At 70.7% G+C, this 55,998-nt stretch carries 59 protein-coding genes, 1 other RNA gene and 2 pseudogenes (1 of these 62 only partly in view); 41 read left to right on the forward strand and 21 right to left on the reverse strand.

Annotated elements, in window-relative coordinates; translation table 11 throughout:
• Positions 1-135: 135 nt before the first annotated feature.
• The gene (locus IRX98_RS16105) at positions 136-660 is read right to left on the reverse strand and encodes a sigma factor (protein ID WP_224278493.1); all 525 of its coding nucleotides are present in this window, start codon (positions 658-660) and stop codon (positions 136-138) included.
• A gap of 453 nt (positions 661-1,113) precedes the next feature.
• On the opposite strand from IRX98_RS16105, the gene IRX98_RS16110 reads away from it, so the two are divergent.
• From IRX98_RS16110 to IRX98_RS16150, 9 genes are all read left to right on the forward strand, one after another.
• Positions 1,114-2,157, forward strand: a complete 1,044-nt coding sequence (locus tag IRX98_RS16110) for a nucleoid-associated protein (RefSeq protein WP_224278495.1) — start codon at positions 1,114-1,116, stop codon at positions 2,155-2,157.
• Entirely contained in the window at positions 2,154-3,161 is a 1,008-nt protein-coding gene (locus IRX98_RS16115; protein WP_224278497.1) for a GTP pyrophosphokinase, read from the forward strand. The genes IRX98_RS16110 and IRX98_RS16115 overlap by 4 nt, the downstream gene beginning before the upstream one ends.
• 124 nt (positions 3,162-3,285) lie before the next feature.
• Complete coding sequence (locus IRX98_RS16120; protein ID WP_224278499.1) at positions 3,286-3,612, forward strand: nucleotide pyrophosphohydrolase; 327 nt, start codon at positions 3,286-3,288, stop codon at positions 3,610-3,612.
• Positions 3,593-5,350, forward strand: a complete 1,758-nt coding sequence (locus IRX98_RS16125) for a DNA/RNA helicase domain-containing protein (protein ID WP_224278501.1) — start codon at positions 3,593-3,595, stop codon at positions 5,348-5,350. The genes IRX98_RS16120 and IRX98_RS16125 overlap by 20 nt, the downstream gene beginning before the upstream one ends.
• Before the next feature lie 174 nt (positions 5,351-5,524).
• Positions 5,525-8,065: a MobF family relaxase gene (gene mobF, locus IRX98_RS16130; protein WP_224278503.1), complete on the forward strand. Its 2,541-nt coding sequence runs from the start codon at positions 5,525-5,527 to the stop codon at positions 8,063-8,065.
• 98 nt (positions 8,066-8,163) lie between these two features.
• On the forward strand, positions 8,164-8,394 hold the full coding sequence (locus IRX98_RS16135; RefSeq protein WP_224278505.1) for a helix-turn-helix domain-containing protein: 231 nt from the start codon (positions 8,164-8,166) through the stop codon (positions 8,392-8,394).
• Positions 8,395-8,422: 28 nt separating this feature from the next.
• Positions 8,423-9,556, forward strand: coding sequence for a tyrosine-type recombinase/integrase (locus IRX98_RS16140; RefSeq protein ID WP_224278507.1), 1,134 nt, complete (start codon positions 8,423-8,425; stop codon positions 9,554-9,556).
• Between the two features lie 52 nt (positions 9,557-9,608).
• Positions 9,609-9,881, forward strand: coding sequence for a type II toxin-antitoxin system Phd/YefM family antitoxin (locus IRX98_RS16145; RefSeq protein WP_224278508.1), 273 nt, complete (start codon positions 9,609-9,611; stop codon positions 9,879-9,881).
• 105 nt (positions 9,882-9,986) lie between these two features.
• Entirely contained in the window at positions 9,987-10,634 is a 648-nt protein-coding gene (locus tag IRX98_RS16150) for a hypothetical protein (RefSeq protein WP_224278509.1), read from the forward strand.
• A 239-nt stretch (positions 10,635-10,873) separates the two neighbouring features.
• Here the strand turns inward: IRX98_RS16150 and IRX98_RS16155 are convergent, their stop codons facing one another.
• From IRX98_RS16155 to map, 5 genes are all read right to left on the reverse strand, one after another.
• Positions 10,874-11,458, reverse strand: coding sequence for an HNH endonuclease signature motif containing protein (locus IRX98_RS16155; RefSeq protein WP_224278510.1), 585 nt, complete (start codon positions 11,456-11,458; stop codon positions 10,874-10,876).
• A gap of 50 nt (positions 11,459-11,508) precedes the next feature.
• On the reverse strand, positions 11,509-13,053 hold the full coding sequence (locus IRX98_RS16160; protein ID WP_224278511.1) for an AAA family ATPase: 1,545 nt from the start codon (positions 13,051-13,053) through the stop codon (positions 11,509-11,511).
• Positions 13,054-13,062: 9 nt separating this feature from the next.
• Entirely contained in the window at positions 13,063-14,079 is a 1,017-nt protein-coding gene (locus IRX98_RS16165; protein WP_224278512.1) for a nuclease-related domain-containing protein, read from the reverse strand.
• Between the two features lie 148 nt (positions 14,080-14,227).
• Positions 14,228-14,608: RNase P RNA component class A (gene rnpB, locus IRX98_RS16170), an RNA gene on the reverse strand.
• A 13-nt stretch (positions 14,609-14,621) separates the two neighbouring features.
• On the reverse strand, positions 14,622-15,470 hold the full coding sequence (gene map, locus IRX98_RS16175; RefSeq protein ID WP_224278513.1) for a type I methionyl aminopeptidase: 849 nt from the start codon (positions 15,468-15,470) through the stop codon (positions 14,622-14,624).
• A 23-nt stretch (positions 15,471-15,493) separates the two neighbouring features.
• Here map and IRX98_RS16180 point away from each other — a divergent pair, with 23 nt between their 5' ends.
• Entirely contained in the window at positions 15,494-15,718 is a 225-nt protein-coding gene (locus IRX98_RS16180; protein ID WP_224278515.1) for a hypothetical protein, read from the forward strand.
• Here IRX98_RS16180 and IRX98_RS16185 read toward each other — a convergent pair whose 3' ends face one another.
• The gene (locus IRX98_RS16185; protein WP_224278517.1) at positions 15,719-16,303 is read right to left on the reverse strand and encodes a hypothetical protein; all 585 of its coding nucleotides are present in this window, start codon (positions 16,301-16,303) and stop codon (positions 15,719-15,721) included. It lies immediately after the preceding gene.
• A 77-nt stretch (positions 16,304-16,380) separates the two neighbouring features.
• On the opposite strand from IRX98_RS16185, the gene IRX98_RS16190 reads away from it, so the two are divergent.
• Positions 16,381-16,665 (forward strand): hypothetical protein, encoded by a 285-nt coding sequence (locus IRX98_RS16190; RefSeq protein WP_224278519.1) that lies wholly within the window; start codon positions 16,381-16,383, stop codon positions 16,663-16,665.
• Positions 16,666-16,674: 9 nt separating this feature from the next.
• Here IRX98_RS16190 and panB read toward each other — a convergent pair whose 3' ends face one another.
• The 8 genes from panB to IRX98_RS16230 all read right to left on the reverse strand — a co-directional run bounded on the left by panB (position 16,675) and on the right by IRX98_RS16230 (position 23,593).
• Entirely contained in the window at positions 16,675-17,532 is an 858-nt protein-coding gene (gene panB, locus IRX98_RS16195) for a 3-methyl-2-oxobutanoate hydroxymethyltransferase (RefSeq protein ID WP_224278522.1), read from the reverse strand.
• 93 nt (positions 17,533-17,625) lie between these two features.
• The gene (locus tag IRX98_RS16200) at positions 17,626-18,168 is read right to left on the reverse strand and encodes a hypothetical protein (RefSeq protein ID WP_224278524.1); all 543 of its coding nucleotides are present in this window, start codon (positions 18,166-18,168) and stop codon (positions 17,626-17,628) included.
• Positions 18,165-19,328, reverse strand: coding sequence for a PQQ-dependent sugar dehydrogenase (locus tag IRX98_RS16205; RefSeq protein WP_224278526.1), 1,164 nt, complete (start codon positions 19,326-19,328; stop codon positions 18,165-18,167). Before IRX98_RS16205 ends, IRX98_RS16200 begins: the two co-directional genes overlap by 4 nt.
• A 28-nt stretch (positions 19,329-19,356) precedes the next feature.
• On the reverse strand, positions 19,357-21,318 hold the full coding sequence (locus IRX98_RS16210; RefSeq protein WP_224278529.1) for an alpha/beta hydrolase: 1,962 nt from the start codon (positions 21,316-21,318) through the stop codon (positions 19,357-19,359).
• Positions 21,315-21,611 carry a hypothetical protein gene (locus tag IRX98_RS16215; RefSeq protein ID WP_224278531.1) on the reverse strand — a complete coding sequence of 99 codons (297 nt, stop codon included), beginning with the start codon at positions 21,609-21,611 and terminating at the stop codon, positions 21,315-21,317. Before IRX98_RS16215 ends, IRX98_RS16210 begins: the two co-directional genes overlap by 4 nt.
• Entirely contained in the window at positions 21,608-22,102 is a 495-nt protein-coding gene (locus IRX98_RS16220) for a hypothetical protein (protein WP_224278533.1), read from the reverse strand. Before IRX98_RS16220 ends, IRX98_RS16215 begins: the two co-directional genes overlap by 4 nt.
• Before the next feature lie 84 nt (positions 22,103-22,186).
• Positions 22,187-22,702, reverse strand: coding sequence for a hypothetical protein (locus tag IRX98_RS16225; protein ID WP_224278534.1), 516 nt, complete (start codon positions 22,700-22,702; stop codon positions 22,187-22,189).
• 9 nt (positions 22,703-22,711) lie between these two features.
• Complete coding sequence (locus IRX98_RS16230) at positions 22,712-23,593, reverse strand: GNAT family N-acetyltransferase (protein WP_224278535.1); 882 nt, start codon at positions 23,591-23,593, stop codon at positions 22,712-22,714.
• A gap of 85 nt (positions 23,594-23,678) precedes the next feature.
• Here IRX98_RS16230 and IRX98_RS16235 point away from each other — a divergent pair, with 85 nt between their 5' ends.
• From IRX98_RS16235 to IRX98_RS16255, 5 genes are all read left to right on the forward strand, one after another.
• The gene (locus IRX98_RS16235) at positions 23,679-24,164 is read left to right on the forward strand and encodes a SigE family RNA polymerase sigma factor (protein ID WP_224278536.1); all 486 of its coding nucleotides are present in this window, start codon (positions 23,679-23,681) and stop codon (positions 24,162-24,164) included.
• Positions 24,161-25,393, forward strand: coding sequence for a hypothetical protein (locus IRX98_RS16240; RefSeq protein WP_224278537.1), 1,233 nt, complete (start codon positions 24,161-24,163; stop codon positions 25,391-25,393). The genes IRX98_RS16235 and IRX98_RS16240 overlap by 4 nt, the downstream gene beginning before the upstream one ends.
• 140 nt (positions 25,394-25,533) lie before the next feature.
• Positions 25,534-27,576 carry an NAD(+) synthase gene (locus IRX98_RS16245; protein ID WP_224278538.1) on the forward strand — a complete coding sequence of 681 codons (2,043 nt, stop codon included), beginning with the start codon at positions 25,534-25,536 and terminating at the stop codon, positions 27,574-27,576.
• 178 nt (positions 27,577-27,754) lie between these two features.
• Complete coding sequence (locus tag IRX98_RS16250) at positions 27,755-28,141, forward strand: hypothetical protein (protein ID WP_224278539.1); 387 nt, start codon at positions 27,755-27,757, stop codon at positions 28,139-28,141.
• 49 nt (positions 28,142-28,190) lie between these two features.
• A complete protein-coding gene (locus tag IRX98_RS16255; RefSeq protein WP_224278540.1) occupies positions 28,191-28,565 on the forward strand; it encodes a hypothetical protein in 375 nt (124 codons plus the stop codon).
• A gap of 29 nt (positions 28,566-28,594) precedes the next feature.
• Here IRX98_RS16255 and IRX98_RS16260 read toward each other — a convergent pair whose 3' ends face one another.
• Together IRX98_RS16260 and IRX98_RS16265 are read right to left on the reverse strand one after the other, a co-directional pair.
• Positions 28,595-29,893: a sensor histidine kinase gene (locus IRX98_RS16260; protein WP_224278542.1), complete on the reverse strand. Its 1,299-nt coding sequence runs from the start codon at positions 29,891-29,893 to the stop codon at positions 28,595-28,597.
• Position 29,894: 1 nt separating this feature from the next.
• A pseudogene (locus IRX98_RS16265) lies at positions 29,895-30,586 on the reverse strand (response regulator transcription factor).
• Between the two features lie 101 nt (positions 30,587-30,687).
• Between IRX98_RS16265 and IRX98_RS16270 the strand changes: the two are divergent.
• The 12 genes from IRX98_RS16270 to IRX98_RS16325 all read left to right on the forward strand — a co-directional run bounded on the left by IRX98_RS16270 (position 30,688) and on the right by IRX98_RS16325 (position 41,549).
• The gene (locus tag IRX98_RS16270; protein WP_224278544.1) at positions 30,688-31,119 is read left to right on the forward strand and encodes a hypothetical protein; all 432 of its coding nucleotides are present in this window, start codon (positions 30,688-30,690) and stop codon (positions 31,117-31,119) included.
• A gap of 79 nt (positions 31,120-31,198) precedes the next feature.
• Entirely contained in the window at positions 31,199-31,810 is a 612-nt protein-coding gene (locus IRX98_RS16275) for a hypothetical protein (protein WP_224278546.1), read from the forward strand.
• A gap of 47 nt (positions 31,811-31,857) precedes the next feature.
• On the forward strand, positions 31,858-32,190 hold the full coding sequence (locus IRX98_RS16280) for an SAV_915 family protein (protein WP_224278548.1): 333 nt from the start codon (positions 31,858-31,860) through the stop codon (positions 32,188-32,190).
• Positions 32,187-32,516, forward strand: coding sequence for a hypothetical protein (locus tag IRX98_RS16285; RefSeq protein ID WP_224278550.1), 330 nt, complete (start codon positions 32,187-32,189; stop codon positions 32,514-32,516). The genes IRX98_RS16280 and IRX98_RS16285 overlap by 4 nt, the downstream gene beginning before the upstream one ends.
• Positions 32,509-33,735 (forward strand): hypothetical protein, encoded by a 1,227-nt coding sequence (locus tag IRX98_RS16290; protein WP_224278552.1) that lies wholly within the window; start codon positions 32,509-32,511, stop codon positions 33,733-33,735. The genes IRX98_RS16285 and IRX98_RS16290 overlap by 8 nt, the downstream gene beginning before the upstream one ends.
• A 4-nt stretch (positions 33,736-33,739) precedes the next feature.
• Positions 33,740-34,498 (forward strand): hypothetical protein, encoded by a 759-nt coding sequence (locus IRX98_RS16295; RefSeq protein WP_224278554.1) that lies wholly within the window; start codon positions 33,740-33,742, stop codon positions 34,496-34,498.
• Positions 34,499-34,552: 54 nt separating this feature from the next.
• A complete protein-coding gene (glnA, locus tag IRX98_RS16300; protein ID WP_224278556.1) occupies positions 34,553-35,896 on the forward strand; it encodes a type I glutamate--ammonia ligase in 1,344 nt (447 codons plus the stop codon).
• Positions 35,893-36,615 carry a type 1 glutamine amidotransferase gene (locus IRX98_RS16305; protein ID WP_224278558.1) on the forward strand — a complete coding sequence of 241 codons (723 nt, stop codon included), beginning with the start codon at positions 35,893-35,895 and terminating at the stop codon, positions 36,613-36,615. The genes glnA and IRX98_RS16305 overlap by 4 nt, the downstream gene beginning before the upstream one ends.
• A complete protein-coding gene (locus IRX98_RS16310) occupies positions 36,612-39,605 on the forward strand; it encodes a bifunctional [glutamine synthetase] adenylyltransferase/[glutamine synthetase]-adenylyl-L-tyrosine phosphorylase (RefSeq protein WP_224278560.1) in 2,994 nt (997 codons plus the stop codon). Before IRX98_RS16305 ends, IRX98_RS16310 begins: the two co-directional genes overlap by 4 nt.
• A gap of 81 nt (positions 39,606-39,686) precedes the next feature.
• The gene (locus IRX98_RS16315; RefSeq protein ID WP_224278562.1) at positions 39,687-40,328 is read left to right on the forward strand and encodes a SatD family protein; all 642 of its coding nucleotides are present in this window, start codon (positions 39,687-39,689) and stop codon (positions 40,326-40,328) included.
• Positions 40,325-41,059 carry a hypothetical protein gene (locus IRX98_RS16320; protein ID WP_224278564.1) on the forward strand — a complete coding sequence of 245 codons (735 nt, stop codon included), beginning with the start codon at positions 40,325-40,327 and terminating at the stop codon, positions 41,057-41,059. Before IRX98_RS16315 ends, IRX98_RS16320 begins: the two co-directional genes overlap by 4 nt.
• A gap of 91 nt (positions 41,060-41,150) precedes the next feature.
• Positions 41,151-41,549, forward strand: a complete 399-nt coding sequence (locus tag IRX98_RS16325; RefSeq protein WP_224278566.1) for a hypothetical protein — start codon at positions 41,151-41,153, stop codon at positions 41,547-41,549.
• Between the two features lie 66 nt (positions 41,550-41,615).
• Here IRX98_RS16325 and IRX98_RS16330 read toward each other — a convergent pair whose 3' ends face one another.
• Positions 41,616-42,143, reverse strand: a complete 528-nt coding sequence (locus tag IRX98_RS16330; RefSeq protein WP_224278568.1) for a bifunctional adenosylcobinamide kinase/adenosylcobinamide-phosphate guanylyltransferase — start codon at positions 42,141-42,143, stop codon at positions 41,616-41,618.
• A gap of 90 nt (positions 42,144-42,233) precedes the next feature.
• On the opposite strand from IRX98_RS16330, the gene IRX98_RS16335 reads away from it, so the two are divergent.
• The 3 genes from IRX98_RS16335 (at position 42,234) to IRX98_RS16345 (ending at position 45,116) form a co-directional block, all read left to right on the forward strand.
• Positions 42,234-43,229, forward strand: coding sequence for an RNA polymerase subunit sigma-70 (locus tag IRX98_RS16335; protein WP_224278570.1), 996 nt, complete (start codon positions 42,234-42,236; stop codon positions 43,227-43,229).
• A complete protein-coding gene (locus IRX98_RS16340; RefSeq protein WP_224278572.1) occupies positions 43,226-43,630 on the forward strand; it encodes a DUF6069 family protein in 405 nt (134 codons plus the stop codon). The genes IRX98_RS16335 and IRX98_RS16340 overlap by 4 nt, the downstream gene beginning before the upstream one ends.
• A 199-nt stretch (positions 43,631-43,829) precedes the next feature.
• The gene (locus IRX98_RS16345) at positions 43,830-45,116 is read left to right on the forward strand and encodes an HNH endonuclease signature motif containing protein (RefSeq protein WP_224278574.1); all 1,287 of its coding nucleotides are present in this window, start codon (positions 43,830-43,832) and stop codon (positions 45,114-45,116) included.
• Between the two features lie 559 nt (positions 45,117-45,675).
• Here IRX98_RS16345 and IRX98_RS16350 read toward each other — a convergent pair.
• Positions 45,676-45,993 (reverse strand): DNA gyrase subunit A, encoded by a 318-nt coding sequence (locus tag IRX98_RS16350; RefSeq protein WP_224278576.1) that lies wholly within the window; start codon positions 45,991-45,993, stop codon positions 45,676-45,678.
• A gap of 215 nt (positions 45,994-46,208) precedes the next feature.
• Between IRX98_RS16350 and istA the strand changes: the two are divergent.
• The 4 genes and pseudogenes from istA to IRX98_RS16370 all read left to right on the forward strand — a co-directional run bounded on the left by istA (position 46,209) and on the right by IRX98_RS16370 (position 48,910).
• Positions 46,209-47,496: pseudogene (istA, locus tag IRX98_RS16355) on the forward strand (IS21 family transposase).
• A complete protein-coding gene (istB, locus tag IRX98_RS16360; protein WP_224278578.1) occupies positions 47,496-48,308 on the forward strand; it encodes an IS21-like element helper ATPase IstB in 813 nt (270 codons plus the stop codon). The pseudogene istA and the gene istB overlap by 1 nt, the downstream one beginning before the upstream one ends.
• 107 nt (positions 48,309-48,415) lie before the next feature.
• On the forward strand, positions 48,416-48,703 hold the full coding sequence (locus IRX98_RS16365; RefSeq protein ID WP_224278580.1) for a hypothetical protein: 288 nt from the start codon (positions 48,416-48,418) through the stop codon (positions 48,701-48,703).
• A gap of 18 nt (positions 48,704-48,721) precedes the next feature.
• Entirely contained in the window at positions 48,722-48,910 is a 189-nt protein-coding gene (locus IRX98_RS16370; protein ID WP_224278582.1) for a hypothetical protein, read from the forward strand.
• Positions 48,911-48,939: 29 nt separating this feature from the next.
• Here the strand turns inward: IRX98_RS16370 and IRX98_RS16375 are convergent, their stop codons facing one another.
• Together IRX98_RS16375 and cobT are read right to left on the reverse strand one after the other, a co-directional pair.
• Positions 48,940-49,707: an adenosylcobinamide-GDP ribazoletransferase gene (locus tag IRX98_RS16375; protein ID WP_224278584.1), complete on the reverse strand. Its 768-nt coding sequence runs from the start codon at positions 49,705-49,707 to the stop codon at positions 48,940-48,942.
• Positions 49,704-50,741 (reverse strand): nicotinate-nucleotide--dimethylbenzimidazole phosphoribosyltransferase, encoded by a 1,038-nt coding sequence (gene cobT / locus IRX98_RS16380; RefSeq protein ID WP_224278586.1) that lies wholly within the window; start codon positions 50,739-50,741, stop codon positions 49,704-49,706. Before cobT ends, IRX98_RS16375 begins: the two co-directional genes overlap by 4 nt.
• 32 nt (positions 50,742-50,773) lie before the next feature.
• On the opposite strand from cobT, the gene IRX98_RS16385 reads away from it, so the two are divergent.
• The 6 genes in view from IRX98_RS16385 to ctlX are tightly spaced (at most 43 nt apart) and all read left to right on the forward strand, a layout consistent with a single transcriptional unit that may run on beyond the window.
• Positions 50,774-51,298, forward strand: a complete 525-nt coding sequence (locus tag IRX98_RS16385) for a 2'-5' RNA ligase family protein (RefSeq protein WP_224278588.1) — start codon at positions 50,774-50,776, stop codon at positions 51,296-51,298.
• 12 nt (positions 51,299-51,310) lie between these two features.
• Positions 51,311-51,841, forward strand: coding sequence for a thermonuclease family protein (locus IRX98_RS16390; protein ID WP_224278590.1), 531 nt, complete (start codon positions 51,311-51,313; stop codon positions 51,839-51,841).
• Positions 51,842-51,884: 43 nt separating this feature from the next.
• Positions 51,885-52,088 carry a hypothetical protein gene (locus IRX98_RS16395; protein ID WP_207084917.1) on the forward strand — a complete coding sequence of 68 codons (204 nt, stop codon included), beginning with the start codon at positions 51,885-51,887 and terminating at the stop codon, positions 52,086-52,088.
• Between the two features lie 10 nt (positions 52,089-52,098).
• The gene (locus IRX98_RS16400) at positions 52,099-53,196 is read left to right on the forward strand and encodes a threonine aldolase family protein (RefSeq protein ID WP_224278592.1); all 1,098 of its coding nucleotides are present in this window, start codon (positions 52,099-52,101) and stop codon (positions 53,194-53,196) included.
• 20 nt (positions 53,197-53,216) lie between these two features.
• Complete coding sequence (locus IRX98_RS16405; RefSeq protein WP_224278594.1) at positions 53,217-55,550, forward strand: coiled-coil domain-containing protein; 2,334 nt, start codon at positions 53,217-53,219, stop codon at positions 55,548-55,550.
• Positions 55,551-55,581: 31 nt separating this feature from the next.
• Positions 55,582-55,998, forward strand: partial view of a citrulline utilization hydrolase CtlX gene (gene ctlX / locus IRX98_RS16410; RefSeq protein WP_224278596.1) — the start only. 615 nt of this gene lie beyond the right edge of the window; 417 of the gene's 1,032 nt are visible here — the first part of the coding sequence; the start codon lies at positions 55,582-55,584; its stop codon lies beyond the right edge, outside the window.

Below are 55,998 nucleotides of genomic sequence, written 5' to 3' on the forward strand. Positions count from 1 at the left end.
GCGCAACCGAGGACCGAAGTGGAAGAGCCGGCACCGGCCGGAGACCGAGCCATGCCCCGACCACCGCACCCGCCGGCATTCACTAGGAATCACCGACCCCTGATCACCCTCGGTGGATCAGGGCTGAGTCCGCAGTCAGGCCACGTCGTCGCGGCGCGCGGCGTCGCGGATCGCGCGCAACGCGGATCCGAGGCGTCCGGCCACGACGCCATCGCTGGTCCCGGTCGAGTGAGCGACCTGCGACACGGTGCGGCCACCGAAGTAGACGAGCCGCACGGCGTGCTGCTCGTCGGGGTCGAGTCCGTCGAGCACGGGCGCGGCGTTGGACGGCCCGGCCGGGACCGCGGTGCCGTGGGTGCGGACGTGGGCCACGGCCAGCCGGTGGGTGGTGGCGACGATCCACGCGGCCGCCGGGCCGTGGGCAGGGGTCCAGGACGGGGCGTACGCCCACAGCTCCGCGAAGGCCTCCCGCACGACCTCGCAGGCCAGGTCCGCGTCGCCGAGCACGTCGAGGGCGAGCCCGTAGACCGGGCCGGCCGTGGCGTCGTACAGCTCGCCGAACGCCTCGAGGTCACCGACGCTCGCACGCTGCACCAGGTGGGCCAGGGTGTCGTCGAGCGCGTCGGGCACCACCGTCGGGCGAGGCGGGGTCGTCGTCACCGGCAGCTCCAGGGTCAGGGGAGCGCCCGCGGCAGGGTGCCCGGGCGAGCGATGTGCTCGAAGGTAGCCACCGGATCGCCCGCACACACGCGACCCCCGTCCATCGGGGTGAGGTGGTGGGGAGTGGGTCGGCCTGTAGGCCGGGGCGGGTTCTCGCATGATTTGCCGTTGGTGGAACTCAACGAAAATGGCCTCTGACCTGCGGAAACGTGATTTGGAGTGACTGTCCGGAACGGTCGTCCCTGAATTTCTTGCGGACTCTGTGCGGACTAAGACGAGGCTGATCAAGCCCGATCAGGCATGCCGCCCGACCCGCCAACGGCCGTCGCGCTACACCGGTCAACGCCCGGCTAACTCCGGGGAAGTCAAAGGTGACCCTGAACTGTCAGGCGGTGCTTTACGCTGCCCCTGGGGCAGGCCCATGGGAGGGCTTGGCATACGACGGGGGCCATCATGGTTAGCTCGCTGCGCATCGACAAGCTCATCCTGCACGGCATCAAGAAGGCGAGCCGCCAAGAGGACGTGGAGCCGGACCTCAGCCAGGCTGAGTCGGAGTTGTCGGAGGCGATCCGTGCTTTCTTGCAGCAACAGGTGCGTGGGTCGCTGAAGTACGGGCGGGAGATCGTTGAGGAGCCCGGACTCTCCGACCTGCCAACCCAGGTCCGGGCCTACTGGGCTGGGCAGGAGACCCTTCTAGAGTGCTCGACCCTCTTGGCGCGCAACTTGCAGCGCAACCAGCCGGCGGTGAGTCCGGAGGGCCTCCTCATGGTTGCTGACGCCACGGTGGACAACAAGCAGCGGGTGTTCGTCGTGGCAAAGCTCGAGCACGAAAAGGGTGCACAGGCCAAGCGCGAAGAGAACGCTCAGGGCAAGCTGATCTTCAGCATGCAGTTCCTCGATGACCTCATCTTCACCACCGGCTCGCGGGTCTACAAGATCGGCTTCTTCCCAGTCCCCGACGATCCCGCTGGGCCGCTCGCGGGCCTCGTCGTCGACCGACAGGCTCAAGGCCACAACGTGGCTCGCTACTTCCGCGAGAGCTACCTCGGCTGCGCTTGGAAGGAGCGACCCGAGCTCGTCACCGAGCGCTTCATGGACACCGTGCAGAAGTGGATCAACTCGCTGGAGGAGCCGGAAAAGCGAGCGCGTTACACCGTCGACCTCATCTCCGAGCTACAGAGCCCGGACACCGGACTGTCGATCAGCTCGTTCGCGTCGGCGCATCTCGACGTGGCCGACCGTGACCCGTTCGAGCGCGCGGCCAGAGAGGTGCTTCCCTCAGCCGAGATCCCGAAGGACCTCACACTCGTGCAGTCGCGCATCAACAACGTCCGCATGGACACCGCGTCCGGCATCGTCGTCATCGCCCCGCCCGAGCCGATGCGCGACGGAACTCTGACCGTGGAGAGCGACCAGGGCGGCAAGTCCGTGATCACGATCCACGATCAGATCAGCGGCACCGGCGGCAGCGGACCGATGAGGAAGAAGTCCTCGTGAGCACAAGCGCGGCCGACCTCGCAATCGCGCGCTTCGAGCGCGAGCGCGACCGCTACGAGCGGGCCGGAAGGGCCGTCGTGTCGGTGCTGCGTGAAGCTCTAGGTCCAGCAGGCCTCGCACCCCACATCACCTCGAGGGCCAAGGATCTCGCCAGCTTCCGCCAGAAGATCGCCGTCAAGGGCTACGAGGATCCCTGGCGTCAGATCACAGACAAGGTTGGCGTGCGCGCGGTCGTCGAGCGAGCAGGCGACGTCGACCGGATTCACCAAGCCCTTGTGGACGACGGCCGCCTAGCGATCTACGACCGCACCGACAAGCGCGCCCAGCTCCAGTTCGACTCCCTCGGCTACTCCGGGCTCCACCTTGATGTCTACGCCCCCGCCGAAGAGGGGGATACCGAACGCGTTCCATGCGAGATCCAGATCCGCACTGTCGCTCAGGACGCGTGGTCGGTGGTCTCACATAAGTTGGTGTACAAGCCGCACGTTGAGCTCCCGGACACGGACAAGCGGGCCATCATGCGACTGGTGGCTCTCATGGAGCTGTTCGACGGGGAGGTGGAGCGAGTCATGGACAAGGCGCAGTCCCTTGCCGCGCTCGAGGCCCCGGCGCCCGCACCTGTCGACCTGCTTGAGCTCGTCACCGCTCAGTACGCACGCTTCGAGGACACGCCCGGTCACCCCGAGCTCTCCCATCTGGTGCTTGAGGCTGTCGGCTCGGCCCTTGCAGCTGATGGCGTTGACGACTACGTGCGTAAGCTGCGAACGTTCGTCGACGAGCACCGTCAGCCTCTGCAAAGTCTGTACGACGACTACGGCCCCCGCTCCGCCATGGCCACCTCGTCCGACTACGTGTTGTGGTCGCAACCTGAGAGCCTCGCGGTGCTCGAGTCGCTCGAGCACCGTCAGCACCGACTTAAAGCGGCCTGGCTCGAAGCTGAGCTGCCTGTGGCCTGGCTGCGATCCCTTGCAGACCACACTTCCGCCGACCTGGATCTGGACTGAGCGCCGTGCCCATTCCGCCCCAAGGTCTCGAGGACCGGGACGTGCGGCAGGCCGGGCGCCGAACGGAGGATGCGGTGCCTGAGGAGTCGCAGTGCGGCATGTCAATAGCAACTAGTCTGCCGCCATGTCCGCTGATCCCGTCCTGGCCCAGCTACGCGCATTCGTTGCCGAGCGGGACTGGGACCAGTTCCACAGTCCGGCGAACTTGGCGAAGTCCATCTCCATTGAGGCGGGGGAACTCCTCGAGTGCTTCCAGTGGTCTGACGCCGTCAAGCCGGAAGAGACCGTTGCCGAGCTCGCAGACGTGTTGACGTACTGCCTGCTCTTGGCCGACAAGTTGGGCGTCGACGCCAGCGAGATCGTGCTCGCGAAGCTCGAGGAGACCAAGAAGAAGTACCCCGTCGAGACGGCCGCTGGCCGAAGCACGAAGTATGACCGGCTTCCGGATTGAGAAGGGGCCGTTCGCGGCTACCCAGATAGAGGCATGGACGGGGCTCGACCCGCGCTTCCGCAACTGGCCCGTCGTGTACGCGCTCGACGGCGATGACCAGATCTACGTTGGTGAGTCGATGAACGTCGCCACCCGCTTCCGCCAGCACCTCGCGTCGAAGGAGAAGCGACACCTCAAGGGTGCGCGCGTCGTACTCGATTCGACTTTCAACAAGTCCGTATGTCTTGACCTTGAGGCATTCCTGATCCAGAGACTCTCAGGTGACGGAACGTACCAAGTCACCAATCGCAACGTCGGCATCTCCGATCGTGACTACTACGGTCGCGAGCAGTATCAGCGGATCTTCGCCGACATCTTCGAAGAGCTGCGCCGCGATGGGCTCTTCAGTCGTTCGTTGCCGGAGATCGAGAACTCCGACCTGTTCAAGTTGTCGCCTTTCAAGGCGCTTACCGATGACCAGGAAGTGGTCGTCCTCGACATCCTCGAGGGACTGTTTGACGACATCGCGTCCGGGACGCCCAGTCAGATCGTCGTGCAGGGTGAACCTGGCACCGGCAAGACCGTCGTGGCTGTCTACCTGATGAAGCTGCTCAGCGACATCCGGGCATCTGATTCATCGCAGCAAGTTGAATCAGAGTCGGTGCTTGCAGAGTTCTTCGTCGAGGGCTACCCAGAGCTCCTCCAAGGCTTCCGGATCGGGTTCGTCGTTCCGCAAATGTCGCTTCGAAGGACGATCCAACGCGTGTTCAAGCGCACCCCGGGCCTCGAAGCTTCGATGGCGATGTCGCCGTTCGAGATGGGGAACAGTCGAGAGCGCTTCGACCTGCTCATCGTCGATGAGGCGCACCGGCTCCGACAGAGCGGGAATCAACCGGCCGGCCCTTTGTACAAGATGTTCTCCGACATCAACGTAAAGCTGTTCGGACATGACGACCCCGACCTCACGCAGCTCGACTGGGTGCGGGCCAAGAGCACACACCAGATCTACCTCATGGATTCCGCGCAGAGCATCCACACCGGCGACGTCCCCAGCCGTGCACTCGATTCCCTGATGGCTCGGAGCGATGCCTCGCATCGCCGCTATCGACTGACCTCGCAGATGCGCGTCAGAGCGGGCGAGGACTACGTCGGCTACGTACGAGGCGTGCTCAGTGACTCTCCCCCTGAGCCTCGACACTTCGCTGGCTATGACCTTCAGTTCTTCGACGACCTGGCTCAGATGCGCCAACTGATCCTTCAGCGGGATCAAGAATTCGGGCTCGCGCGTCTGGTCGCAGGCTTTGCCTGGCCATGGATTAGCCGGAAGGACAAGGCGGCCTATGACATCGAGATCGACGGTGTCCGGATGCGCTGGAACGGCACCGACGTGGACTGGGTCAACTCACCGGGCTCGGTCAACGAAGTCGGGGTCATCCACACGATCCAGGGCTACGACCTCAACTACGCGGGGGTCATCATCGGACCGGACCTTCGGTACGACGCAGCCCGTAGCGAGCTCCGTTTCGACCGCCGGAGCTACTTCGACCCCACGGCTGCGAACAACATGCCGCGACGCGGGATCTCCTTCAGCGACGAGGACATCCTCGGATTGGTGGAGAACATCTACGCCGTGTTGCTGACGCGCGGAATGCTGGGGACGTACGTCTACGTGTGTGACCGACCACTCCGCGAGCGTCTCCGACCGTACTTCGGCATCTCGACCGCCAACCCAGCAAACGCGGCGCATCCGAGCCGCTGACACACACCCACCGCCAACCACCGACGGCTCCCTGATCCATCAACCCTCTGCGCGTTCTCCCCGCCCCAAATAAGCGGCACGCATGCTACGAAGTTTCGTGAGGGGGTAAGGCGGGAAAGGCCGTCTGACCTGCGGATTCGCGGTTCTTGGTGAACGTCGATGGGGGCGTCTCGGGTGCACGGTGGGCTGAAGATATATCGGGGCAGTGCGGCAGCAGCGCGCAACTACGTCGAGGCCGACCGCTCTCGGGCCGACGACTACTACCTGGCCGAGGGCAGCGGGCTGGCGCAGCGTCTCGTCGCTGGGCCCAGCTTCGTCCAGCGACGCGGGGACATGGACGGCCCGACGTACGAGCGGTGGGTAGCGGGGTACGACGTCGAGTCCGGTGCAGCGAAAGGCCGGCTCCGCTCTAACGACCAAGCGGTCCGGTTTGTTGAGGTCACCGTCAACGGACCGAAGACCTGGTCCATCGCGGCGGCGCTGCATCCTGAGATAGAGGAGGCGTATGACGCTGCGCAGGATCGCGCCGCAGCGGAGATCATCAGTTGGCTGGCCCAGCACGCCGCCACCCGGGTAGGACCACGCGACCGCCAGGTGCAAGTCCCGGTCGAGCAGATCGAGGCTGCCGTCGTACGGCACTTCACCTCACGTGCCGGTGATCCGCACCGGCACCTTCATCTCCAGATCAACGCTCGGGTGAAGGCGGCCGGAGCGCCGCGCGGACTGCACACGGTGGGGATCCGCGACAGCCTCGAGGCAATCAACGGCATCGGGCACGCCGCGGTGATGACCGACCCTCAGTTCCGAGCGGCGCTGGCATCGCATGGCTACTCGCTCGACGACGACGGCGGTGAGATCGTCGAGCTGAAGGCGTACGCCGGAGCGTTCAGCGCGCGGGCACGACAGATCGAGACAAACATCGACCGCTACGAGGCCGGGTGGCGTGCGGACCATCCCGGCGAGGAGCCGGGTCCGGCCCTGCGGCAGTCGTGGGACCGGCGCGCCTGGTCCGAGGCTCGCCCGGACAAGGTCGTCCCGGTGTCGGGCGACCAGCTGCGCGAGCGGTGGTCGGACGAGCTCGACGACCTGGGATTCGTTGCACCCTCCCGGCCGCGTCATCTCGCCACGGTCCGACCGGGGGAGCTGGACCGAGAAGTCATCGTCGACAGGGCGCTCACGAGGCTCGGATCTCGACGGTCAGCGTGGAACGGTGCTGACGCTCGCGGTGAGGTGGAGAAGCTGATCGCGTCGGCCGGAGTGGTCGTCGACGGCGCTGTCCGCCAAGAGTTGGCCGAGGACCTCGCAGCGCGGGTGCTCGAAGCCTCCTCGTTGCTGCTCGGTCGCAACGACGTCCCTGCGCACGTCAGAGCCCACACGTCGCCTCGCGTCCTGGCGGTTGAGCGTGAGCTGGTCACGCGCATCGCGCGGCGCGCCGACGAGAGGACGATCACCGTGGTCGAAGGTGCCGCCGGGGCCGGCAAGACGCGTCGGTTGGCTGCGAAGCGAGCAGAGGTCGAGGCACGCCGTGGACGGATGTTGATCGTGACGCCGACTCGCAAGGCTGCACAGGTCGCGTCGGCCGAGGTCGGCACCACGGCGTACTCCGTGGCTTGGCTCCTCCACCAGCACGGCTACCGCTGGGACGAGGACGGGCGTTGGGAGCGCGCGGAGCCGGCACCCGACGCGCCGCGCCTCGATCGCCGCACACTCCTGGTCGTCGACGAGGCCGGGATGCTCGACCAGGACGCGGCCCGCGCACTGCTCGAGCTCGCCGACGCCACCGGTGCTCGGTTGACGCTCGTCGGCGACCGGCACCAGCTGCCGGCGGTCGGACGCGGGGGAGTGCTCGACCTGGCGGCCCGGTTCGCGCCGAGTCAACTGGTCGAGTTCGAGGGCGTCCACCGGTTCGCCGATCCGGAGTACGCCGACCTGTCGCTGCGGATGCGTACCGGCGACCGACCTGACGGGGTGTTCGACGAGCTGGCACGTCGTGGGTTGGTGGTGGTGCACGCCAGCGAGGTCGAACGGGTCGCCGCGCTCGCCGCGCGTGCCTCGAGCGGCGATCTCGTCGTGGCGGACACCCGTGAGCAGGTCACCCGGATCAACAGTCTGGTCCACCACGTCCACGCTAGAAGAGGAAAGGACGCCGACGTCCTCGTCACCTCTGCGGGCGAGCGAATCGCGGTGGGGGACCGGGTGGCAACCCGTCGCAACGACAGCGAGCTCGGGGTCGCCAACCGGGAGCGGTGGACCGTCGTCGCTGCGCGACCGGACTCGGTCGAGGTCATCGGTGACGCAGGACGTCGCGTCGTTCCCGCGGCCTATGCGCGTCGGCACCTCGAGCTCGCTTTCGCCACTACGGCGTACGGCGCGCAAGGTTCGACCGTTCCGACCTCACACGTGCTGGTCGGCGAGCACAGCGGCGCCGCGTCGACGTACGTCGGGATGACCCGCGGGCGTGAGCGCAACGTCGCGCACCTGGTCGCTGAGACAACGGACGACGCGCGCCGTCAGTGGGTTGAGGTGTTCGGCCGCGACCGCGCCGACCTCGGACCGACGCACGCTGCCCGTCGTGCGGCTGAGGACGTCGACCGGTACGGCCCCACTGCACCGAGGCGACCCGCGCTCCGACCGCCGGCCCCGGTAGCGCGTCGCCCTGAGGAACAGCGCTATCCGCAGGGGCAGCCAGCACTGGGGCCTGGTATCGGACGGTGAGGCACACGGACCTCACCGACGGTCGCACGCGGACGTCCGAATCCATCGGCGTGGGGTTGCTTCTCCAACGGCCCATCACCACACCTACGGAGGAACTCGTGACCACCACAACGACCCACGTTCCGTTTCCCGAGCGCGATGCCGAAGAGCTGATGACACTGTCCGAGGTCGCTGACATCCTGAGGGTGCCGATCAACACGATGCGCTGGTGGCGCCAGCGCGGCGTCGGCCCAGAGTTCTTCAAGATCGGCCGCCACCTCGTCACCACGGTCGGCGACGTACGGCGGTTCATCCGCGAGCAGCGCCGCCAGCAGCAAGGCGCTCTCTGACAGCTCACCCACCTCGTTCCGAGGAGCCATGGCCAACATCCAGAAGCGGCCGGACGGCCGGTGGCGTGCGCGCTACCGCGACGAAGCCGGCCAGGAGCACGCAAAGCACTTCACCCGGAAGCTCGACGCACAGCGGTGGATCGACGAGGTGACGACCTCGATCGTCATCGGCCAGTACGTCGATCCCCGCGCCGGCAAGATCACTTTCAGGGAGTACGCCGAGCAGTGGCGCGCCGCGCAGGTGCATCGACCCACCAGCGAGGCGTACGTCGAAGGCGTGCGCAGGCGGCACGTCTACCCGATCTTCGGTGCCCGGCCGATCGGCAGTGTCCTGCCGTCGGAGGTGCAAGCGTGGGTCAAGCTCCTCGGAACGGGGGACCGGGCCGCCAAGAGAAAGCCACTGGCGCCGGCGACCGTGGGCGTGATCCACGGCGTGGTGTCGGGGATCTTCCGGTCGGCGATCCGCGATCGCAGGATCATGGCGAACCCTTGCGAAGGCACTCGGCTGCCGCGAGTCGAACACCGGCGGATCATGCCGCTCGCCACGAGCCAGGTCGAGACGCTGCGCGAGCACCTGCCTGATGACCTCAAGGCGCTGGTCACCTTCGCCGCCGGTACCGGCATGCGCCAAGGAGAGATCTTCGGGCTGACCCGCAACAGGCTCCGCCTGCTTGGCACTAACCCAGTAGTGGTCGTGGACCGACAGCTCCTTACGCGACTCAACCGCGTCACGGAGTTCGGGCCGCTGAAGACGCGGGCGAGCTACCGCACGATTCCGCTACCGGCGAGCGTCGTCGATGCGCTCAACGGCCATCTGGCGGCTCGCAACATCGGGGACGACGACCTGATCTTTACCCTCGACGGCCGCCCGATCACTCGCCAAGCCTTCGGCCACGTTTGGCGCCCAGTCGCGAAGGTGGCCGGACTGAACCAAGCCACCGGACCCGGCATGCACGCCCTGCGCCATTACTACGCCTCGCTGCTCATCAGGTACGGCGAGTCGGTCAAGACCGTTCAGGCCCGGCTGGGGCACGCTTCGGCATCCGAGACCCTCGACACCTACAGTCACCTCTGGCCGGACTCCGACGACCGGACGCGTGAGGCGATCGATTCTGTCCTTAATCAGGCTCGGGGGAGTGGGGTCGAAGTGCCCGGCGCATGAAAGTCCCTGTTCTTGACTCGTCGAGAACATACGGTTCTGGGCAGGAGGAACGATGAGGACTGTCAGCTACGTCGAGTCGCAGGCCCGCTTCGCAGAACTGCTCAACACTGCCGTTGACGATCGTGAGGAGGTCGTCGTCACGCGTGACGGACGCGAGTCGGTGGTGATCGGGTCGCTGGCGAAATTCGATCTCCTTCGGGAGACGGCTCACCTGACTCGCTCCCCAGCCAACGCCCGTCGTCTCCTCGACGCCATCGAGCGCCTCGAGAACGGCACCAGTGACAGGCACGGACTGAAGACGCCGACCGAGAGCGCCGCTGGTTAAGCGGTTGCGGCAGACCATTCACGCCACGTCGCGGCGGTGCGACACGGCATCCGCCGCACAACCGTTCGTACTAGTTCGTCGCCGAGGGACGACTAGGTTACATTCATGAGTAGCGAAGATTCCGACGCGCGTTTCGCCCGCTTCGGCAGAATGGTCCATCGAAGTCTCACTGTGGACGCCCCCTTCGGTTCGCTTTCAAAGGGCGAACTTGAACTCGCCGTCTTCTCGGCGCTTGTGGGCGCGGAGCTGGTGGACTCAGACGACCGACCCTTCCGCCTCGCCAAGGCGCTGCGCTGCACACCTACGCGTGCGAGTTCGTTGGTCTTTAATTACCGGCTCCGGACGTTGTCTTCCGATCCTGCGAAGGCGGGACTGCTCCGCGCCATCCGTGTGGTCGAGGACAATGAGGCTGCCAAGCATAACCAGGTCATCCTCAACGTAGAGGATCGTTTTTGGCGTGAGGTTCTCATCGACGAACTGAAGAACCACGATGTCTTTACAGACAGTTCCTTCAATCGGGAGCGCCTAGTCTTGAGCGCCAAGTCATTCGTGTCTGCGTGCGAGAAGGTCTTCGGCGACGAAGGTGAGAAGATCGCCGCGGCAGTAAGAAGGGCCACCAAGGACGGGAAGAAGCGGCAACCCGGTGAAGTGATCCAGTCGCTGGTAACTGGCGCGTTGGGCGGCGCCGCTAAAGCTGCTGGTTCGGCGGCAGCCCGCCCGACGATCGAGTTCCTCGCGAGCTCGATCACCTAGGCGGCACGTTCGCGTGCACGTCCGGCTCGCAGGACCCTGGGCTAAGCGGGAGACTGCTCGAGAGCACGGTGTCGGCGTTCCCATGTATGCCTGTACGGACCGGACTGGGGCAAGCGACGCGGGCCAGCTGCGCGATGAAATTCGGGCGTGAATCTCGCGGGTCCGCCGAGTCTGTCCCGGCGTCGGACGGGCCCGACCCTTCTCGACAGCCGCGGACGATTCACCGATGCGTCATCCGGCTAGGCCGGGAACCCCCTCCAGCGCGCGAAGGCGACGAGGGCGGCAGAAAATTCTCTGTCAGGTGCGATTGCATCACTTACATCTTCAGCGAACAACTGCTTTTTTTCCACGTCATCTTCGGAATCCCACTGCCTCAACCGTTGGTCGAGATCTTCCAGCCGCCGCATCCGGGACCAAAACAGGTCCTCGCGCTGTGCAAATTTCAGTTGCCGTAGCGTGTTTTCACCGCGCGAACTGCCAAGAGCCGCAACGGCGACGGGACCGGCGAACACGATGTGTTCTTCGACAGCGTCGATGTAGGGATCGAGTAGTCGCAGGTCATCATGGTCTGTCCAATAGTTCCCCTTGTTTGTGTTACAACGTCCACACGCTGGCCCAAGGTTCTCCCACTCAAGAACCAGATCTGGGAAGGAGTCCTTTGGCCGGATGTGATCCACTGTGAGATAGCTGACATCCTCACTTTTTCCCTCGCAGTACATGCACTTCGACCGCCCCTCGGCTCGCAGGGCACCGAGAATCTCAGGATGCTTCCACGGCGACGGTCTGCGAGTTGGATCGGCGGCCTTCCATTCATCCGTCTTCACGTGCCTATTCGTTGCCAGCCAAGGTGGTTCCTGGCCCTTCTGCAGTCGTATCAACGGTCGTACTCCTGCGCGGTCAACGCCTCGATCGAAGCCGGAAAATATTGTGCCAAACCAAGGTCTGTCAATTGATTTTTGAGCGTTCGCAGCTGCTCGGCCGACGGGCGAGGAGGCAAACCTAGAAGCGCAGCACTCAACGTCTGTTCGGCCCATAGGGGCAGTGGTGTGTCCAAGCCAAGTACCGAGGTGAGCGTGTCGTTCGGCGTGGATGACGCGTCGAGGGAGTCGATCCGTCTGGCACTGACCCGGCCCTCTTCTTCTCTGTGGCGCAGCGCGTACACGGCACAATCGCGCGTTCCCGTCACCACAAAAGGACTGTGGGTCGCCACGATGAAGGTCGCGTCTGGAAAGCCGTGCAGCAGCGCCGGGATGATGCTTCGCTGCAATTCAGGATGAAGGTGATTCTCAGGCTCGTCGATACATACTGTAAAGGCGCCCGACTCTCGGCCTCTCAGGAACACTTGCCACGAGAGCTCAAGCATGGCGCTCAGCCCACCTGACGCCGCCTCTAGCGGGAAAGACGTACCGCCTGCGTGAATAATCACGTCGCCCTGAAATACGCGGAGTTCCTCAAAGAGGAGATCCCGGGGCAGGAAATCCAACAGGACAGCTTGAAAGCCTTCCCATACGGCGCGGGCCTCTTCGTCCGGCTGGACCGCCTGATTGCCGTAGCCGTGCATAGCGGCGGCGACTAAAGCCTCCTTCATTCGATAGAGCGGCGGGTGTTGGGTGGACCCTCCCATGTAGCGCGTGTAAACCTCGGACGAGAACTGTTGGAGGAGAATGGTGGACGCCGAGAAACGAGCTGGCAAATTCACGAGTTGTTGATAAGCGCTAATGGATCGGTGGGACGAGATAAAGAGCCCAGGCACCAGTTGTTGCGCAGGGAAAATCGGTGCAGTCACGCTAACGCCTGGCGCGAGTTGCTGCGCGATCGGCGTGCGGACCCCATTGCTGTAGCTCAACTGTCCAACTGTTGTTACGACTGGGCCATCCTGAGCCCCAGTGTCCCGTTTTGATAGCAATTGAGCGCCCCAGCTGAAGTGGGGCGCGAGCAGATTCAGTAATGTAGTTTTGCCTGATGCGTTCGCGCCAGTAAGTACCGTTAAACGAGGGTGAAAGTCTATCTCCAGGTCGGCGAACTGTCGCCAACGGGATAGGCGCAAATGAGTGAAGCGATTCTCGCCTGAGATAAACCGAGATTGGACTGCTTCTTTCAATTCTTCCAATTCCAACCACCGACCGACGACGGGGTCCTGTGAGTCGAGCAGTGTCGGTCGATCCGGACCGAGGGCGAGTTCAGCACGGCCCTTCTCCGATATGGCAAGACTCAAACCGTCCGGGCGATGGACGAGATTCAACAACTCGACCAATTCGAGCGCTTGGAAGAAGGGGCGCGCCACCTCCGGAGACTGGAGCCAATCTGGTTCACCTTGGTTGGCCAGGTTCAAAACCGACATGGTGTCAGTGGGGCCGCCGAAGCGCCCAAGCGCAAGCATGATTTTTCGTGCCGACTGATCTAGCCGATTCCAATCCATGCGCGGACTCTAACAACGGCGCCTGCAGCGACTCTGCGTCATGTGGCGCACATGTGGGTTGACCTCCCACCAGTCGACGAGCAGTACCCAATTTTCGAGTGCCCTCCGGGCCCCAACCATTCTGGGCGCTGTGCAGCGCCGCGGCGCTCCGAGTTGGGCCGGCGGAAGGGCTGCGGCTAACGCTTGATGCAGGGCGTCGGGGTCGACCTGGGATGGCGTCGGCGCCGTCAAACGCGGGTAGAGCTTCTTCGGCCACAGCACGTCCACTCCGCGGGTCGTGAAGGCTCCGCCGATGATCGGCCAGTCGGCGTCAATGAAGCACAGCACGCCAGTGACAGGAACATGGTCACCGGCGATGGCCCGCACGAGGTCGACCTGTTTGAGGACGCCGTGGACCAGCTTGGTGCGGTCGCGTCCACCCACCAGCAACTTCTCAGTGCGGGGGCGAAGGAGACCGCGCTCGATCTTGAGCGTCGGGCGGCCGCTGTAGCGCTTCGGGTCGATGACGTAGACGCCGGACGGCGTGAGAGCGATGTGGTCGATGTTGGCGCGGGTGCCGGGGATGCGGCGGTCGTGAAGTACGCGGAGGGTGTCGGAGGCGAGATCGTTGAGCTTCTCGCCGAGTCGCTCCTCGCCGATGGCGCCGGTACCCCAGGCTTTTGTCGACTGGGGTTCCTCGGTCAGCGCGAGGATGAGGCCGCCGAGGTTGGGGTGCCTTTCGCGGACGCCCGCTTCGTCCTTGGCCCGGCGGCGTTCGTACTCGCGGCGGGCCGAGGCGCCTGGGGTGCCGGGGTCGATGGGGTTTGTCGATGGTTTCGAGGCTCGCTTCGCTCGCACCTCAACCACCGAGTGGGCGGGGGAGACCTCGTCCGGCGGGCGGGTGGCGGGGGAGCAGTCGAGGCAGCGGACGGTCTTCGTCGTCCGTTCGTAGATCGCCTCGACGCGGGCCGCCAGCTCGGCTTCGCAGACCCGGCAGACGCCGGCGTAACGGAGCTTCATTCGCTTCTCGTTGGCACCTTCGGACACGCCGCGACCCTAGGTCGGAACGCGCCTATCCGGTGGCGGTTCGGGCCGATCAACGACGGTAGTTGAAGACGCAAGAGTTTTCCTCTTGCGGACTATCTGCGGACTACGCGGTGTCGTAATCACGTTTTCGCAGGTCAGAGGCCTGTAGGGAGTGGGTCGGCCTGTAGGCCGGGTTCTGTCCTGCCGAAGCAGGGGCGACCATCCATCTGCGACGACCGTTGCCGGCCGCCTGGTGCGATCTACCCGGATGCTCGGGCGGGCCGCCCTCGAACGCATCCTGTCTGATCTTGCTCCGGGTGGGGTTTGCCTAGCTGCACCGGTCGCCCGGCGCACTGGTGGTCTCTTGCACCACCGTTTCACCCTTACCTCCTCCCGGAGGAGGAGGCGGTCTGTTCTCTGTGGCACTGATCCCGCGGGTTTCCCCGGGTGGCTGTTGGCCACCACCCTGCCCTGTGGAGCCCGGACCTTCCTCGACCCGCCGTCCCCGGACGAACCAGGGGTGACGGACCGCGGCCGCCCGGCCGACCCACTCGGGCCTGAGTCTAGGGGTGGGTGAGCACCTCGGCGCCATCAGCGGTGACGAGCAGGGTGTGCTCGAACTGCGCGGATCGGCGGCGGTCCTTGGTCACGACGGTCCAGCCGTCGTCCCACATGTCGTAGTCGGCAGTGCCGAGGTTGAGCATCGGCTCGATGGTGAAGGTCATCCCGACCCGGATCTCGTCGTCGAAGCGCTCGTCGTCGTAGTGGGGGATGATCAGACCGGAGTGGAACGCGGTGCCGATGCCGTGGCCGGTGAAGTCGCGGACCACGCCGTAGCCGAAGCGCTTGGCGTAGGCCTCGATGACCCGCCCGATGATGTTGACGCGGCGCCCGGGCCTGACCGCCTTGATCGCCCGGTCGAGCGACTCCTTCGTGCGCTCGACGAGCAGCCGGGACTCCTCGTCGACGTCCCCGGCGAGGAAGGTCGCGTTGGTGTCGCCGTGGACACCGCCGATGAAGGCGGTGATGTCGATGTTGACGATGTCGCCGTCCTCGACCACCCGGGAGTCGGGGATGCCGTGGCAGACGACCTCGTTGACGCTGGAGCACAGCGACTTGGGGAAGCCGCGGTAGCCGAGCGTGGAGGGGTAGGCGCCGTGGTCGCAGAGGAACTCGTGGCCGATGCGGTCGAGCTCGTCGGTCGTCACGCCCGGCACGACGTGGGAGCCGACCAGCTCGCGGGCCTGCGCGGCCAGCCGACCCGCGACGCGCATCCGCTCGATCGTCTCGGCGTCCTTGACCTCCTCGCCGGTGAACCGCTGCGGTGCCGGGCGGTCGACGTACTCCGGGCGGGGGATGTGGGCGGGCACGGGACGACGCGCAGACACCTCTGCGGGGGACACGGCAGGCACGGTCGTGAGTGTAGTTTCGCCCTATGACCGAGAACGAATACTGGTTCTGCCTGAAGCACCACACGGTCGAGGGCACCGACGGTTGCAAGAACGCCGACCGCCTCGGTCCCTACGCCTCCTCCGAGGAGGCGTCGCGCGCCCTGGAGAAGGTGCAGGAGCGCAACGAGGCGTGGGACAACGACCCCGACTGGAACGACTCCGGCCCGGGCTCCGGCGACGGCCTCACCGACGGCACGCCGGACAGCTGATCACTTCTTCTTCTTGGCCTTCCCCGCCTTGACGGGGTTGGCGGACTGAGCGAGGTCGGCGGCGGCCCGGACGCTCTTGAGCGCCCGCTTGGTGTTCTTGTCCAGCGTCCGGGTGAGGTCCGAGATGGCCGCTTCGTACTGGGCGCTGACGCGTGCCGCGGTCTCGGCCGCGACCCGCTCGGCGGTCTCCTGGGCGACCCGCTGCACCAGCGCAGCCGTGCCGACAGCCTGGGCGCCGACGTCGACCGCCCGCTCGGTCGCGGACTTCCGGAGGGACGTCGTGGCGGGGCCGGGCGGCGCGGTGCGGGTGGGGGTCGTGCGCTTGACCCGCGCGCTGCTGGCCGGCGTCTTCCTGGTGGCGGCCTTCTTGGCGGGGGTCTTCTTGGCGGGGGCCTTCTTCGCGGAGGTCCTCTTGGCGGAGGTCTTCTTCGTCGCAGACGTGGTGCTCGTGGCCGCCTTCTTCGCGGGAGCCTTCTGGGCGGCGGCCTTCTTCGCGGGCGCCTTCTTGGCGGTGGTCTTCTTCGCCGGCGCCTTCTTCGCCGGCGCCTGGCCGGAGGCGGTGCTCTCGTTCGGGCTCTCGCTCATGGAAGGCTCCTTGCATCGTCGGTGGACACCCGATCCTTCCGTGCCACGCGGACGTTGTCACCGGCTAACGTGTCGCCGTGCCCACGCCCACCGTCCGCGAGCCGATCTCGCCGTGGCCCGTCGCGGGCCTCGTGGGGATGGCCTGCATCGCCTTCCTCGTGGCCGTGACCGTCGGCCCGCTCGGCGTCCCGTGGTGGGCTGTCCTCGGCCTCGCCGTGGTGTGGCTGGTCGCCCTCGTGCAGTCGCTGCGGTGGTTCACCCGGCGACCGCGGACCGTCGTGCTGCTGCCGGTCCTGGTCGCGCTGGTGTGGTTCGCCACGATCGTGGCCGGCTCGCGCTACCTCGACTGGCTCAACGCCTGAGGAGTCCGGTCAGAACGTGTGCTCGGGGCCCGGGAAGGTGCCGCCGCGGACGTCGTCGGCGTACGCCCGGGCTGCCTCGAGCAGCACCCCGTGGACGTCGGCGTACTGCTTGACGAAGCGCGCCATCCGGCCTGTGCGCAGGCCGAAGGCGTCCTGCCAGACCAGCACCTGGCCGTCGCACCCGGCACCGGCGCCGATGCCGATGGTGGGGATGGTCAGCTCCTTGCTGATCCGCTCGGCCACGTCGCCGGGCACCATCTCCATCACGACGGCGAAGGCACCGGCCTCCTGCACGGCACGGGCGTCGGCGATGACCCGGTCGCTGGCCTCGCCTCGCCCTTGGACGCGGTAGCCGCCGAGCGTGTGCTCGCTCTGGGGCGTGAAGCCGATGTGGGCCATGACGGGGATCCCGCCGCGCGTGCACTTCTCGATGACCGGTGCCATCTCGGCGCCACCCTCGAGCTTGACGCAGTGGGCGCCGGCCTCCTTCATGAAGCGGACCGCGGTGAGGTAGCCCTGCTCGGGGGAGGCCTGGTAGCTGCCGAACGGCAGGTCGCCGACGACCATCGCGCGCCTCGTCGAGCGGGCCACGGCGCGGGTGAGCGGCAGCAGCTCGTCGACGGTGACGGGCAGCGAGGTCTCGTTGCCGAAGACGTTGTTGGAGGCCGAGTCGCCCACGAGGAGCAGGTCGATGCCGGCCTCGTCGAAGGTGGCAGCGGTGTACATGTCGTACGCCGTCAGCATCGTGATCTTCTCGCCGCGCTCCTTCATCTCCCGCAGGTGGTGGGTGCGCACGCGCTTCACCGGTGCGGGTGGGGCGGCGGGGCCGGAGCCGTAGGGGGCGGTCTCCTCGGACGGTGTCGTCATCGTTCGCTCCTCGTCATCTCGCAGCTCCCCGGTGGAGTCCACGGACCAGGATCAGGCTAGTCCCGACCGACGGGTACGACGCTGTGTCGGCGCTCACACGCCGTCGAGCGGGCCGCCCTCGTCGTCCTCGACGCGCTCGAGGTCGTCTCCGTCGTAGTCGGCGCACGTCGACCGCACCGTCACCGTCCAGGCGCCCTCGCCGCGTGCGGGTGTCGGCTGGACGTCGACCTCGGTGTCGCCGCGCGTGACGGTGACGTGGCCGTCGACCTGCGCCGCGTCGACGTAGCCCGCACCCGTGAGCGCCGAGCGGACGTCGCGGAGCTGCGTCGGGGTGTCACCGCCAGGTGCGGAGAGGGTCGCGAACGCCTCGTGGCGCCAGCTGATCGCCATGCAGCTCTCCCACTGGCGGCTGGCGCGCACGACGTCGGCGCCGAGCGCCTCCGCAACGAGGGGGACCGCATCCTGGGCGCGCTCGGTTGTCGTCGACTCGACCTCGTCGACCGACGCCCCGGCGCCGCCCGCGCCGCCCGAGCTCCCGCCGCCGCACGCGGCGAGCAGGCTGACCAGGGCGAGGAGGAGCACGGTGGTGCGCAGGTGACCCACCGCGATGCTCACGGCCACCCCGGGGCCCCTCATCGTGGCGAGACCCTCAGCACCCGGTCGCCCGTCCCGTTGTCGGTCGTGAGCAGCAGGTCGCCGTCGCGGGCGGAGGTGATCGAGCGCAGCCGGCCGAATCGGGCCAGCGCCGGGGGGCGAGCGACCGACACCAGGTCGCCACGGGCGTCGAACCTGAGGAACAGCACCTCGGATCCCTTGAGCGCGGCGACAGCGAGTGTGCCCTCCAAGCGGCCCCACTGCGTGCCGCGGACCCACGCCGCCCCCGACGTGGCGATGGTCGGGGTGCCCGAGGACCAGACGGCGTCCTGCTGCTCGCCGGGGAGGGACTGGTCGGTCATCGGCACCGACTCGTCGTAGCCGGGGACGGGGTTCCAGCCGTAGTCGCCCCCGGGCACGAGTCGGTTGACCTCGTCGTCGCGGAAGCTGCCGTGCTCGACCGACCACAGCGAGCCGTCGGCACGTTCCGCGAGCCCCTGCACGTTGCGGTGGCCGTAGGTCCAGACGTAGCGCCGGCTGCCCGTGGCTCCGGCGAACGGGTTGTCGGCCATGGGCGTCCCGGTGCGCCGGTTGATCCGCAGCACCTTGCCGCCGAAGGAATCCAGGTCGCGCGGGTTGCTGCCGACCGCGGCGTCGCCGGTGCCGACCACGAGCCCGGGACCCCGGCGCTCGAGGAGCAGGCGGCACCCTCCGTGGCGACCGCTCGTGGCGGGGAGGCCCGAGAGCATCGTCCGCCGCCCGGACAGGGAGCGCCAGCGCCTGTCGACGCGCCATCGGGTGACGCGCACCTCGGGCCCGGAGCGGGTGGTGGCGCCGTGGCACGCCCACACCTGCCGGCGGTCGCGATCGACCGCGAGGGAGAGCAGGCCGGTCTCTCCGGAGACCCAGACCAGCCGGGAGAGATCGGCGAGCGTGCGGCGCTTGCCGTTGCGTACGACGCTGATGCGGGCGCGGTCACGTTCGGAGACGACCAGTCGCCCGCCCGCCGCCTGCTGCACGTCCCACGGGTGCTCGAGGCCACGGACGACCGTACGCACCCGCAGTGCAGGTGCCTCGGCACGCGTCGCGGGTGGCGCCCCGGGGCCCGGGTCGGCGATCGACGGCGGGCCGGCGGTCAGCAGGCCGGCAGCGAGCGCGCAGACGGAGAGAGACAGCGTGGTGGTGCGCAGATGGAGGTGCACCCTCGTCACGCTACGCATCGGCACGCGGTCACGGCCAGTGGTCCGGCCAGGCGTCGCTGAACCGGCGTCCGAGGTCCTCCGCGCCCGAGCGGACCCCGTCCACGACCTGGCCCGCTCCGTCGACGACACGCCCGGCGCCGTCGACCACGGTGTCGCGCACGTCCTCCAACGGCTCGACGACGTAGTCCTCGACGGCCTGCTGTGCCTGATAGGCGGCCTCGCTCTGGGCGAAGTCGTAGAGGCGGTCGTGGGCGGGGGTGTCGCGTCCCGCCACCAGGTCGACCTGGTCGTCGCGGTCGATGACGACGTTGGTGATGTTGTCCAGCGATGCCGTGCCGCTGTCGAGGTAGCTGGTGTGCCGGTCGAGGATCGCCGCGCCGTCCTGCAGGTGCCACGGCGTGTCGGTGCCGTCGGAGGAGACGTCGAACCGATTGGCCCCGAAAGCCTCCTGGCTCGGGTCGTCGCCCAGCCCGAGGTTGCCCAGGTGGACCGTGTCGCCGCCGAGGTTGACCGGCACGTCGATGGAGATCTCGCCGCCCAGCCAGGTGACGAAGTCGTTCTCGCGGGAGCCGACGTAGACCTCGCCCTCCGGGGCGTTCAGGCCGGAGACGTCGTGCACCCCGCCGCCCGCGCCAGGGCTGCCGATGAGCACCAGGGAGTCCTCGTCGAGGCCGTCGGCGGCGGCGTGCGCCGCGGTGGTCGAGCCGTAGCTGTGCCCGATGACGGTGAGGTGGGACTGCCCGGTGGGACTGTCGCCGTCGTAGGTGGCCCGCAGGCCGTCGACGAAGTCGCTGAGCAGGTGACCGCCGTTCTCGGCGAGGCCCTCCTGCGTCACTCCGGCGATGTCCGCGAGCTCGTTGGTGATTCCCTCGGCGGCGCTGGGGGCGTCGTAGCCCATCCAGGCGATCGCGGCGATGTCCTCGCCCTTGCTCTGCGCGTCGAGGAACAGGTTGAGCGCGTCCTGGCCCTGCGAGTCCATCTTGGTCATGTCGTTGGTGAGGCCGGGGACGATCACGGCCGTGTCGTCGGCGGTGTCGGGGTCGCCGTAGCTGACGGCAGCGGCCCCGTCGCCGTCGAAGGCGTGGGGGAGGTAGAGCAGCAGGTTGGTGTCGATGGGGGCGCCGACGTGGGCGGGTGGCTGGCCAAGGGCCAGCGCGTCGCGGGTGGCGGTGACCCGGTCGAGCCAGGCCTGCTCCTCGGCGGTGAGGGTGCCGTCCGCCTGGCGCTGGCGGAGGTAGTCCTCGTCGCGGTCGAGCATCCCGCGGTTGGCCTCGTCGCGGTCGCCGGTGGGGATGCCGTTGGTGTTGCCGACCAGCTCGGGAAAGGCGATCGAGAGAGCCGCGCGCTGGGCGGCGCTGAGGGAGAGCCACCAGTCGTTGACCGACTGCGGGTCGCCCTGGGCAGCGAGCTGACGCCGCAGGCCGTCGACGTCCACCCGGCCGGGGGCGTCGCGAGCATCGCGCCCCTCCTCGCGGGTGTCGACCGACGCCAGGACGGCGATCACACGGTCCTCGTCGGCGCGCACCCGCTCGAGCCAGGCCTCGCGATCGGCCACGATGCGGTCGTGGCGACGGGTGAGGGAAGCAGCCTCGTGCTGGAGCTCGTCGGCCTGGTCGGCCGGGGCGCCGTCGGCACGCGACCACAGCGACGCGCGATCGCGGTTGTAGTCGGCGCGGTCGCCGTCGAGCCGGTCGTGCTCGGTGCGGCGGGTTGTCATCTGGTCGAGGTAGACCTCGACCGCGGTGAGGGCCTTCTCCAGGGCCGCGACCGCGGCGTCAGCCCGGTTGCTGAGGGAGGTCATGGCGTGACCCGCCGCGTCGGCGGCGTTGCCGGTCCAGCCGGCGGGAGCGCCGTGGGCCGACATCCAGGAGGTCACGTCGGAGGTGGCGATCGCGGCGGCGCGCAGGTCGGTGGCGACGGCGGAGGCAGAGGGGCGTACGTCGGGCTCGGGCCACTCCGCGATCGGTGCGGGAACCTGGATGGTGGTCATCGGTCAGCCCACGGCACGAGGTCGCGCAGGTCGGTGGACGCCTGCTGGTCGGTGAGGAGGAAGTCGAGCCGGACCGCCGACAGGGCCTGCGCGTGACTGATGGCTGCCTGCTCCATCGCGTCGATCTCGGTGCGCCAGGTCTCCACGAAGCGGCTGGCCGCTGCGGCGACGCGCGGGCCCAGCTCGGCGACCTCGGCCTGGGTGAGGTTGCGGCTCGCGGAGTGGAGCACGTCGGCCTGCTCGTCCCAGTCGCGGGCGGCCTTGACGATCACGGAGTAGGGGATCTCGGTCATGGCCGCGCGTCCTCCGACCACGCGGAGTCCGCCACGGGTCGCGAGGTGAGGACCAGGTCGACCCCGCCCTCGACGACGTGGGCGGTCAGGCGGTGGCCGTCACGGTGCGCCTCGAGCGTGGGCCGGTCCTCGCGCTCCAGCGGCGCCGCCCGCCAGCCCAGGTCGAGGAGTGCCTGGCCCACACGCCGCAGCTCAGGGACCTCCCGCCCGGGCGCGGCGAAGGAGGTCGCCACGACGAGGTGCTGCTGCGCGGCCTCCTCGTGGTGCTTCCAGAACCGGACGCCGGCGGGGAGGTCGGTGCCCAGGGAGACGCCGAGCACGCGCAGTGCCTCGCGCGCGTCGTCGGCCACCGCCTCCGGGTCGCCGCTCCACGCGTCGGGCTCGGCCGGTCGCAGCTGCGTGGGCGGGAGCAGGACGACGTCGACGTCGGGGTGACGCTCGCGCAGGACCCGGAAGAACGGGTCGGTGGCGGTGGGATCAGGGCGGGCCATGAACCGAGGATGCCCTCTCAGCGGCGGCGGAAACCTCTGTTGAACGGGCGATGGAGGACGCGTCCCGACGTGCGCGGGCGTGCGTCAGAAGTCGCCGGTGAGGTCGTCGGTCCCGCTGCCGCCGCGGACCGCGTCGGCGTCCTCCTCGGAGTAGGAGACGCACGGGGTCGTGATCTGGACGCGCCACTCCACGCCGTCCTCGGAGCGCCGCTGGCGCTGGACGTAGAGGCTGACGCCGTTCCTCTCCGCCTTGACGCCGACCTCGTTGGCAGAGGTGCCGAGCGTCCAGCCCGAGCGGGCGAGCTCGTCGGAGACGGCGTCGACACCGGCCGCCCACGTGTCGGCTCCGGCGATGACCCCGCCGTTGATCGTGTACTCGAAGCTGTTGCGCCCCAGTCGACAGCTCATGTGCGACCCACCGAAGCTGTGATCCGTGGGGGCGAGGGCCGCGGTGATCCCGGGGCGGGCCGCCTCCAGCGCCTCTTTGCCGAGTCGCGCCTGGGACGCCGGGTCGGACGTGTCCCCGCCGGCTCCGCCACCGGAGGAGGCGCTGCACGCGCTGAGGACGAGGAGTGCGACGACGCAGCCGAGAATCCGCATGCCCAGAGCCTAGGCCCATCGCGTCTCGCGGGAGAGTTGGACGCCGACGCGCGTGGTGGCGTAGCCCAGGCGGGTGTTGAGCGTCCGCATCGCTGCGTTGCCGTCCTGGGTCCAGGTGTAGACCTCGGTGACGCCGTGGTCGGCCGCCCACGCGAGTGTGCGCTGCTTCAGGTGGACCGCGAGACCGCGCCCGCGCCAGTCGCCGCGGACAGCGGTGAGCGAGTTCTCCGCCCGCGACGGGGTGTCGGAGTCGAGGCCGAGGCCCGCGCAACCGACGACCTCGCCGTCGTGGACCGCGAGGAACATCGGGTCGCCCAGCCAGTCGCGCTTCCACCGCTCGAGGCTGACGTCGAGGGGCGTGTCCACGGCGAAGCCGGCGAGCGCCTCGCGGCCGAACCGCTCGAAGCAGGCACCCCACAGCTCTGGGCGCTCCCGGGCGGTGACCACCTCGACCCCCTCGGGCAGCGGCGCGACGTCGGGCGGTGCGGTGACGACGTACGTCTGCTCGACCTCGCGGTTGACCTCGACGAAGCCGAAGCGGTGTGCGAAGGCCAGCGCACCGTCGTCGTCCGCCGTGCCGCGCACCGTGTCCAGGCCGAGTCCCGCGACGTGCGCGGTGAGGCGCTCGAGCAGCGCGGTGCCGACTCCCCGGCGGCGGTGCTCCGGCAGGACCCGGGGGATGACCGACCCGGCCCCGGTGCTGTCCGAGCGCTGGGCGAGCCCGTGACCCACGACCGTGCGGTCGTCGCGAGCAAGGAGCAGCAGCCGCTCGGGGGTGTCGCCGGCGCGCAGCTCGGCGACCGACTGGGTCCGCTCGTAGGGGATGACCGCGATCCGCACCCGCCGCCAGTGCTCGTAGTCCTCGTCGGAGGTGCAGGGGGTGATCTCCATGCAGCCCACGGTGACGCACGTCGGGCAGGTCGTGCCAACCATTTGGCCATCTCGTGCAGTTGAGTGTGCAGACGAGGGGGAACGGGTGGACGAGCAGGGCTTCACGGACTGGGCGGTCGGGCGGCAGCGCCAGCTGCTGCGATCGGCCTACCTGCTCACCGGCGACCTGCACCGCGCCGAGGACCTCGTGCAGGAGGCACTCACCAAGGTGGCGCTGCGCTGGTCGCGGCTCGCCGACGGCAACCCGACGGGGTACGCCCTGCGGATCATCGCCCGCGACAACATCTCGTGGTGGCGGCGCCGGCGGGACGTGCCGACGGAGTCGGTGCACGACACGGGGACGAGCGACGAGCCGGAGGTCGCGATTGTCGTACGCCGGGCGCTGGCGCGGCTGACGCCGTCGCAGCGGGCCGTCCTGGTGCTGCGGCACCTCGAGGACCTGACCGAGTGCGAGACCGCCGACGTCCTCGGGGTCTCACTCGGGACCGTCAAGAGCCAGAACGCCGCAGCCCTGGCGCGGTTGCGCACCGGCGCACCCGAGCTGCTCAGCCTGATCGGGAGGACGCCGTGAACGACCTGGACCAGCTGTTCCGCGAGGCGACCGACCACGTGCGCTCGCCGGACCTCGTGGGCGGCGCGCTCGCGTCGGCCCACCGGCGTCGCGTGCGGCGTACGGCCGTGGGGGCGCTCGCCGCTGTCGTGCTGATGGGAGGGGGTGCGGCGTGGGTCTTGCAGGACCCGACCCCGAGGGCCGGAGTGGTGGACACGCCGGAGCCGACGCCGAGCCCGACGGCCACGCCGTCGGCCGTGGGGACCGACGAGGCGAAGATGGGAACCCAGCCACTCTGGGATCCGTTCACCGTCGTCGATTCGCCCGGCGGCCCCACGGTCCTGCCCGAGGTCCTCGCGCCGCCGGCGGACGCTCCCTCGGTCCTCGACGCGGCGATCCCGGCCGCGGTGGTCGCCTGGCCCGAGGAGGACCGGCCGATCATGCTGCTCTCTCCGCTGGGGGACTGGCGCTCCATCCCCGGCACGGAGTCGATCGCACCGTCCTCCCTGCGAGATGTCGCCTCGCCGGCGATCTCCAGCGACGGAAGGCTGGTGACCTTCGCGGCCGAGGCCGGGCTCTGGGTCGTGGACGTCGTCGCGGGGGAGCAGCGTCTCCTGCCGTGGCCCGAGCAGGTCGCCGAGGCGTGGGACACCCCACCGGGAGTGCGCTGGATGCCTGGTGACGAGGCAGTGCTGGTCATGCACTGGAACACTCCGTGGGTGATGGGCCTCGACGGCAGCGACGTCTCCGCCGCCTACCTCGGCCAGTACGCCGGGGGGATCGCGATCGATCCGGATGGCCCGTTGCTGGAGCGGCGGTTCCGGACCGGGACGCTCGTGGAGTGGCGCGACGGCGAGGTCGTACGACGGGTCGACGACGGCGGCATCGCCTGGGGTGAGCGCGCGGTGGCCGGGAGCGGGCTGTTCGCGATCACGGGCGGCCTCGGCGGAGGCGCCTTCGCCGGGCCGATCGTCATCGACGCGACCACCGGTGCGCGGGTGGCGTACGCCCCGATCCGGGATGAGGACTCGGTCTACAGCGACAACGGGCACCTCACGGCCATGGGCTTCCTGGACGAGGAGACGGTGCTGCTGCTGGTGACGCCGATGGACTTCCGCACGATGCAGGCAGGGGACGCCAGGACGCACCTGGTGGTGTGGGACTTCACGACCGGTGACTTCGAGCTCCTCGCCAGTGGTGGCCCGGGCATGCGATCCATCGCGGTGGCGCCGGACCTGCTGGACGACTGACGCATCCGGCGGCTGACGCTGGCTCTGGGGAACGGTCGGGCTGTCGAGCGGGCCCCGTGACGACCCGGCAGTTCCCCGTGCCAGTCGGCCGACCACCCGCGCGGGCGAACGAAGCCGCGCCGGTTCCCTAGAGTGAGCGCGTGGACTTCTACTCGGCCTACGCCCAGGGCTTCGCGCGCGTCGCGGCGGTCACGCTGCCGGTGCACCTGGCCGACCCCGCCGCCAACGCCGCCGAGGTCATCGAGCAGGCGCGCGCCTGCCACGACGACCACGTGGCGGTCGCGGTCTTCCCCGAGCTGTGCCTGACCGGCTACAGCGTCGACGACCTGTTCCTCCAGGACACGCTGCTCGAGGGTGTCCAGGAGGCGGTCGCCGCGATCGTGGCGGCGAGCGCCGACCTGATGACGGCCCTCGTGATCGGCGCGCCGGTCGTGCAGGGCAACCGGGTCTACAACTGCGCGATCGTGGTCCACCGCGGCTCCGTCCTCGGGGTCGCGCCGAAGTCCTACCTGCCCAACTACCGCGAGTTCTACGAGCGGCGCTGGTTCGCCCCCGGCGACGACCGCGAGCTGGAGTGGGTCACCGTCGCCGGCCAGGACGTGCGGTTCGGGCCCGACCTGATCTTCCGGTGCCTCGACGTCCCCGGCCTCGACCTCCACGTCGAGGTCTGCGAGGACATGTGGGTGCCGGTGCCCCCGAGCGCGGAGGCCGCGCTGGCCGGGGCGACGGTGCTGGCCAACCTCAGCGGGTCGCCCATCACGGTCGCCCGCGCCGAGGACCGCCGGCTGCTGGTGCGCAGCGCGAGCGCGCGGTGCTCGGCGGCGTACGTCTATGCCGCGGCGGGGCAGGGCGAGTCGACCACCGACCTCAGCTGGGACGGCCAGACGCTGGTCTACGAGTGCGGCGACCTGCTCGGCGAGGGCGAGCGCTTCCCCGACGGGCCGCGCCGCACGGTCGTCGACGTCGACCTCGACCGGCTGCGCCAGGAGCGGCTGCGGCAGGGCTCCTTCGACGACAACCGGCGCACCCACCACGAGCGGACCGACCGGTTCCGCACGGTCGAGTGGGAGCTGGAGCCGCCGACCGGCGACATCGGCCTGCTGCGCAAGGTCGATCGCTACCCCTTCGTGCCCGACGACCCCGAGCGGCTCGCGCTGGACTGCTACGAGGCCTACAACATCCAGGTCTCCGGGCTCGAGCAGCGCCTCGCCGCGATCGGCACGCCGAAGGCGGTGATCGGCGTCAGCGGCGGGCTCGACTCCACGCACGCGCTGATCGTGGCGTGCAAGGCGATGGACCGGCTCGGGCGCCCGCGCAGCGACGTGCTCGCCTTCACGATGCCCGGCTTCGCGACCGGCGCGACCACCAAGGCGTACGCCACCCGCCTCTCCGAGGCGCTCGGCGTCACCTTCGAGGAGCTCGACATCCGCCCCGCGGCCGAGCAGATGCTCAAGGACATGGGCCACCCCTACGCCGAGGGCGAGAAGGTCTACGACATCACCTTCGAGAACGTGCAGGCAGGCCTGCGCTACGACTACCTCTTCAGGCTCGCCAACCAGCGCGGCGGGATCGTCGTCGGCACCGGTGACCTGTCGGAGCTGGCGCTCGGCTGGTGCACCTACGGCGTCGGCGACCAGATGTCGCACTACACCGTCAACGCCGGCGTGCCGAAGACGCTCGTGCAGCACCTCATCCGCTGGGTGATCAGCCACGGGGAGTTCGAGGAGGCCGCCAACGACGTGCTCGCCGAGATCCTCCAGCAGGAGATCACCCCGGAGCTGATCCCGGTCGAGGAGGGCAAGAAGCCCCAGGCCACCGAGGACTCGGTGGGGCCCTACAACCTCCAGGACTTCACGCTGGCGCACGTCGTGCGCCACGGCTACCGACCGCGCAAGATCGCCTTCCTGGCCTGGCACGCGTGGAAGGACGTCGACGCGGGGGAGTGGCCGCCCGGGTTCCCCGACGATGCGCGGGTGGCGTACTCGCTCTCCGACGTGCGGGCGTGGCTCGAGGTCTTCGTCCGGCGGTTCTTCGCCAACCAGTTCAAGCGCTCGGCGCTGCCCAACGGGCCGAAGGTGAGCGCGATCGGGACGATGAGCCCGCGCGGGGACTGGCGGATGCCGAGCGACGCCAAGGGAACGGCCTGGCTGGCCGAGATCGAGCGGGACGTGCCTGCCTCCTGAGGTGCGAGCGGTGAGTGAGACACGTTCTGCGCGCTCAAGAACCTGTCTCACGCACCGCTCCCGGGAGGCCCCCGAGGCCTTTGCCTGCCCTTAGCAACCGGCTGGAGCGGGGTTAGGCCCACTGCCGCGAACCTTCTGGTCATGGCGCCACACCGGCGCCGGACGACGAGGAGGAACCGTGAACAAGAAGGCAGTCATCGGCAGCGGCATCGCGGCGGCAGTGGTCGTGGGCGGGCTCGGGACCTGGTGGGCGGTCGAGGCGTCGGTCGAGGCCCAGACCAGCGAGCGCGGCACCTGCGGTGGCGCCACGTGGGAGCTCAGCGCCGAGGCCGAGGACGGCGGCACCGAGGTCAGCGCCGAGCTGCAGTCGTCGGCCCCCGGCGAGGCCTGGCAGGTCGAGCTGATGCGCGGTGACACCTCGCTCCTCACCGGCGAGCGCACCACCGACGAGGACGGCGAGATCGACGTCGACGCCTTCAGCGACGGCAACCCCGGCGATGCGACGTACGCCGTCACCTTCACGCCCGCCGACGGCGAGCCCTGCACGGCCACCCTCGGTTCCTGATCCAGCCGTCCGCACCACCCCCACACCGACACCACCAGGAGACACCCCCATGAAGAAGACGCTCATCGCCACCACCGCCCTGCTCGCGACCGCCGGCACCACCGCACTGGTCGCCGCTCCCGCCCACGCCGACGTCGAGCGCCGCGGGACCTGCGCCGGGGCGACGTACGAGCTCAACGTCGACCGCGAGCGCGGTGGTTTCGAGGTCGACGCCGACATCGACAACGCCCGCGTGGGCAGCGAGTGGCGCGTGACCATCCGCCACGACGGCAAGGTCGCCACCTCGCGGGTCCTGCGCGCCGACAACGAGGGCGAGCTCGACCTCGACACCTTCCAGCGCAACACCGCGGGCAAGGACGTCTTCAAGCTGACGGTGACCCCGGCCGGTGGCGCGTCCTGCTCCACGAAGGTCACCCTGCGCTGAGCGATCCCCTCGACCGGCGAGAGCCCGGGTCAGGCCGTCCGCAACGTGACGGCGACCCGGGCTCCTCCCATGTCCGAGGTGCCCGTGGCCAGCGCACCGCCGGCGTCCTCCGCGGTCCGCGCGGCGATCGACAGCCCGAGACCGGTGGAGCCGGCACCGCTGGCGCCGCGTCCGGTGGCGTCGAGCCCGGGCGGCAGTCCCGGACCGGCGTCCTCGACGACCAGGTCCACGCGGTCGTCCGAGGCGGTGAGCGTGATGCGTACGGCGTCGGTGTCGGCGGTGTGGGAGAAGACGTTGTCCAGCAGGACGTCGACGAGCGCCTCGAGGTCGGCCCGGCTGGCCCGCAGCAGCGGCCCGGTCGAAGCGAGGTCGACCTCCCACGGACGTCCGAGGTCCTCGGCCAGCGGCGCCCAGTGGCGTACGCGCTCAGCGATCACCGCAACGGCGTCGGTGCGGGGGTCGAGGCCCTCGCGCTCGGAGCGGCGCGCCTCGCGGACGATCTCGTCGACCGTGGCCTCGAGGGAGTCGAGGTCGCCGGCCAGCCGGTCGCGCAGGTCGGGGTCGGCGACGGTCTCCACCCGCAGCCGCAGCGCGGTGACCGGGGTGCGGAGGCGGTGGGAGAGGTCGGCGACGCCTTCGCGCTCCCGGGCCAGGAGCAGCTGGATGCGGCCGACCAGGCGGTCCACCGCACCTGCCAGCTCCTGCACCTCGGGCGGTCCGTCGACGGCAGCCATCGGAGCGGTCGCGCCGGGGCGACCCAGGGTCTGGGTGTGCTCCGCGAGGCGGCGGATCGGCTGGACGAAGGAGCGCCCGAGCCGGTCCACCACGACGAGCGAGCCGGCCAGCAGCGCGAGGGCCAGTCCCGCGAGCAGGCCCCACGCGACGCCGACGACCGAGTCGAGGCCCGGCTCGTCGACCACGACCCGGATCACGGGGGTCTGCGACGGGAGGCCGGAGTTGCCGCCGCGCGAGACCGGCACGAGGATCTGCGACCCGCCGGGGACGTCGTCGACGCGGGCGCGACCGGTGTTGCGGGCGTCGAGGACCAGCTCGTCCTGCCCGCGGTCGGGCCCGATCTCGAGACCGTCGGGGTAGAGCACGGTGACCCGGGTGTGCCTCTCTGCGTCGTTGAGCCGGTCGACGTACTGCCCGACGGCGCCGGCGTCCTGCCCGGACACCACCGTCTCGACGGCCTGCACCTCCAGCGCCGCCCGCGCGAGCCGGTCCTCCAGCGCGTAGCTGCGCACGAGGATGGCCATCGGCACGAGCATCGCCAGCAGCACCATCGAGATGGCCGCTGCCGCGGTCACCAGGAGGCTGCGGCGCACCTCAGCCGCCTTCGTCGGGGGCGGTGAGGCGTACGCCGACCCCGCGCACCGTGGTCAGGTAGCGCGGCTCGGCTGCCGTCTCGCCGAGCTTGCGGCGCAGCCACGACAGGTGCACGTCGACGGTCTTGTCCGACCCGCCCACGGCTGGCGCCACACCTCGACCAAGAGGTCGCGCTTGGTGACCACCTCGCCGGGGCGCTCGGCGAGGTGCGCGAGCAGGTCGAACTCCCGCGGGGTCAGCTCGACCTCGGTGCCGTCGAGGTGGACGCGGCGTCCGGCCAGGTCGAGCGCCAGGCCGCCGACGGTGAGGGTGGTGGGCCGCTGCCGGCCCGACTGCACGCGGCGCAGGACGGCACGCACGCGTGCATCGAGCTGCGCGCTCGTGAAGGGCTTCACGACGTAGTCGTCGGCACCGGAGTCCAGCGCGCCGACCAGCGACGGGTCGTCGGCACGCGCACTGGCGATGATCACCGGCACCGCGCTCACCGCGCGCAGCATCGACAGGACCTGGGTGCCGTCGACGTCCGGCAGGCCGAGGTCGAGCACGACGAGGTCGGGGGAGGAGTCGACCGCGAGCTGGAGGCCGGCCATGCCGGTGGGGGCCGACGTCACGGTGTGGCCGCACTCGCGCAGGCCTCGCACCAGCAACGGCCGGATCCGGTCGTCGTCCTCGATGATCAGCACCTCGGCCACGCGGTGACCGTACCGTCCGCCCCCGCGCCTGCCGTCGTCCTTATCCGCGCCTTAACCCTCACCTCACCTCGCGCTGTCGTGGGGCAGGGCACGATGGGGACGTGAGACGTCGCTTCCTGCTCGTGGGCCTGTGGGCCGCCACGACGGCCGTGGCCGTGGTGGTCGGCGTGGTGGCCGTGTCCACGGTGGGCGCCACCATCCGCGACCGCGGTCCCGTCGGCGACGAGGTGGTCCAGGACCTGTCCGCGCCCACTGCCGTCCCGTCCCCGCAGGGTCCGGCAGTCGGCGACGAGGTCTCGGGCGCGTGGGGCACCTTCGTCGTCGAGTGCCGCGACACCTATGCCTACGGCGTGGCCGCCCGTCCCGACCGCGCGGCAGGGTGGCGCGTGGTGAGCTGGGAGAAGGGACCCGACGACGACGTCGACGCGGTCTTCAGCGACGGTCGCAACTCCGTCGACCTCGAGGTCTTCTGCAACCGCGGACGTCCCGCCCTCGCCGAGATCGAGCGCAACACCCTCGGTGAGGACGACTGAGCCGTCGCCTGACCGAGTGCAACCTTCTCGGCGGGAGGTGCGTCCAGTCAGCGACAGACCACCTCACGGGGAGACCGAGATGACCCACCGCACCACCGTCCTGGCCCGCACCACCGCGCTCGCGAGCTCCGCCCTGCTGGCCGGCTCGCTGGCATCTGCGCCCGCCGTGGCCCGGCCCGACGACCGCAGCGCCGCCGCGCGCACCACGCTGACCTTCACCGTCGACGACTGCGAGGGCTGCGAGGTGCAGCTGGTCAATGCGCGCAGCACCCTCGACGCCGACGTCGTCCACGTGTGGGCGTCGCAGACCAAGCGGGTGACCGACGGGGCAGTCACCTTCCGGATCCCGACGCGCCGCACCTGGGGCATGTCGGCCACCGTCCGCGCGCCCTGGGAGGGCCACACCGGCTACGTCACCACCGTCGCGTGGCGCTACGACGGCGAGCGCGTGGGCGACACGGTCACCCTCGACGAGGCCGTCACGAAGCGGAGGGCGTCGGCCTGCTGGGAGGGCGTGCGCAGCCGCGAGGTCACGGTGCCCCTCGTCGTGGAGGAGGTGCGCGTGCGCGGGGTGCGGAAGGAGGTCGACGGCAGCATCGCGTTCGTGCCGACGACGCAGGGCTGGCTCCCGCCGATGCGACGGGCCCCGGAGGGCGTTCTGGGCTCGCAGGACGTCAACATCTGCCGCTGACCGACCCGCACGTTTCCGGGAGGCGGCCGCGGGGGAGGATCCTCCGCATGAGCGACGACGTCACGGCCACCGGCCCCACGGAGCCGCGCAGGCTTCCTCGGGACTACCCGCCCTTCCTCTACATCCCGTGCGTCGCCCACGTGACGGACGGGAGGTACGCCGAGGCGGTCTACCGCCAGACCAAGGACGGCCGCAGCGCCCTGCTCGTGTACTCCTCGCTCGACCGCCTGCAGGCGTGCCAGGGCGAGGACCAGCCGTGGTTCGGGCTGCCCCTGCAGGACCTCCAGATGCTGTACGACGTGCGGCCCTTCGACATCGTCTACACCGATGTCTACGTGCCCGAGGAGCGTCGCGCACCGGAGCCCGGGGTGCGCGCATGAGCGCGGCTGACGGAAGCGGGGGCGGGGGCGGTGCCTCCAGCCTCGTCGTCGACCACGCCACCCTCACCCAGGTCGCCGAGCAGCTCGGGCTGGCCGGGTCGGCCTTCGACTCCGTGGGCACCTCGCGTCCCGGCGCCGGCGGGACCGGCCAGGCCGAGCCGCTGCTGCTGATGATCCTGGCCGCGGCCAGCGACGCGGCCGCGCGGCTCGCCTTCGAGTCGACCACCATCGCGGCGGCGGTGGAGGACTGCAACAGCACCGTCGCCACCGTCGATGCCCACGAGGCGGCGTCGTTCCTCGTCAACGGGTTGGACACCGATGGCTGACCTCGACACCGAGATCGAGGGCGAGGTCGCCAACGTCCGTGCCGTGGGGCGCTGGCTGCGCCAGGACCTGCGCACCGGGTTCGACGAGCTCGCCACCACAGTCGCCCAGCAGCGCACCGCTGCCGCCGGCGACTGGCAGGGCGAGGCGGGCACCGCCTTCGCCGGGCGCGCCCGCGAGCTCGCGCAGTCCGGTGACGAGGGCGCGGCGCTCACCGGCCGCGTCGCCACGCTGGTCGACGACCTCGCCGAGGACATGCGCACCGCCAAGGACGCGATGGCCGACGTCCGCACCGCCGCGAGGGAGGGCGGCCTCGAGGTCGACGGCTTCATGGTGCGCAACCCCGGGGACGGGCCGCCCTCAGCCGGCCAGTCACCCGCACCCGACGCCACCCCGGCGGAGTGGGACGCGTGGGAGGCCCGCGACGCCGCCGTGCGACGCCACAACAGCAAGGTCGAGGTCTGGAACCAGTGCGTCGAGGACGCCACCGCGGCCTGGGACGCGTGGCAGCGCGCACTGGAGGCGGCTGCCTCGACCTGGCAGCGCCACGACTCGGCGTACGTCGGCCTGTCGGGCCAGCTGATCTCGGCGGGGATCCAGCTCGAGCTCATCCGCCGTGCGACACCCCACCTGACGGGCGAGGTCGACCGGATGCTGACCCGCGCGGCCGAGCTGCGAGCGCACGCCGACGCGCTGCGGACCCCCGACGGAGGGGTCACCGACCCCGGTCGCTTCTACGAGCTCATGGAGGAGGCCGACCGACTCGACGACGCGCACCCGTCCGCCCGGCGGGCCCTGTCCAACTGGCAGCTGCCCAAGGGGTTGACCCGAGGGCTGTGGGTCATCGACATCGCCACCGCGGGCTACGGCATCGCCTCCGACTGGGAGGAGGAGGGGGCGACGCAGGCCATCACCTCCAACGCGGTCCCCGCGGCGGCGTCCATCCTCGCCGGCACCGCGTCCGGCGCCTACCTCGGTGGCGTGGTGGGCAGCTTCGTCCCGATCCCCGGTGTCGGCACGGCAGCGGGTGTCGTGGTCGGCGCGGCCGTCGGTACGGTGGTGGGTGCCTTCACGTCCGGGGCGATCGACAGCCTCTTCAGCTCCGGCGCCGACACGCTCGGTGACTGGGGTGGCGCCGTCGTCGACGGGGTCGAGGAGGTCGGCGAGACCTTCAGTGCCATCGGCGAGGGAGTGGGAGACGTCTTTGACTCGATCTTCTGAGCGGATGGCGGGTCGCAACGCCATCACCTCCGGTCCCGTCGGGATCCTCACCGCCCTCCTCACCGGGATCATCGGCGCGGGCGCGCTCTACCTGGCCGCCACGAGCGACGAGCGCCGGCTGCTCAACCTCGTGCTCGGTGCGTTCATGCTGTCCGTCGCCGCGATGGTCGTCCTCGGGCAGCGACGCAGCGTCGCGACCTGGCGTCGTACGGAGCTGCGCGGCCGTCCGGCCTGGGCGTTGGCTCTCGGCGAGCGCGGGCAGGTGCCCGCCGTCGCCCTCGTGCTGACGACGCTCGGCATCGGGCTCGCCCTGGCGGCCGTGCTGGACGACCGCACGGGCGTGCGCGTCGCGGCCGGCATCCCGGCCCTGCTCCTGCTCGTGCTGGCGGCCGAGATGTGGCGCGCGTGGTCGCGTCGCCCCGAGCTGCGGATCTCGGCCGAGCTCGTCGAGCTGCGCGGCCCGGGCATCGACAGCGAGCTCGCGTGGGACGACGTCGGCGCCGTGGTGCCGGAGAACCTCGGCACGCGGTGGGCCGCGCTCGTGCTGACCGCGACGGCCGGCGCGCCGTCGTACCACTGGCGCTTGAGCCGGTTCCTGCTGCCGACCGACCGGGAGCCCGACCCGCCGGGCATCCACCTGCGCTTCGGGTTGGTCCCCGACGAGGCTCAGCTGCGTCGCGTGCTGCGCGGGCTGCACGTGGCCGATCGGGCGCGTCGCGAGGCGCTGATCGGCGGCGGACTGCCGTCGGAGACAGGTTTCTGACTCGGCTGCTGACACCGGCGGACCCGCGCCCCACGGTGCCCCTAGGCTGGCGCCATGGGCAAGCAAGAGGACTTCGTACTCCGGGCGCTCGAGGAGCGCGACGTCCGCTTCGTGCGGCTGTGGTTCACCGACGTGCTCGGCTACCTCAAGAGCGTGAGCGTGGCGCCGGCCGAGCTCGAGAACGCCTTCGAGGAGGGCATCGGCTTCGACGGCTCCGCCATCGAGGGCTTCGCCCGCGTCTACGAGGCCGACATGCTCGCCCACCCCGATGCCTCGACCTTCCAGATCCTGCCGTGGCGCGGCGGGATGGAGGGACCGCAGACCGCCCGCATGTTCTGCGACATCCGGATGCCGGACGGCAGCCCGTCGTACGCCGACCCGCGTCACGTCCTGAAGCGGACGCTGAGCGCCGCGGCCGACAAGGGCTTCACCTTCTACACCCACCCCGAGATCGAGTTCTACCTCTTCAAGGACATGCCCGGGAAGGGTGACGAGCCCGAGCCGGTGGACCGCAGCGGTTTCTTCGACCACACCGCCCAGTCCCGCGGCGCGGACTTCCGCCGCGAGGCGATCACCATGCTCGAGGCGATGGGCATCTCGGTGGAGTTCAGCCACCACGAGGGAGGCCCGGGCCAGCAGGAGATCGACCTGCGCTACGCCGACGCGCTCACCACCGCCGACAACATCATGACCTTCCGCACCGTGGTCCGCGAGGTCGCGCTGGGCCAGGACATCTGGGCCTCCTTCATGCCCAAGCCGTTCACGACGCACCCCGGGTCGGGCATGCACACCCACGTGTCGCTCTTCGAGGGCGATCGCAACGCCTTCTTCGAGGCCGGCGCGGAGTACCAGCTGTCGCGGACCGGGCGGCAGTTCATCGCCGGCATCCTGCGCCACGCCAGCGAGATCAGCGTGGTGACCAACCAGTGGGTCAACTCCTACAAGCGTCTGCTCGGCGGGGGCGAGGCCCCGTCGTCGATCTGCTGGGGGCACAACAACCGCTCCGCGATGATCCGCGTGCCGATGTACAAGCCCAACAAGGGCCAGTCCACCCGCATCGAGCTGCGCACCGTCGACCCCGCCTGCAACCCCTACCTCGCCTTCGCGGTCGTCCTGGCCGCCGGCATGAAGGGCATCGAGGAGGGCTACGAGCTGCCGCGCGAGGCCGAGGACGACGTCTGGTCGCTGACCGAGCGCGAGCGCAAGGCCCTCGGGATCGCTCCGCTGCCCAAGAGCCTGTCGGAGGCGATCGACGTGGCCGAGACCTCCGAGCTCCTCGCCGAGACCCTCGGCGAGCACGTCTTCGACTTCTTCCTGCGCAACAAGCGCGCCGAGTGGGAGGAGTACCGCACCCAGGTCTCCTCCTTCGAGCGCGACCGGATGCTGCCGGTCCTGTGAGCGACAGCCGGGTCCTGGTCGTCGAGCACCAGGAGTCCTGCCCGCCCCACCTCGTGGGGACGTGGCTGGCCGAGGCCGGCTGCACGCTCGAGGTCTGCCGCCCCTACGACGGCGACGCGCTGCCCGCGCTGACGGCGTACGACGCCGTGGTGGTGCTGGGCGGGGAGATGAGCGCCAACGACGACGACACCGTCGCGTGGCTGGCCCCGCTCAAGGCGGGCATCCGCGACGTGGTCGCGGCCGGTACCCCGCTGCTGGGCATCTGCCTGGGCCACCAGGTGATCGCCACGGCGCTCGGCGGGACGGTCGAGCGCAACCCGCGGGGCCAGATCGTCGGCCTCCAGCCGGTCGGCTGGTCCGAGGACGCGGCCGCCGACGACTGGGTCGGTGCGCGCACCGGCGCCGAGGTGGCGATCCACTGGAACAACGACGTCGTCGTCGCCCTGCCCGACGGTGCGGTGGTGCTGGCGCGCACCCCCGGCGGCGAGGTGCAGGTGGCCCGCTTCGGCTCGCGGGCGTGGGGGATCCAGGCCCACCCCGAGGCCGACACCGGGATCGTGACGCGCTGGGCGGAGTCCGACCGGGCCGACCACGTGGCCCTCGGCCTCGACCAGGACGCCGTTCTCGCCTCGATCGAGGAGGCCCGCCCGGCCCTCGAGGCGCACTGGCGGCCCCTCGTCGCGCGCTTCGCCGCGATGGCGGCCGAGGTGCGCCGATGACCTCCTCGGGCTACTTCGTGCGGCTCGGCTTCGTGGACGGGGCCGCCGCCGCACGAGGCATCGAGCGCCTCGGTGACGCCGGCCGTCCGCTCACCGACAAGCTCGCCGCCACCGCTGACCCCGACGCCGCGCTCGAAGGTCTGCTGCGGCTCACCGAGGCCCTCGACGAGGAGTCGGAGGGCTCGGGCGCCGAGATGCTCGCCGAGGTCGCCGACGACGAGGGCACCGCCATGCGGCTGTGCAGCGTGCTGGGCGCGAGCACCGCGCTGACCCACCACCTGGTGCGCCACCCCGACCAGTGGCGCGAGCTCACCGACCCCACGCTCGGCAGCACCCGCCCGGCGGCGTACGCCGTCCGCGAGGCGATGCTGGCCGCGGTCGGGGCCGACCCCGCGGCCGTGGTGCCCGTCGCGGGCCGTCCCGACGCGGAGGCGGTGGACGCGCTGCGCGTGGAGTACCGCCGCATCCTGCTGCGACTGGCCTCCCGCGACCTGGCCCACCACGTCGGCATCGACGACGCCGCGGCCGAGATCTCCGACCTCGCCGCGGCGACCCTGGACGCGGCGCTGGCGATCGCGCGGGCGCGGGTCGGGGAGACCGCTGCGTCCGCCCGACTGGCGGTGATCGCCATGGGCAAGTGCGGCGGGCACGAGCTCAACTACATCTCCGACGTCGACGTGGTCTTCGTCTACGAGCCCGCCCGGACGGAGTCGGGGGAGACGGCCGACGACGGCGTCGCGCTGCGGGCAGCGACCCAGCTCGCCTCGCACCTCATGCGCATCTGCTCCGACCACACCCGCGAGGGCACGATCTGGCCGGTCGACGCCAACCTCCGTCCCGAGGGCAGCCAGGGACCGCTGGTCCGCACGCTCGCCAGCCACCGGGGCTACTACGAGAAGTGGGCCAAGACCTGGGAGTTCCAGGCGCTGCTCAAGGCACGTCCGGTCGCGGGCGACGCCGAGCTGGGACGGGCCTACGAGGAGGTGATCGAGCCGCTCGTGTGGAGCGCGGCCGAGCGCGACGGCTTCGTCTCCGACGTGCAGGCCATGCGCCGCCGCGTCATCGACCACATCCCTGCCCACGAGGCCGAGCGCCAGCTCAAGCTGGGCTCGGGAGGCCTGCGCGACGTGGAGTTCGCGGTCCAGCTGCTCCAGCTCGTGCACGGGCGCGCCGACCCGTCGCTGCGCGAGGGAGCCACCCTCAGCGCGCTCGCGCGCCTCACCGACGGCGGCTACGTCGGTCGCGAGGACGGCGAGAAGCTCCACGAGGCCTACGCCTTCCTCCGCACCCTCGAGCACCGCATCCAGCTGCACCAGCTGCGGCGCACCCACGTGCTGCCCGACGACGACGCGTCGCTGCGCCGCCTGGGCCGCTCGCTCGGCCACTTCTCCGAGCCGGCCGCGCAGCTGGACAAGCAGTGGCGCTACCACCGCCGCGAGGTGCGTCGGCTGCACGAGAAGCTCTTCTACCGCCCGCTCCTCGGCGCGGTCGCCAAGCTGCCCGGGACCGAGGCCAGGCTGTCGCTGCAGGCGGCCGAGGCCCGGCTCGCCGCGCTCGGCTACGCCGACCCCAAGGCCGCGCTGCGCCACCTCGAGGCGCTCACGAGCGGCGTCTCGCGCACCTCCGACATCCAGCGCACGCTGCTGCCGGTCCTGCTGGAGTGGTTCGCCGACTCGCCCGACCCCGATGCCGGGCTCTTCGGCTTCCGCCGCCTCAGCGAGAGCCTGGGGCGTACGCCGTGGTACCTCACGATGCTGCGCGACGAGGGCGAGGTCGCCCAGCGGCTGGCCTTCCTCCTCGGCACGTCCCGCTACGCCACCGACCTCCTCGAGCGGGAGCCGCGCGGGGTGAAGATGCTGGGGGAGTCGCTCGTCCCGCTGAGCGCCGAGGCGGCGCTCGTGGAGATGCAGGCGGTGCTCGAGCGCGCCGACTCCCCGGAGGCCGCGGTCGGTGCCGTGCGTGCCGTACGCCGCCGCGAGCTGCTGCGGATCGCGTGCGGGGACCTGGTGGCCGGGACCGACGTGGCGCTGGTCGGGCAGGGCCTGAGCCGGCTCACCGACGCCACCCTCCAGGCCACCCTCGACATCGCGACGGAGTCGGTGCGCCGACAGCGGAACCTCGACGCGGCCCCGACACGGATCGCCGTCGTCGCGATGGGGCGCTACGGCGGGTTCGAGCTGTCCTACGGCAGCGACGCCGACGTGATGTTCGTCCACGACCCGGTCGAGGGCGTGGAGGCGCAGGCGGCGGCGTCGTTCGCGCAGGCGGTCGTCTCGGAGCTGCGGCGCCTGCTGTCGCTGCCGGCCAGCGACCCCCCGCTCGAGGTCGACCCCGATCTGCGCCCGGAGGGCAAGAACGGTCCGATGGTGCGCACGGTGGAGTCCTACGCCGCCTACTACGCCAAGTGGTCACACGTGTGGGAGTTCCAGGCGCTGCTGCGCGCCGACGCCGTGGTCGGCGACGAGGACCTGCGCCGGCGGTTCACCGAGCTCATCGACCCGATCCGCTTCCCGACCGAGGGCCTCTCGGAGTCCGACGTCATCGAGGTCCGCCGGATCAAGGCGCGCGTCGACGAAGAGCGGCTGCCGCGCGGAGCGGACCGCCACACCCACCTCAAGCTCGGTCGCGGCGGGCTCGCCGACGTCGAGTGGACCGTCCAGCTGCTCCAGATGCGCCACGCGGGCCGGGTCGAGGGCCTGCGCACCCCGCAGACGCTGTCCGCCCTCGAGGCCGCGACGGAGGCCGAGCTCATCGCCGCCGCCGATGCGGAGACGCTGGCCGAGGCGTGGCGACTGGTGAGCCGGGTGCGCAACGCCGTGACGCTGGTGCGGGGCCGACCGTCGGACCAGCTGCCGCGCGACGCCCGCGAGCGGGCCGCGGTGGCACGGGTGCTCGGCTACCCCGCGGACTCGTCCGACCAGATGGTCAACGACTACCTCCGCACGACCCGTCGGGCCCATGCCGTGGTCGAGCGCGTCTTCTGGGAGTGAAGCCTTGAGCTTCATTCGCCGGTGGATGAAGCAATGACCTTCATAATGGACAAATGAAGCGATGGCCTTCACCATGGAGCCATGACTCCTGTCGCCACCGTCATCGGGGACCTGGTGGGCTCCCGGTCCTCGCAGGACCGGGCCGACCTCCACCAGCGACTGGGGCGTGCGCTCGCTGAGGTCAACGACGAGCTCACGCCCCTGCGCGGCCTCTGGGTCACGGCCGGCGACGAGTACCAGGGCACCTTCGCCACGGTCGCAGAGGCGGTCCGCGCCACCCTGCTGGTGCGGGTCCGGCTCTGGCCCGCCCACGACGTACGACACGGCATCGGCTGGGGCGCGACGAGCGTCCTCGACGACGCGGGCATCGAGGACGGGCCGGGCTGGTGGGCCGCACGAGCGGCGATCGACGCCGCCGAGCGTGCCGCCGAGACGCCTGCCCAGCGGTGGCTGCGCACGGCGTACGTCGTCGCGGACGGCGCCGAGGGAGGTCCCGACCCGGCATTCGTGAACGCCGGCCTGGTGCTGCGCGACGAGCGGGTGAGCGGCCTGTCGGAGCGCTCGGTGTCGGTGCTGCGTGGTCTGCTGTCCCACGAGACCCAGCGCGACCTCGCGGAAGCCCTGGGGGTCAGCGCGTCCGCTGTGTCGCAGCGGGTGCGTGCCGACGGGCTCGCGGCGATCGTCGCGGCCCACGACATGCTCGCCCCGGGAGGAGACCGATGAGCTGGCTCGGGATCCTGCTGGTCGGGTTCGCCGTCACCGACCTCACCCACTCGGTGCGCCGCACCCGCTACCTGCCCGAGTGCGTCGGCGCGCTCACGGTCCTCGTCGTGGGTGCGCTGGCCGGGCTGACCTCGGGGCGCGACGTCGTGGCGCTGCTGGTGGTCGCGGTCGTCGTCCTGCTCTGGGGCCTCACCGTCACCTGGGGGTTCGGCCACCCGGGGCCGAAGCCGGCACGTGTGCCGCTCGCGGTCTTCGTCGTCGCGTTGACCACCGCGATCGCGTGCTCGGGGCTCGCGCCCGAGGCGTCCGGACAGCTCGAGCGCTGGCTCGACTCGGTGCAGCTCCCAGCGCTGGAGGACATGGAGGCCGACCGGTTCCTGCTCCTACTCGGCGCCTTCGCCGTGCAGCTCGCGACGGGCAACGTGCTGGTCCGGCTCGTCCTCAAGTCCACCGGCACCATCAACCCGCGAGCCGACGGCCAGATGCCGCCGACACAGCTCAAGGGCGGGCGCCTGCTCGGCCCGCTCGAGCGCGTCTTCATCCTCGCCCTCGCCCTCGGTGGCCAGGTCACCGCGGCCAGCGTGGTCGTGGCGGCGAAGGGACTGCTGCGCTTCCCCGAGCTGTCCTCGCGCGACGAGCAGCAGACGGTGCACGAGATGACTGAATACTTCCTGCTCGGGTCGTTCGCGTCGTGGCTGGTGGCGCTGGGGGCGTTCGTCCTGCTCGTCTGAGCGACGTCCCGCGTAACACTCTGCGGTCCTGCGGCGCTGTAGTGGTGACGAGGCGTGGTGACGTGCCACGCCGAGACGCAGGAGGAACCACATGTCTGTCTCCATCCGCTTCGCAGGTGCCGCCGCAGCGGCCGTTGTCGCGCTCGGCGGTGGCCTCTCCGTCTCCGCGGCCAGCGCGGACGACACCTCGACGACGGCCTGCGCCCAGCAGCAGGCCAAGGTCGAGAAGGCAGAGGCAGCCCTCGTGCGGGTCACGGCCGTCTTCGAGCGCCAGCAGGCGCGCGTCGCGAAGGCCAAGAAGGTCGTCGCCGCGGCCGAGGCCGGTCGCGAGAAGGCCGAGGCGCGCCGTCTCCTGGCGGACGCCAAGCAGGACCGCAAGGAGACCAAGGTGACCAAGCGCGCCCAGCAGCAGCGCCTGGCCAAGGCGCAGGAGCGCCTGACGGAGTGCGAGACCGCCCCGGAGCCCACCGAGACGGCCACCCCGGCCTGATCAGCTCCGCCTGATCCACGCGGCCCTCGGGCTCCGACCAACAGGTCGGACCGGGGGCCTCTCCCGTCAGAGCCGGAGCACCCTGCCTGCGACCACGAGGTGCACCTCGTCGCAGGCTGCGGCGACGCGCTGGTTGACCGTTCCGAGCAGGTCGCGGAACAGTCGCCCGGAGCGGTGCTCGGGCACCACGCCGAGGCCGACCTCGTTGGTGACCAGCACGACGTCCTGCTCGCACCCGCGCAGCGCCACAGTGACCTCGTCGGTGCGCGCCAGCACGAGGTCGTGCACGCGGTCGGACTCGTCCTCCCACGCGCCGGCGTCGTCGATGACGGCGGTCAGCCAGGTGCCGAGGCAGTCGATCAGCACCGGGTGACCGGCTCCCGCCAGCGCACCGGCGAGGTCCTGGGTCTCGAGGGTGTCCCACGCGCCCGGACGTCGCGCCCGGTGGGCGGAGATGCGGGCGGTCCAGTCGGGGTCGGCCTCCACATCGGGCGTCGGTCCGGCGGCGACGTACGTCGCGGGCTCGTCGCCGATCAGGGCCTCCGCGTGCGTCGACTTGCCGGACCTCACTCCGCCGGTGACCAGGATCCGCATGGCGACGATCCTCCCAGAGCGGTGATGAGTTCCGCGGCCCGCACCCGTCATACGCGTGACAGGACACGGCGAGGCTGGAGGATGGGTGCGATGACTGCGGTGACGCGGCTGGAGGAGCGGGACGTGAGCGGGCTCGACACGATGGACGAGGCGGCGTTCGCAGGGGTGGCCGAGCGCCACCGACGCGAGCTGCACGTGCACTGCTACCGGATGCTCGGATCGTTCGAGGACGCCGAGGACGCGGTGCAGGAGGCATTCCTCCGCGCCTGGCGGCGGCGGGAGACCTTCGAGGGGCGCTCGACCGTCCGCGCCTGGCTCTACCGGATCGCGACCAACACCTGCCTCGACCTGCTCGAGAAACGCCGACCGAGGCCGGCGACCGGGGGAGAGGTGAGGTGGCTCCAGCCCTACCCCGACCACCTGCTCGACGAGCTGCCCGCCGTCGGTGCGGACGAGCCCGAGGCCCTCGCCGTCGCGCGGGAGACCATCGAGCTGGCGTACGTCGTCGCTGTCCAGCACCTTGCGCCACGGCCGCGCGCCGTGCTGATCCTGCGCGACGTGCTCGGCTGGCCGGCGAAGGACGTGGCGGACCTGCTCGGCGACTCCGTCAACTCCGTCAACAGCGCGCTGCAGCGGGCGCGGGCCGGGATGCGGGAGCACCTGCCCGCCGAGCGCCAGGAGTGGACCGGGGCGGAGGACGACGTCGCCAACCGCGAGCTCGTACGCCGCTTCACCGACGCCAGCGTCGCCGCGGACATCGACACGATCGCCACCATGCTCCGCGACGACGTCCGCTTCGCGATGCCGCCGACGCAGGGACTCATCGTGGGGCGCGACGCCGTCATCGCGGACTGGGTGGCCGGTGGCTATCCGGAGATGGCGGGGCTGCGTGCCGTCGCCACGTCGGTCAACCGCCAGCCCGCGGTGGGCTACTACATCTGGCACGAGGCCTCTGGTTCCTACCTCCCGATCACCATCGACGTGCTTCGGGTGAGTGGCGGCCGCGTCACCGAGGTCACGATCTTCGACCGGGACCACTTCGCGCGCCTCGGGCTGCCGGAGCGCCTGCCGGGCGGGTCGGCGTGAGGCGCCGGCTGCTCGGCCTGGTGCGCACCGGTCTGCTCGCGTCGCTGGTGGCGGTGGTCGCAACGACCGCGGTGGCTGCGCTGGCCACTGCCACCGGCGTCGAGCTGGAGGTGCCGGCCGACGGCGAGACGATTCCGCTGTCGGGGATCGCGTTCGTGACCGGCGTCTTCTCGCTCGTGGGGGTGGTCGTCGCCGCAGTGCTCCTCAGGTGGAGCACCCTCCCTCGCCGTCACTTCGTGCGTACGACCGTGGTGCTCACGGCGATCTCGCTGGTCCCGCCCTGGGTGGTCGGGATGGCTGCCTCGACGAGCATCACGCTCGTCGTGCTCCACCTCGTCGCGGCCGCGGTGATGATCCCGAGCCTGGCGCGCTCGCTTGATGCTGTCTCGGATGGATTTTGATCGAACATGTGTTCTATGTGTGGTTCGGATGGGATAGTGTCGGCGTCACGTTCCACAGTCACCGGGTAGTCGTGATGCCGAGCTGGTGGGGCGAGTTGCGAGGGTCAGTAATAGTCCGGTGATCCGGGCCTCCAGGAGCGACGAGAGTTGGTTCTCATGCATATGCGTGAGCCGAGTCGTCGTCGAGAGGAGGCAGTCCGTGAACCACCCGATCCTTGCTGCTGCCTCCGACATCCGGAGCCTGTTGAAGGGTGTCGCGGGGGCGAACCCGACCTTCATGTCCACCTCGGAGAAGGCGGCCGCCCTGAGGGAGCTGGTCGCAGCCGAGGCGCAGGTGGTCGAGCTGCGGTTGCGGGTCCTGGCCGGTGCCGGTGACCTCGCGGACGCCACTGGTGCGAAGGACTCCGCGGGTTGGTTGGTGCACGAGACGCGTACGCGGTTCGCGGACGCGCGGGCTGACCTGGCCCTCGCGGGGGCGTTAGACCGGGAGCGACCGGTGCTGGCGGCAGGGATGCGCGACGGGGCTGTGACGCTGGCTCAGGCGCACGTGATCCGCCGGTCCCTCGACGCGCTTCCTGCAGCAGTGGACATGGACACCGTGACCCGTGCCGAGGCGCACTTGGTCGCCTGCGCGACGGAGTTCGGGCCGAAGGAGCTCGGGCGGGTAGGGCGTCGCGTCCTCGACGTGGTCGCCCCCGAGGTCGCGGAGGCCGCGGAGGCCGCCCGGCTGGCCGACCTCGAAGCTCACGCCGCGGACAAGACGCGGATGACGCTTCGCCGTCAGGGCGACGGCACCACCCGCCTCTCCGCGCTGGTGCCGGACGCCGTCGCGACCCGGCTCGCGACGTACCTCGAAGCGTTCGCGAACCCCCGCGCGCAGCGCGGCAATGACCCCGCGAGCGAGTCCGACGACGCTGGCGTGGCCGATGACCCGTTCACCCGGCTGCCGTACCCGCGGCGCATGGGTGAGGCGTTCGCCCGGTTCCTCGAGACCGCTGACCCGACCCGGCTGCCCGTCCACGGCGGCGACGCGACCACCGTCATCGTGACCATCCCGCTCGACTCGCTGCGGGCCGAGCTCGCGACTGCTGACCTCATCGGTGCTGGCCTCGTGCCGGGCGATGACCTCACCGGCGACCGCACCACCGCCAGCCAGGCACGCCGGCTGGCGTGCACCGCGAAGATCCTGCCCGCCGTCCTCGGCGGCACCGGCCTCCCCGTCGACCTCGGAAGCGCAAAGCGGCTCTTCACCCCCGCGCAGCGCAAGGCGCTCCTGATCCGCGACCGCACCTGTCGCGCCGAAGGCTGTGACGTCCCCGGCACGTGGTGCGACGCCCACCACCTCGACCCCTGGCGCAACAACGGTCCCACCGATCTCGACAACGGGATCCTGCTCTGCAGCCACCATCACCACCGGGTCCACGACACGGGCTACCGCACCGACCGCCTCCCCAGCGGCGACCTCAGGTTCCACAGACGGACGTAGGCCGACCTCCGAAGTTCGCACCCCCATCAGCGGAGTCATCCGTGAGAGCGACCGGCCACGCGGACATCCAACGACGCCCCGATGAGGTTCGCGGTGGGCGGGGAGGCGGGGTCTACTTCCCAGCACTTCTCCCACCCTGCGGTGGAACCCGTCTCTCCCTCTTACCTGCCGGGATGGCCGAGACCCACCATATGCACTCCGGATCTGCCGGCTAGCGTGCAGTGGATCGTGGCGGGCTCAGACCATGGCGGAATCGTTGGCGATCAAGATGCGTCGGGTCGGAGAACGCCGGACAAGACTCCTTCGTCGTCCACGGCCCGAGACGAAATCGTCATCATGAACGGCGATGTCGAGGTCTTCAGCGGCACGACCACGACGCCACCTTCGGTGCTGGTTTCCAGGGCAGGGTCCACACAACCGACTCGTGGGACTGGATCAACGCAGCCGACTCGACCTACTCGTCGCACTCGGAGTCGTGGATAACCGGCTGGTGATCCATCCGCTCTTGCCGCGATCAGCTCCTCCGCTCATGCCGATGTCCCGGCAGCCGGAGCGTCCCTCAGGTGCGTCCACGTTGCCGTTGCAGATCCCTGACCTGTTCACCGAGTTCGTCGAGCCGCTGTTCGATCTTCGTTCGGTCTGCCGCAGTCATGCGCCGGAACTGGAGTTCGATGACGGCCCATGCCTGTACTTCCGAGAAGGCATACCGGTCCATGAGCGCTCGGTTGGCAGCGTCGGGATCTGCAGCAGTGAGCATGACGTCGAGGACGGCGTGAGCGTCGCTCGCCGCGATGGAGACGGCCTCGTAGATGTCCACCTGCCGAAGAACGTCTTGCAAGACTTCTTCAGAGCCTAACTCCGGATCTCGGTTCGTCATGTCGCTCAGCGTGCCACGTCGGAGGAGCCGCAGCCGGGTCCTCTTGACCTCCGGATATGCCGCGATCAGCTCATCCGCTCACGTCGAGGTGCGCGTGTCCCACGTGCGCGGTCGCCGCTGTGTCGACGGCACGTGAAAACTGACCCCCGGACGGCAACTGAAAACTGACCCCCTCCGAGACCCTGTCCTCGAACCTCGAGGCAGGGGGATACGGAGTGTTGTCAGTGGAGGACTGGGCTGAGATCCGCCGGTTGCATCGTGCGGAGGGAGTGCCGATCAAGGTGATCGCCAGGTCGATGGGGATCTCGAAGAACACGGTGCGCAAGGCGTTGCGGGATGAGGGTCCGCCGCGCTACGAGCGGGCGGCGCGAGGGTCGTTGGTCGACGAGGTGGAGCCGCGGATCCGCGAGCTGTTGCAGGTCACGCCGACGATGCCGGCCACGGTTGTCGCGGAGCGGATCGGCTGGGAGCACTCGATCCGGACGCTGCGTTCGCGGGTGAGCGAGCTGCGGCCGGTGTACCTGCCACCGGACCCGGCGTCGCGCACGACCTATGAGGCGGGTGAGCTGGCTCAGTTCGACTTCTGGTTCCCCGACATCGAGCTGCCGGTCGGCTACGGCCAGACCAGGACGGCGAAGCGGCTGCCGGTGATGACGATGTGCTCGGGTTACTCGCGGTGGACGGGCGCGGTGCTGATCCCTCGTCGAGAGTCCGAGGACCTCTTCGCGGGTTGGTGGCATCTGATCCAACAACTCGGCGCGGTGCCGCGCACGCTGGTGTGGGACGGCGAGGGCGCGGTCGGGCGTTGGCGCGCCCGACGACCCGAGCTGACCACCGAGTGCCAGGCATTCCGCGGCGTGCTCGGCGCCAGCGTGTACATCTGCAAGCCGGCTGACCCCGAAGCAAAGGGAATGCTGGAACGGTTCCACGACTACCTCGAGCGGTCCTTCCTGCCCGGGCGGACATTCACCTCACCCGAGGACTTCAACACCCAACTGGGCGAGTGGGTGGCCAGGGCCAACACACGTCGGATGCGGGTGCTGGGCTGTTCGCCGGCGGACCGGATCGCAGCGGACACGGCCCGCGATGATGCCGTTGCCGCCGGTGCCACCGGAGGTTGGCTGGCGCAAGAGCGTGCGGCTGCCGCGCGACCACTACGTCCGCGTCGACTCCAACGACTACTCGGTCCACCCGGCCGTGGTCGGACGGCGGATCGAGATCCACGCCGACCTGGACCGGGTGTGGGTGACCTGTGAGGGCGCGGTCGTGGCCGACCACGCCCGGGTGTGGGCACAGCACCAGACCATCACCGACTTCGAGCACACCGTCGCTGCCAAGCAGCTGCGTCACGGCCGAGCCGACCTGCTGCGTCCGGTCGCCGACGTCGTGACCGGTGAGGAGATCGAGATCCGCTCGCTGACCACCTACGACCAGGTCCTCGGTCTGGTCGACGAGACGGCACACGAGACGGTCGACGCGCTCGTTGATGAGGAGGTGTCGTGATGTCCACCCGCACCACTGCGAAGACAGCCGGGAGCACCGGCCGTGATGTCACCAGCGAGCTGGAGTTCCTGACCCGGGCGTTGAAGGCACCCACGCTGCGTGAGTCGGTCGCTCGGCTGGCCGAGCGGGCGCGGGAGGAGTCCTGGACCCATGAGGAGTTCCTGGCCGCCTGCCTGCAACGCGAGGTGTCCGCGCGGGAGTCCCACGGCGGTGAGGGCCGGATCCGCGCCGCGCGGTTCCCGGCCCGCAAGAGCCTGGAGGACTTCGACTACGACCACGCCCGGGGCCTGAAGCGGGAGACCATCGCGCACCTGGGCACCTTGGACTTCGTCGCCGCCAAGGAGAACGTCGTGCTGCTTGGTCCGCCCGGCACCGGGAAGACCCACCTGGCCACCGGATTGGCGATCCGGGCCTGTCAGGCCGGGCACCGAGTCCAGTTCGCCACCGCGTCCCAGTGGGTCGACCGGCTCGCCGACGCCCACCACGCAGGTCGACTACAAGACGAGCTCCGCCGACTCGTCAGGTATCCCGTGCTGGTCATCGACGAGGTCGGCTACATCCCCTTCGAGCCCGAGGCCGCCAACCTGTTCTTCCAGCTCGTCTCGTCGCGCTACGAACGCGCCAGCCTCATCGTCACGTCCAACAAGAACTTCGCCCGCTGGGGCGAGGTCTTCGGCGACGACACCGTCGCCGCCGCGATGATCGACCGGCTCGTCCACCACGCCGAGGTCATCGCCTTGAAGGGCGACTCCTACCGGCTGAAGAACCGAGAACTCGGCCGCGTCCCCGCGGCCGTCAACGAAGAGAACTAGAACCAGGGGGTCAGTTTTCACTTGCCGCGAGGGGGTCAGTTTTCAGCCGCCGTTGACACGCTGCTTTCCGAATCACGCGTCCCGCCCGGGGGCCTACTCTCACTCCCGTGACGGACGACACGACCACGCCGACGGACTGGGACCAGAGCGAGGGGCCCGCTCTCGACTCGCCCGCTCTCGGTGCGATCGCGCTGGTCGTCGCGATCCTGAGCGCGCTGTGCTCTCTGACGTACCTCTTCAGCGTCTTCACCTACCTCGGGGCGGCTGTGGCTGTTCCTCTGGGCGTGCTCGCGCGCGGCGTCCCCCGGAGCCACGCGCTGGGCAACGCGGCCATCGCAGTAGCGGCAGTGGCGTGCCTCGCCGCGACGGCGGTGCTGATCTCGGTGGGTGGCTGATCCAGTACGGTCGGCGCCATGGCATCTCCGGAAGCGAAGTTCGCACCTGTCGGCGCACTGCGGGGCGGACTGGCCCTGATCGTCCTCGGGGCCCTGCTGGCCTGGGCGCCCGCCGACTCGATCCCGGACTGGGCGTGGCTCACGAGCCTGTCCATCGGTGTGCTGCTGGTGGCCGTCGCTCTGGGCATCCGGACCCTTCGCATGTAGCTCGACCGCGGCGGGACCGGTACGCGCGGTCAGGCCGTCGCAGCAGCCAGCACCAGCACCGCGAACGACACCTCGACCACCGCGCCCAGCACGTCGCCGGTGATCCCGCCCAAGCGGCGTACGCATCGCAGCAGCAGGGCGACGACCGCGCCCGCGAGCACGACGACCCCGACGAGCAACGGCCACGGCGCCCCGAGGCCGACGCCGGCCAGCGCGACGGCAACGGCAGTCACGGCGAGTGAACCGACGGCCGCGACCACGGGCACGGCGCCGATGTGGACCGCGCCGAGTCCGTCTGCGCGGGCCGCCGGGACACCGCGCACGCACGCCAGCGCGAGGCTGGAGCGTGACGCGCAGACGAGGATCGCGACCACCCACCACGCCTGCTCGTGCCGCACGACCGCGCTGAGGCCGGCCGCCTGCAGGCCGGTGACGAGCACGACCGCGACGACGCCCGCCGGCCCGACCGGCCCGGTGCGCATCACCTCCAGCGAACGGGCGGGGGAGTAGGACGCGGTGAGCCCGTCGGCGGTGTCGGCGAGCCCGTCCCAGTGGAGGGCACGGGTGCCGAGCGCGAGCACCAGCAGCACGGCGTACGCCGTGGCGAGTGGCGGCAGGTCGATCACGCCGGCGACCAGCACGACCAGAGCGGCCGCGGCCGCGAGGGGAAGCACGGCCAGCGGCGCGAGCACCATCGCGACACCCGCCACGGACCGGTCGACGCGCGACGGCGGCGGCACGCGTACGGCGGTGAGGGTGCCGGCGGCCAGCAGCGAGGCGTCACGCAGCAGGCTCACGAAGGCAGAATCTCCGAGAGCAGCGCCACGTCGCGCAGCACCGCGATGCCCGAGCGGAGCATCGGGAGGGCGGCCACGGCGCCTGATCCTTCGCCGAGGCGCATGCCGACGTCGAGGAGGGGCTCGAGGCCGAGGGACTTCAGGGCGTGGGCCTGGGCGGGCTCGGTGGACCGGTGCCCGGCGACCCACCAGGCGGCGGCGCCCGGCGCCATCGCCTTGGCGACGACCGCGCACGCGACCGACATGAGGCCGTCGAGCACGACGGGCACGCCCATCGTGGAGGCCTCGACGAGGAAGCCGACCGTCACGGCGAGGTCGGCGCTGCCGAGGGCGGCGAGCAGCTCGACCGGGTCACTGGTGCGTGCCGCGGTCCGGGCCAGGGCTGCTGCGACGACGTCCCGCTTGCGGGTCCAGCCGTCGTCGTCGATGCCGGTGCCGCGGCCGGTGACCTCGTCGGCGGGCAGGCCCAGGACCGCGGCGACGAGGGCGGCCGCGGGTGTGGTGTTGCCGATCCCGAGATCGCCGGTCATCAGCAGCTGCGCACCATCGTCGGCCAGCTCGCGCGCCACCTCGGCGCCGACGGTGAGTGAGCGCTCGGCCTCGGCGCGGGTCAGTGCGTCGGTGAGGTGGATGGGCCCCGAGCCGCGGCGCACCTTGCGGGCGCCGACCTCGGCGGGCAGGTCGGAGAGGTCGGCGTCGACGGCGATGTCGAGGACGGTCACCGCCACCCCGTGCTCGCGGGCCAGCGCCGAGACGCCCGCGCGGCCGGCGACGATCGTGCGCACCATCGCCTCGGTGACCGCGGCGGGGTAGGCCGAGACGCCATGGGCGGCGACGCCGTGGTCGCCGGCCAGCACCACCAGGCGTACGTCGGTGAGCGGGCGCGGCGGCACCTCGCCCTGCACGGCCGCGAGCCAGGCGCCCAGCTCGCCGATGCGGCCGAGCGCTCCCGCAGGAGTGGCGAGACCGGCGAGCCGCTCTCGCGCACGGGCGGCGACGTCGGGGGAGGGCGGGGCGATGCGTGTCTGATCCATGGCGGCGCCAGCCTAGATGCCAGTCTGGGTCCGTGCCCGGCCACTCCGTCCTCCAGCTCCCGGTCGACGCGCTGGAGGAGTGGGTGCGGGCGCGGACTGCCCACTACGACGCGGGATTCGTGTCGACCGATCCGCGCTTCGGGCACGCCCACGTCACCGCGCTCGGCCCCTTCGACCCCGATCCGTCGGAGGCCGCCCTCGCCACGATCGCCGACCTGGCCTCGGCGACCGCGCCGATCGCCGTGGAGCTGGCAGAGCTCGCGCAGTTCCCCAACGGCATCATCCACCTGCTCCCCGAGCCCGACGACCGGCTCCGGGACCTCACTGCCCGGCTCGTCGCGGCCTTCCCCGCGTGGCCGCCGTACGCCGGCGAGTTCGGCGCGGACGTGCAGCCGCACCTCACGGTCGACGCCGCCTCCGACCGGGTCGACCTCGCGTCCACGGAGGCGCTGCTTGCCGACGTCGTGCCGGTGCGGGTCGTGCTCGACCGGCTCCAGCTCGCGTGGTGGGAGACCGACGAGTGCCGCGTTCTCCATGAGTGGCACCTCGGCAGGTGACAGTCTGGGGCCGTGCGCCGCCTCGCCCTGCTCCTCCTCACCGCAGCAGTGCTGCTCGCACTGCCGAAGATGGTGGGAACCGCTGGGTTGCCCGCGCGGGTGACCGACCTGCTCGGCGCGGAGCAGGCGCAGCGCGACCGGGCGGTCGTCGTACGTGTCACCGACGGCGACACCCTCGAGGTGCGGCTGCCCAACGGGAGCGAGAAGGACGTTCGCATCCTCGGCATCGACACCCCGGAGGTCTATCCCCAGCTCGAGTGTGGTGGCCAGGAGGCGACCGCGGCGATGGCTCGACTCGCCCCCGTGGGCTCGGAGGTCGTGCTCGTGTCGGACCCGACCCAGGGCAATCGCGACCGCTACGGCAGGTTGCTGCGCTACGTGCACTCGTCCGGTGACGACCTCGGTCTCGCGCAGCTGAGGTCCGGTCGCGCGCAGGTCTACATCTTCCGCGACGACCCGCTGCAGCGCGCAGGGGACTACCGGGCGGCCGAGCGGCGGGCCCGGAAGGCCGACCGCGGCTCCTGGGCAGCCTGCTGGCGCTGAGTGCGGGTGACCGGACCGTGCCGCGACATGGCAGGATCGTGGCATGGCTTCATGGGCGCACCTCGAGATCACTGTCGACGACCAGGGCAACGTGGAGGTCGGTGGCTACAACGCCGACCCCGAGGCGCTCGTCGCCGACACCGAGTCGTGGGAGGACCTGCTGACCTCCCTCGGCGTCAACGGCTGGGAGCTGGTGCAGGTGATCCCCGGCGTCGAGACGACGTACTGGTTCAAGCGCCAGTCCTGATCGGACGGTCGTGAGCGACCTCGCGACCCGGTTCCGCGCCGCCTCGGCCACCGCGGAGACGATCTTCTGGCGCCCGCCCTCCACCCCGGCGGCGGTGTTCGCCGAGCTGGCGGCGTACGCCGACGAGCACGGGGTCGAGTGGGACCGCTACGGCGAGCGCGGCGCGGTCGCGCAGCTCGAGGCGGAGGTCGCCGGGCTGCTCGGCAAGCCCGCCGCGGTGATGTTCCCCAGCGGCGTGATGGCCCAGCAGGCCACGCTGCGCGCGTGGTGCGACCGGTCCGGTTCGCGCCGCGTCGCGCTGCCCGACCTCTCCCACCTCGTCCACCACGAGCAGGACGGCCCTCGCCGGGTGCTCGGCCTGGAGCTCGAGTGGCTCACCACCGGACGTGAGACGCCCACCGCAGAGTCGCTCGCGCGGGTCGGCGGCCGCCTCGGTGCGGCGATGGTCGAGCTGCCGCTGCGTGACGCCGGGTGCCTGCTGCCGACGTGGGACGAGTTGGTCGCCCTGTCGACCGCGGCGCGCGAGCGCGGCGTGCCCCTCCACGCGGACGGCGCGCGGATCTGGGAGTCGGTGCCGCACTGGGACCGCACCCTGGCCGAGGTGGGCGACCTCTTCGACTCGGTCTACGTCTCGCTCTACAAGGGCCTGGGCGCCTCGAGCGGCGCGCTGGTGGTGTGCCCGGAGGACCTCGCCGGCGAGCTGCGCTCGTGGCGCCAGCGGATGGGTGGCACCCTCTTCTCGATGACCACCGCCGCGGTCGGCGGGCTGATGGGCCTGCGGGACCTGTCGAGGTTCGGCGACCACCGCGCCTGGGCGATCGCGCTGGCCGCGGCGCTGCGTGACCAGGGCTTCGCGACCTTCCCCGAGGAGCCGCACATCGCGACCTTCCTGGCCTACGCCCCCGGCACGCCCGACGAGGTCAACGAGCGCGTCGTCGCCTTCGCCGAGGAGCGCGGCATCGTGCCGTGCGGGCTGTGGCGGGCGGCCGACGTCCCGGGCTGGGTCGAGACCGAGCTGACCTGCTACGAATCCGCGATCACCCGCGACCCGGTCGAGGTGGCTGGTTTGATGGCCGCGGCAGTCGGGGAGAGTCGCCCCGGCACGTAGCCGAGCGCGGGAGGATCGCCATGCGGGCAGAGGCAGGGACGACCCTGGGCAGTTGCGTACGACGGGGCGCCGCGCTGGCGCTGCTGGCGTGCGGGACGGCCCTCGCCGTGACGACGCCGGCCCACGCCGCCGGTGAGCTGTGCGACAGCGGTGTTGTGTTCGACGGGGCCGACGTGCTGGACGACCGGGCCGTCTCGCGCGCGGCCAGGTCCTCGTACGACGATCGGGTGACGGTGAAGGTGATCGCCTGGGAGCAGACCCCCGGCGGCGGCACCCTCTACGACGCCCTCGTCGACGCCCGCGCGCAATGCGCGGGATGGGGCTTCACCGGCGGGGGACGGCGCTCGCTGCTGGTGCTCGGCGTCTCGACCGGCGGCCGTGAGCTGGGCACGCACTACGACGGCTGGGCCTTCGACCGCTTCGACTCCTCGCGCGACGACGTCGAGCTGGGCGCCATGGGGCCGGCCTTCGGCAACGGCCAGTGGACCGACGGGATGGTCGAGGGCCTGCGGGGCTACGCAGAGGCGTACGCCGCCTCGAACCCGACGCGCGGCCCCGAGCCGTACGTCCCGGAGATCGACGACTTCTCCGACGACTTCTCCTCCGACGGTGGCGGGTCGGCCCCGTCCCCGTGGCTCCTGGGCGTTCCGGTGGGCCTGGCCGCCGTCGGGGGCGGTGGCTACGGCGCGGTCCGGCTGCGACGACGGCTCAAGGCCCGGGCCGCCGCCCGCGCCTCGCTCGCCCACGGGGTGTCCGCGATGGCGCAGGCGTGGTTCGAGCTCGACGAGAGCAACGAGCTGATCGACGCACGGGTCGGGGCGCTGCCGCCGGTCAGCGACTCGGTCGCCGACGGGATCCGGACCGCCCACGCCGACGCCGTGGCCACGCGGGACGCTGCGACCGCGACCTACCTGCGCCTCTCCGAGGTGCACACCGAGGCCGCCGTGGCGGAGATGGACACCGAGGAAGCCGCGCAGGCCGGCCACGAGGTCGAGGCCGCCACCCGCGAGCTGCGCGACGCGCAAGCCGCCATGGCTGTCATCGAGCAGCGGCTCTCGGCCTACGACACGCTCCGCGAGGAGCTCCCGGCGCGGATCGAGGCGCTGCGGACGGGGGCCGCCGAGGTCACCGCGCTCCTCGCCTCGCGGCAGGTCGAGGGCTACCGCACGACCGACAACGACGCCGCCCCCGCCGCCGCCCAGCAGGCCGCCACCGATGCTGCCGCGCTTGCCGGGGAGCAGCGCCACGGCGACGCCGCTGCGGTCCTCGAGCGGGCGCAGGCCGACCTCGCCTCCCACCGCACGTGGCTCAGCGAGCTCGCCGACTTCCGGGCGGCGCTGCTGCGCGACACCGCGGCGCTCCACACCCGTACGACCGAGCTCGACGCCGCGATCGCCGACGCCTACGTCACCACCGAGGCCCTCGAGCGCGACCAGGACCCCAGCTGCGTCGAGGGCGTGCGCGCCACGGTCGACGAGGCGTCCGCGGCGCGCAAGGCGCTCGACGGGGCCCTGCGGACCATCGAGCAGCACACCTCGATGGCCGACCAGCAGTTCGCCCGGGCGCGCGAGGAGCTCACCGCGGCGCAGGACTCCGCGGACGCCGTCGCGGTGGGCGCCGCACACCCTGCGCTGCGGGTGGAGCAGCTGCGGGCGCTCGCGGTCGACGTACCCCAGCGCGTCGAGCGGGCCGTCGTGGAGGCCGACGCGATCCAGGGTCAGGTCAGCACCCACCCGGCGGCGATGACCTTCCTGGCGGAGGTCCCCGACGTGTCGGGGTTCCGCTCGGCAGCGGTCGGGGTTGGTGACGCGGCCGGGCTCGCGAAGCCGGCGTGGCTGCGCCTCGACGCCCAGCTGGAGGAGGCCGAGGCGGGCCTGACCCGCGCCCGCGCCGTGGTGGACAAGGCCATCGCCGACCACGAGGCCTCCCAGCGCGCGCTCGACGCCGCAGCGTCCGCGATCGCCGCGGCCCGCGACCAGGTCGTCCACGGGGACGTCTCCGGCGCCGCTCGCGAGCTGCTCGACGACGCGAGGGAGCAGCTCGGCCTCGCCGAGTCCGAGACCGGGTCCCTGGCAGCCATCACGGCCGGCGCCGAGAGCGCGAAGGACACCGCCAACGCGGCCGCCGCGCGCGCCCGTCAGGACCGTCGTGACGCCGAGCAGCGTCGGGAGGCCGCCCGCCGCGCGGAGGCAGCACGCCGTCGCAGCTCGAGCGGCGGCGGTGGCTTCGGCGGGGGCGGAGGCGGCTTCGGGGGCGGAGGCGGGTCCCGCAGCAGCGGCGGCGGAGGCTCGCGCAGCTTCGGCGGTGGCGGCGGCTCCCGTGGCGGCGGCGGTGGCGGGTCCCGCGGGTTCTGACGCGCGGCGCCGTGTGCCCTAGATTCCTCCCGTGAGTGCCCAGGCCCCTTCCGCTGTCATCCTGATCCGCGCGACCAGGTTCGTCCCCAACCCGGCGACCGCGGCCGACAACGCCTTCCAGGCCGACGCCCCGGCCGGCCAGACCGAGGAGGCGACCTCCGCAGGCGCGCTGGCCGAGATGGACGCCCTCGCCGAGGCCCTGCGCGCGGTCGGCGTACGGGTCCACGTCTTCGACGACGACGACCACACCCGCCCCGACAGCGTCTTCCCCAACAACTGGCTGTCCACGCACGCCGGCGGGACCGTCGCGGTCTACCCGATGTACGCCTCGAACCGCCGCCACGAGCGTCGCAGCGACGTGCTGGAGATGCTCAAGTCGGAGTACCGCGTCCAGGCGATCGTCGACTACTCCGGCCTCGAGCCGGACGGCATCTTCCTCGAGGGCACC

Source organism: Nocardioides lacusdianchii (genome assembly GCF_020102855.1).
Taxonomy (GTDB): Bacteria; Actinomycetota; Actinomycetes; order Propionibacteriales; family Nocardioidaceae; genus Nocardioides; species Nocardioides lacusdianchii.

Bases quoted from the DNA above. Each gene is read 5' to 3' on its own strand.
- IRX98_RS16230 (WP_224278535.1), bottom strand. From the start codon at position 23,593: ATGGAGATCACCCCCTGCACCTCCGACGAGGACTACGAGCACTGGCGG.
- IRX98_RS16335 (WP_224278570.1), top strand. From the start codon at position 42,234: ATGACTGCGGTGACGCGGCTGGAGGAGCGGGACGTGAGCGGGCTCGAC.
- IRX98_RS16110 (WP_224278495.1), top strand. From the start codon at position 1,114: ATGGTTAGCTCGCTGCGCATCGACAAGCTCATCCTGCACGGCATCAAG.
- IRX98_RS16200 (WP_224278524.1), bottom strand. From the start codon at position 18,168: ATGAGGGGCCCCGGGGTGGCCGTGAGCATCGCGGTGGGTCACCTGCGC.
- IRX98_RS16330 (WP_224278568.1), bottom strand. From the start codon at position 42,143: ATGCGGATCCTGGTCACCGGCGGAGTGAGGTCCGGCAAGTCGACGCAC.
- cobT (WP_224278586.1), bottom strand. From the start codon at position 50,741: ATGGATCAGACACGCATCGCCCCGCCCTCCCCCGACGTCGCCGCCCGT.
- IRX98_RS16350 (WP_224278576.1), bottom strand. From the start codon at position 45,993: ATGACGAACCGAGATCCGGAGTTAGGCTCTGAAGAAGTCTTGCAAGAC.
- IRX98_RS16310 (WP_224278560.1), top strand. From the start codon at position 36,612: ATGACCTCCTCGGGCTACTTCGTGCGGCTCGGCTTCGTGGACGGGGCC.
- IRX98_RS16140 (WP_224278507.1), top strand. From the start codon at position 8,423: ATGGCCAACATCCAGAAGCGGCCGGACGGCCGGTGGCGTGCGCGCTAC.
- IRX98_RS16120 (WP_224278499.1), top strand. From the start codon at position 3,286: ATGTCCGCTGATCCCGTCCTGGCCCAGCTACGCGCATTCGTTGCCGAG.
- IRX98_RS16255 (WP_224278540.1), top strand. From the start codon at position 28,191: ATGAAGAAGACGCTCATCGCCACCACCGCCCTGCTCGCGACCGCCGGC.
- IRX98_RS16160 (WP_224278511.1), bottom strand. From the start codon at position 13,053: ATGGATTGGAATCGGCTAGATCAGTCGGCACGAAAAATCATGCTTGCG.
- IRX98_RS16290 (WP_224278552.1), top strand. From the start codon at position 32,509: ATGGCTGACCTCGACACCGAGATCGAGGGCGAGGTCGCCAACGTCCGT.
- IRX98_RS16395 (WP_207084917.1), top strand. From the start codon at position 51,885: ATGGCTTCATGGGCGCACCTCGAGATCACTGTCGACGACCAGGGCAAC.
- IRX98_RS16225 (WP_224278534.1), bottom strand. From the start codon at position 22,702: ATGCGGATTCTCGGCTGCGTCGTCGCACTCCTCGTCCTCAGCGCGTGC.
- IRX98_RS16325 (WP_224278566.1), top strand. From the start codon at position 41,151: ATGTCTGTCTCCATCCGCTTCGCAGGTGCCGCCGCAGCGGCCGTTGTC.
- IRX98_RS16150 (WP_224278509.1), top strand. From the start codon at position 9,987: ATGAGTAGCGAAGATTCCGACGCGCGTTTCGCCCGCTTCGGCAGAATG.
- istB (WP_224278578.1), top strand. From the start codon at position 47,496: ATGTCCACCCGCACCACTGCGAAGACAGCCGGGAGCACCGGCCGTGAT.
- IRX98_RS16280 (WP_224278548.1), top strand. From the start codon at position 31,858: ATGAGCGACGACGTCACGGCCACCGGCCCCACGGAGCCGCGCAGGCTT.
- IRX98_RS16180 (WP_224278515.1), top strand. From the start codon at position 15,494: ATGACCGAGAACGAATACTGGTTCTGCCTGAAGCACCACACGGTCGAG.
- panB (WP_224278522.1), bottom strand. From the start codon at position 17,532: ATGACGACACCGTCCGAGGAGACCGCCCCCTACGGCTCCGGCCCCGCC.
- glnA (WP_224278556.1), top strand. From the start codon at position 34,553: ATGGGCAAGCAAGAGGACTTCGTACTCCGGGCGCTCGAGGAGCGCGAC.
- IRX98_RS16275 (WP_224278546.1), top strand. From the start codon at position 31,199: ATGACCCACCGCACCACCGTCCTGGCCCGCACCACCGCGCTCGCGAGC.
- IRX98_RS16215 (WP_224278531.1), bottom strand. From the start codon at position 21,611: ATGACCGAGATCCCCTACTCCGTGATCGTCAAGGCCGCCCGCGACTGG.
- IRX98_RS16315 (WP_224278562.1), top strand. From the start codon at position 39,687: ATGACTCCTGTCGCCACCGTCATCGGGGACCTGGTGGGCTCCCGGTCC.
- IRX98_RS16285 (WP_224278550.1), top strand. From the start codon at position 32,187: ATGAGCGCGGCTGACGGAAGCGGGGGCGGGGGCGGTGCCTCCAGCCTC.
- IRX98_RS16145 (WP_224278508.1), top strand. From the start codon at position 9,609: ATGAGGACTGTCAGCTACGTCGAGTCGCAGGCCCGCTTCGCAGAACTG.
- IRX98_RS16295 (WP_224278554.1), top strand. From the start codon at position 33,740: ATGGCGGGTCGCAACGCCATCACCTCCGGTCCCGTCGGGATCCTCACC.
- IRX98_RS16405 (WP_224278594.1), top strand. From the start codon at position 53,217: ATGCGGGCAGAGGCAGGGACGACCCTGGGCAGTTGCGTACGACGGGGC.
- IRX98_RS16185 (WP_224278517.1), bottom strand. From the start codon at position 16,303: ATGAGCGAGAGCCCGAACGAGAGCACCGCCTCCGGCCAGGCGCCGGCG.
- IRX98_RS16210 (WP_224278529.1), bottom strand. From the start codon at position 21,318: ATGACCACCATCCAGGTTCCCGCACCGATCGCGGAGTGGCCCGAGCCC.
- IRX98_RS16320 (WP_224278564.1), top strand. From the start codon at position 40,325: ATGAGCTGGCTCGGGATCCTGCTGGTCGGGTTCGCCGTCACCGACCTC.
- IRX98_RS16125 (WP_224278501.1), top strand. From the start codon at position 3,593: ATGACCGGCTTCCGGATTGAGAAGGGGCCGTTCGCGGCTACCCAGATA.
- IRX98_RS16370 (WP_224278582.1), top strand. From the start codon at position 48,722: ATGGCATCTCCGGAAGCGAAGTTCGCACCTGTCGGCGCACTGCGGGGC.
- IRX98_RS16220 (WP_224278533.1), bottom strand. From the start codon at position 22,102: ATGGCCCGCCCTGATCCCACCGCCACCGACCCGTTCTTCCGGGTCCTG.